Origin of the sequence: Paenibacillus sp. J5C2022, from assembly GCF_025567625.1 — a bacterium.
Taxonomy (GTDB): domain Bacteria; phylum Bacillota; class Bacilli; order Paenibacillales; family Paenibacillaceae; genus Pristimantibacillus.
Map to the genome: position 1 here is coordinate 1 of NZ_JAOQJC010000050.1, position 53,076 is coordinate 53,076.

General features: G+C 52.8%; 31 protein-coding genes and 1 riboswitch. Of the genes, 5 read left to right on the forward strand and 26 right to left on the reverse strand.

Annotated features, from left to right (window positions below; genetic code table 11):
• Positions 1-202: 202 nt before the first annotated feature.
• From M6D81_RS27430 to M6D81_RS27445, 4 genes are all read right to left on the reverse strand, one after another.
• Positions 203-1,588 (reverse strand): NCS2 family permease, encoded by a 1,386-nt coding sequence (locus M6D81_RS27430; protein WP_262680377.1) that lies wholly within the window; start codon positions 1,586-1,588, stop codon positions 203-205.
• Positions 1,589-1,710: 122 nt separating this feature from the next.
• A riboswitch (purine riboswitch) is annotated at positions 1,711-1,810 on the reverse strand.
• A 193-nt stretch (positions 1,811-2,003) separates the two neighbouring features.
• A complete protein-coding gene (locus M6D81_RS27435) occupies positions 2,004-3,119 on the reverse strand; it encodes a DUF1648 domain-containing protein (protein ID WP_262680378.1) in 1,116 nt (371 codons plus the stop codon).
• 1 nt (position 3,120) lies between these two features.
• Positions 3,121-3,513, reverse strand: coding sequence for a GntR family transcriptional regulator (locus tag M6D81_RS27440; protein WP_262680380.1), 393 nt, complete (start codon positions 3,511-3,513; stop codon positions 3,121-3,123).
• Positions 3,514-3,616: 103 nt separating this feature from the next.
• The gene (locus tag M6D81_RS27445; protein ID WP_262680381.1) at positions 3,617-4,450 is read right to left on the reverse strand and encodes a helix-turn-helix domain-containing protein; all 834 of its coding nucleotides are present in this window, start codon (positions 4,448-4,450) and stop codon (positions 3,617-3,619) included.
• Positions 4,451-4,579: 129 nt separating this feature from the next.
• Here M6D81_RS27445 and M6D81_RS27450 point away from each other — a divergent pair, with 129 nt between their 5' ends.
• Together M6D81_RS27450 and M6D81_RS27455 are read left to right on the forward strand one after the other, a co-directional pair.
• Positions 4,580-5,233, forward strand: coding sequence for a class II aldolase/adducin family protein (locus M6D81_RS27450; protein WP_262680382.1), 654 nt, complete (start codon positions 4,580-4,582; stop codon positions 5,231-5,233).
• A gap of 33 nt (positions 5,234-5,266) precedes the next feature.
• A complete protein-coding gene (locus M6D81_RS27455; protein ID WP_262680383.1) occupies positions 5,267-6,253 on the forward strand; it encodes a sugar phosphate isomerase/epimerase family protein in 987 nt (328 codons plus the stop codon).
• A gap of 65 nt (positions 6,254-6,318) precedes the next feature.
• Here M6D81_RS27455 and M6D81_RS27460 read toward each other — a convergent pair whose 3' ends face one another.
• The 11 genes from M6D81_RS27460 to ant(6) form a co-directional block, all read right to left on the reverse strand.
• A complete protein-coding gene (locus tag M6D81_RS27460; protein WP_262680384.1) occupies positions 6,319-11,493 on the reverse strand; it encodes a heparinase II/III family protein in 5,175 nt (1,724 codons plus the stop codon).
• 30 nt (positions 11,494-11,523) lie between these two features.
• On the reverse strand, positions 11,524-12,678 hold the full coding sequence (locus tag M6D81_RS27465; RefSeq protein ID WP_262680385.1) for a glycoside hydrolase family 88 protein: 1,155 nt from the start codon (positions 12,676-12,678) through the stop codon (positions 11,524-11,526).
• 30 nt (positions 12,679-12,708) lie between these two features.
• Entirely contained in the window at positions 12,709-15,360 is a 2,652-nt protein-coding gene (locus M6D81_RS27470; RefSeq protein WP_262680386.1) for an alpha-L-rhamnosidase, read from the reverse strand.
• A gap of 35 nt (positions 15,361-15,395) precedes the next feature.
• Positions 15,396-16,280 (reverse strand): carbohydrate ABC transporter permease, encoded by an 885-nt coding sequence (locus tag M6D81_RS27475; protein WP_262680387.1) that lies wholly within the window; start codon positions 16,278-16,280, stop codon positions 15,396-15,398.
• 11 nt (positions 16,281-16,291) lie between these two features.
• A complete protein-coding gene (locus M6D81_RS27480; protein ID WP_410795803.1) occupies positions 16,292-17,191 on the reverse strand; it encodes an ABC transporter permease in 900 nt (299 codons plus the stop codon).
• Between the two features lie 146 nt (positions 17,192-17,337).
• Positions 17,338-19,665, reverse strand: coding sequence for an AraC family transcriptional regulator (locus M6D81_RS27485; RefSeq protein WP_262680390.1), 2,328 nt, complete (start codon positions 19,663-19,665; stop codon positions 17,338-17,340).
• Positions 19,666-19,733: 68 nt separating this feature from the next.
• Positions 19,734-21,299 (reverse strand): DUF3502 domain-containing protein, encoded by a 1,566-nt coding sequence (locus M6D81_RS27490; protein WP_262680391.1) that lies wholly within the window; start codon positions 21,297-21,299, stop codon positions 19,734-19,736.
• 732 nt (positions 21,300-22,031) lie between these two features.
• A complete protein-coding gene (locus M6D81_RS27495; protein WP_262680393.1) occupies positions 22,032-23,339 on the reverse strand; it encodes a 6-phospho-beta-glucosidase in 1,308 nt (435 codons plus the stop codon).
• A 19-nt stretch (positions 23,340-23,358) separates the two neighbouring features.
• Positions 23,359-24,333, reverse strand: a complete 975-nt coding sequence (locus tag M6D81_RS27500) for an N-acetylglucosamine kinase (RefSeq protein ID WP_262680394.1) — start codon at positions 24,331-24,333, stop codon at positions 23,359-23,361.
• 89 nt (positions 24,334-24,422) lie between these two features.
• The gene (locus tag M6D81_RS27505; RefSeq protein WP_262680395.1) at positions 24,423-25,277 is read right to left on the reverse strand and encodes an AraC family transcriptional regulator; all 855 of its coding nucleotides are present in this window, start codon (positions 25,275-25,277) and stop codon (positions 24,423-24,425) included.
• Positions 25,278-25,421: 144 nt separating this feature from the next.
• Entirely contained in the window at positions 25,422-26,276 is an 855-nt protein-coding gene (ant(6), locus tag M6D81_RS27510) for an aminoglycoside 6-adenylyltransferase (RefSeq protein ID WP_262680396.1), read from the reverse strand.
• Between the two features lie 333 nt (positions 26,277-26,609).
• Between ant(6) and M6D81_RS27515 the strand changes: the two genes are divergently transcribed.
• Positions 26,610-28,838, forward strand: coding sequence for a methyl-accepting chemotaxis protein (locus M6D81_RS27515; protein ID WP_262680398.1), 2,229 nt, complete (start codon positions 26,610-26,612; stop codon positions 28,836-28,838).
• Between the two features lie 1,021 nt (positions 28,839-29,859).
• Here M6D81_RS27515 and guaA read toward each other — a convergent pair.
• Positions 29,860-31,398, reverse strand: a complete 1,539-nt coding sequence (guaA, locus tag M6D81_RS27520) for a glutamine-hydrolyzing GMP synthase (RefSeq protein ID WP_262680399.1) — start codon at positions 31,396-31,398, stop codon at positions 29,860-29,862.
• Positions 31,399-31,597: 199 nt separating this feature from the next.
• Here guaA and M6D81_RS27525 point away from each other — a divergent pair, with 199 nt between their 5' ends.
• Complete coding sequence (locus tag M6D81_RS27525; RefSeq protein WP_262680400.1) at positions 31,598-31,981, forward strand: SET domain-containing protein; 384 nt, start codon at positions 31,598-31,600, stop codon at positions 31,979-31,981.
• A gap of 27 nt (positions 31,982-32,008) precedes the next feature.
• On the opposite strand, the gene M6D81_RS27530 is transcribed toward M6D81_RS27525, so the two are convergent.
• The 7 genes from M6D81_RS27530 to M6D81_RS27560 all read right to left on the reverse strand — a co-directional run bounded on the left by M6D81_RS27530 (position 32,009) and on the right by M6D81_RS27560 (position 45,253).
• Positions 32,009-33,706, reverse strand: a complete 1,698-nt coding sequence (locus M6D81_RS27530) for a response regulator transcription factor (protein ID WP_262680401.1) — start codon at positions 33,704-33,706, stop codon at positions 32,009-32,011.
• 42 nt (positions 33,707-33,748) lie between these two features.
• On the reverse strand, positions 33,749-35,506 hold the full coding sequence (locus M6D81_RS27535) for a sensor histidine kinase (protein WP_262680402.1): 1,758 nt from the start codon (positions 35,504-35,506) through the stop codon (positions 33,749-33,751).
• 36 nt (positions 35,507-35,542) lie between these two features.
• The gene (hepB, locus tag M6D81_RS27540) at positions 35,543-40,303 is read right to left on the reverse strand and encodes a heparin/heparin-sulfate lyase HepB (RefSeq protein ID WP_262680404.1); all 4,761 of its coding nucleotides are present in this window, start codon (positions 40,301-40,303) and stop codon (positions 35,543-35,545) included.
• A 249-nt stretch (positions 40,304-40,552) separates the two neighbouring features.
• Positions 40,553-42,175: a type 2 periplasmic-binding domain-containing protein gene (locus tag M6D81_RS27545; protein ID WP_262680406.1), complete on the reverse strand. Its 1,623-nt coding sequence runs from the start codon at positions 42,173-42,175 to the stop codon at positions 40,553-40,555.
• Positions 42,176-42,257: 82 nt separating this feature from the next.
• Positions 42,258-43,145, reverse strand: coding sequence for a carbohydrate ABC transporter permease (locus M6D81_RS27550; RefSeq protein WP_262680407.1), 888 nt, complete (start codon positions 43,143-43,145; stop codon positions 42,258-42,260).
• 12 nt (positions 43,146-43,157) lie between these two features.
• Entirely contained in the window at positions 43,158-44,120 is a 963-nt protein-coding gene (locus M6D81_RS27555) for an ABC transporter permease (protein WP_262680408.1), read from the reverse strand.
• 539 nt (positions 44,121-44,659) lie between these two features.
• Complete coding sequence (locus M6D81_RS27560; protein WP_262680410.1) at positions 44,660-45,253, reverse strand: TetR/AcrR family transcriptional regulator; 594 nt, start codon at positions 45,251-45,253, stop codon at positions 44,660-44,662.
• 380 nt (positions 45,254-45,633) lie between these two features.
• On the opposite strand from M6D81_RS27560, the gene M6D81_RS27565 reads away from it, so the two are divergent.
• Positions 45,634-46,857 carry an MFS transporter gene (locus tag M6D81_RS27565; RefSeq protein WP_262680411.1) on the forward strand — a complete coding sequence of 408 codons (1,224 nt, stop codon included), beginning with the start codon at positions 45,634-45,636 and terminating at the stop codon, positions 46,855-46,857.
• A 308-nt stretch (positions 46,858-47,165) separates the two neighbouring features.
• On the opposite strand, the gene M6D81_RS27570 is transcribed toward M6D81_RS27565, so the two are convergent.
• From M6D81_RS27570 to M6D81_RS27580, 3 genes are read right to left on the reverse strand one after another with little or no spacing between them, the layout of a single operon-like run.
• Positions 47,166-50,123, reverse strand: coding sequence for a transglutaminase-like domain-containing protein (locus tag M6D81_RS27570; protein WP_262680413.1), 2,958 nt, complete (start codon positions 50,121-50,123; stop codon positions 47,166-47,168).
• Entirely contained in the window at positions 50,110-51,495 is a 1,386-nt protein-coding gene (locus tag M6D81_RS27575; protein WP_262680415.1) for a DUF58 domain-containing protein, read from the reverse strand. Before M6D81_RS27575 ends, M6D81_RS27570 begins: the two co-directional genes overlap by 14 nt.
• Entirely contained in the window at positions 51,492-52,565 is a 1,074-nt protein-coding gene (locus M6D81_RS27580; RefSeq protein WP_262680417.1) for an AAA family ATPase, read from the reverse strand. The genes M6D81_RS27575 and M6D81_RS27580 overlap by 4 nt, the downstream gene beginning before the upstream one ends.
• Positions 52,566-53,076: the final 511 nt, after the last annotated feature.

Genomic DNA, 53,076 nt, shown 5'->3' on the forward strand with positions numbered 1-53,076 from the left:
TTTCATACACTAGTCCGAATCGCACGCACCTTTTCGGCTCTCCAATGTAGGTTTCATACACTAGTCCGAATCGCACGCACCTTTTCGGCTCTCCAATGTAGGTTTCATACACTAGTCCGGATCGCATAAGATTGATTTAATCGCCAACAGAAAAGAGCAGCGCCGGTCCAGCGCTGCTCTCTCTTCTGTCGCTTATATGCTATTATTCGCCGCCAAGGAAAATATAACGGCCCAAGATGAGAATGGCGAGAATCCACATGAGCCAGTGGATCTTGTACTTGCCCTTGCCGAACAGATTCGATACGGCAGCCAGCAGTACATAAGAGACGATACCGAAGGAGATGCCGTTCGCAATGCTGTATGTGAATGGCATCAGCGCCAGCGTCAGGAACGCAGGGATCGCATAGACCATATCGGAGAAGTCGATCTCCTTCACGGACTGCATCATAAGCACGCCGACGATGATCAGAGCGGCAGCCGTTGCCGAGCCGGGAACGAGTGCCACCAGCGGCGACAGGAAGACGGCGAGCAGGAAGCAGATGCCCGTCGTTACGGCCGTCAAGCCGGAGCGTCCGCCTTGCGCAATGCCCGCCGAGCTTTCTACGTAAGCCGTCACGGTGCTTGTGCCCAGTACCGCGCCGCCGCTAACGCCGATCGCGTCCACGAACATTGCCTTACCGACCTTCTTCTTGCCCTTCTCAGGGTCTTTCATAACGCCGGCGCGGTTAGCCGTGCCGACAAGCGTACCGAACGTATCGAACAATTCCACGAATGTGAATGTCAGAATGACGGTAATCAGTCCCACTTCGAAGACGCCGGCGAAGTCAAAGTGCCACACGTTCAGTTCGCCGAAGTTCGGAACCCACGTCTTGCCTTCCAGCGCTTCGCTAACGTTCACATGGCCCGTAGCAATCGCTAGAACTGTCGTGCCAAGAATACCGAACAAAATAGCGCCAGGGACGCGGAGCACCATCAGAATCGCGATCAGCGCAATCGCCACAATTGTGAAGATCACTTCCGCGTTATGGAAGCTGCCGAGCACGATGACCGTCTCAGGCCCGCTAACCGCGGCGAAGCTCTTCTGCGGTATGTCCGTGAAGCTGTCCACGACAATCGTCATCAGTCCGCTGTTCTTCAGACCGATAATCGCGATGAACAAGCCGATACCGACCGTGATTGCATGCTTCAGGCTGTCGGGAACAGCTGTAATAAGCATTTGGCGTACTTGGGTAACGGTCAGTATGATGAAGATAATACCGGAGATGAATACCGCTGTCAGCGCCATTGAAGCCGAGATCGGCTTGCCGGTTGCCTGTGAAGCGATAACGACCGATGCGAAGTAGGCATTCAAGCCCATGCCTGGCGCCAGTGCGACCGGGAAGTTGACGAACAGTCCCATCGCAATGGTGAAGATGCCCGCCGCGAGCGCCGTAGCGAGGAACACGCCCTCCCAGCTCAGTCCGGCCGGTGTCAGAATCATAGGGTTGACTGCTAGTATGTAGGCCATCGTCATGAAAGTCGTCAGCCCCGCCATAATTTCAGTTCTTACATTTGTTCCCAGTTCCTTCAATCGAAAGAAACGTTCCATTTTGATCAATACCCTCCCAAAATTGTGTTGGAACAAACAGAGAAGCCCGGATGAATATGCGCATGCGCGCATTCCTCCCAGGCTCTGCAAAAAGCGAAAAAACGATCCGCTGGACCGTAGCGGACATCTTTCTCACCTTCCGTAGCCTGATCATTTACGGTGACCTGTAGAGACTCTCAAGCCAATTCTTGAGATTATACGAAAAGTTTTATGCTGTTGTTTTCCGATTACAATTTTATAGAGAATACCGCTATTTTGTCAACATTTTTCACGAATATTCGAGGAAATCATATTTTTAATTATTCGGTTTTACAGCGTTTTCACAAGGCGTGTCTGTCACTATTTTCCTATGTGCAGGCATCCAATTCCATACAAGCCGAGTCTGTGAGCCGAATTCGGTCATAGCGCCACCCGCTTATCCCAACAGCCATGCGAGCAGCAGCGGGACGGCAATAATGCCGATCAGGATGAGCCAGCCAAGCGGCCTTGCGAAGTTCATCGTCCAGCCGACGCCGAAGCGCTTCTCCACGAATATCGCCGGGTCCTTCGGATTGAAGTAGAATTGGCCCAGCTTCCAATGTTGATCCTGGTCTCCTGCGGCTGCCGCCGCTTTCCCATCCGCATCACCGACGCCTCCTCCGATCCGGCTTCCGCCTTGCCCGGTCACAATCGACAACACAATGGAGCCCACTACGATAATGCCCGTTACGACAAGGACGAGTACGCTTGGCACCCGGATGTCCCAATCCAGCAGCTGGTACAGTTGAAAGCTTCCGAACATCGCGATCATCAGAAAGGCGTTCACAACGACGAAGGAAGACCAGTAACGGCGGAATTTGACATTGCGCCGCAAGGAGCCATCCGGATCGCTGGACTCCACGATCTGCTTGCTGCGGCCGATCGAATAATTGACGAAGATGAATACAAGCAGCACGAACGAGCCAATGATGGCAGGCCACATGACAGCCGAGTAGCTTTTCTCCACCGTTCTTGTAATGTTCCCTTCGAAGTCATGTTTCATCGGAATGCGGTCCGGGAATTGATCGTAACCCAGCAAACCGATGAGAACGAACGAAACGATAAGCAGGAAGTGAGGAATAAACCAGAGATAGGATACAGTCAGCTTCTCCTGCCGGAATTTCGTATTTACGATGACTCGCTGCACCTTGTCCGTCAGCCAGTTCTCCTGTTGCTTTATTCGCTTGACGGCACGGTGCTGCTTCAAATATAAGAGGAATGACAGGATCAGATAGCCGAACACATGCCCCATCATGACCAGGCTCCAGCGCTCCTCATTCATTCCGCTCAGCGACAGCAGGACAAGCGACGCGCTGAGCGCAACGCCGGCGGCTCCGTTCCACCAGACATATTGGCTCCTTAATGCAGCAAGCCTGGAATCCTTCTGCGCTTGCTCCGGCACAGTCACGCCGAAGCTCTCGATTCTCCTGGTCAGAAAGGGCATAATGGTCGAAATCAATACGAGCGGGAACATTACAATTGCCGTCATCAACACCAGCCAGCCTTGACTCATGTCAGCTCTCCTCCTTGGGCAGCATATCTTGAAATACAGCTTGACTGATTTCCTCGAATTGCTTATCCGTCATCCCTCTGCATATCGCATCGGCTATTAGTGGTCGCAATTGCTCCATCAAGCGGCTTCTGTAGGCTTCATCCGCAGTGGGATAAGCGTCCGTCGTAATGACAACGCCTTGCTTGCGATTAATCTGCACATAACCTTCTTGCCTCAGCAATTGGTAGGCCTTGTTCACCGTATGCAGGTTAATGCCGAGATCGGCAGCCAGACTTCGCACGGACGGCAAGCCTTCCCCGGGCTGCAGTTGCTTCCGCGCAATCCCTTCCACTATTCCATGGACAATCTGCGTATAGATCGGCGTCTCCGATTGCAGATCAATATCCAGCAGCATATTCGCATCACCACACTTGTCTCGTATGATTGGTTAGCCCAACCCCATTTCGGCTCCAAACTCATACACTTGTTATATTCGAAGTATAACAGATATAACTGAATTATTCAATTGCCTGGCTATGCCGTTCCCTCCACACGGATGGACTCACCTTGAATCTTCGTTTGAAATGCCGACTGAAGAAATGAATGCTTTTAAATCCGGTCAAGTCCGCAATTTCTCCAATGGCCAGTCTTGTATTCTCCAAATAACTGGTGGCAGCGTGAAGTCTTAGATCATCCAGATAGCGGAATGGCGTTTTGCCCGTATGCTTTTTGAAGACCCGAATAAGATGTGATTCACTCAGATGCACGATCCGGCTGAGTGTGGGAAGTGTGCTCATATCTGTATAGTGGCTTTCCAAATAGCGCATAAGGGCATTAATGGTTGCTTGGTGACTCGCTTGTCCCTTCTCAAGCCTTGAACGCTGTGGGGTGAGGATATAGTTGATCAATAGAAAAATTTTCTTGATATCCGTAATAGCCAACTCATGCAACGTGTCATCCTCCAATTCCGGATTTAGAGCTACGAGTTCGGAAAGCAGTTTCACGCTGGACAAGACCAGTTGCACTTCGGGCATGTTGCCGCCACTTCTCCCCTGAATCTCATTCCAATTCATAATGAACGGCAAGCTTGGAATACGTTCATCGGAATCCGTGTCTATTTCAATATAGAAATACTTGAATGATTGGGACAAGCCGTTTAAGGTGTGCGGCGTATAGCTCGGAATTAGGAATAAACAGGGTTCCGCGGACGAATAAGTCATGCCCAGCCATTCCAGCTTGAACTGTCCTTCGAACAAATAGAGCATCTCAAAGCTGGCATGTATGCCTCCCTTTTCCGGTTCAGCATCCTGCCTCGATGCAACGGGATACATTCCGCACTTGCGAATCCTCATATCACCTGAACACTCCAATCCAATAATGTGAATTCATGTTCTCATTCGATGTTGATCATATTGTGCAAAGACATCGGCGAGCCCACACCCTAGAATCAATGGTAAGCAGAAAACAAGGAGTGAACGCATTTGGACAAAGCCAGAGCGCTTCTAAGCAGCTACGCAAAAAAAATCGTTCAAAATGGCCTGGTTGCCGGCCCCGGCGGCAATCTAAGTATCCGGACTGGAGAATGGATGCTGATCTCGCCTAGCGGATTCGATCTGGCTGAGATTGATCCGAGTCAATGGTGCGCGGTTGACATCGCCAGCGGCCGCACAGATGCAGGATCTCTGAAGCCATCATCCGAGCTTCTCCTGCATCTGCAAGTTTACCGCACCCGCTTGAACGTCCAAGCGATCGTCCACACCCATCCCATTCATTGCATTGCACTCGGCCTGGTGTCCAGAGAGCTTCCCGTCCTCTTCCCGGATCAAGCTGCCTTGCTGGGGGAGGCAGGCTTCGTGGATTACGTCATCCCTACCACTCAGGTCCTGGCAGATGCGGTAGCCGAGAAGGCCGCAAGCGCAGACACCCTATTGCTGGGCAACCATGGTCTGGTAACCCTCGGTACCAACCTGCGCGAAGCCTATTATCGAACAGAGGTCGCCGAAGCTAGCGCCCGAATCTTCCTGCTGTCCAGCATAATAGGAACGCCGAAGCAGTTAAGTGCAGAAGAAGTTCGTGATATCCAAGCCTTATCCAGTGAAGCTTACCGTGTATCCTTCGTACAAAATCAATCATAAGCCTTAACACAATGAAAAAATGGAGGTTGTCCGATGAATCCCCAATATGCTGTCATTTTATCTAATGTTGGTGCTTGCGCAGACCGATTTCTGACTACAGGGTATAGTAAACCTTATACTATCTCCCAGTTGTTCCAACGGGTAAAGCGCATCCCGCAAGTGACCGGAGTGGAACTGGTCGGGAATTGGCATGTGACCGAATCCAATGTCCAAGAGATCAAAGCTCATCTGGTCGAGAACCAGTTGAAGCTGGCATCCATCATCCCTGACCAATTCGGACAAATGAAATGGAAAAAGGGCAGCTTCGCAGCAAAAGATCCCGCAATTCGCCGGGAAGCGGTATCGCATTGCAAGGAGATGATCGATGCTGCAGCCGAGCTCGGGGGAAATCTCGTTAGCTTATGGCCCGGTCAAGACGGATATGATTATTTGTTCCAAGCCGACTACATACAAGAACGGGATTGGTTCGCAGAAGGAATTAAGGAAGTCGCCCAATATCGTTCCGATATGCAGATCAGTTTGGAATATAAGATCAAGGAGCCCCGCACGCACAGCTACTTAAGCAGCGCGGCAATCTCGCTGCTGACGGTTCAAGAGATCGGCCTGAACAACGTCGGAGTCACGATCGATTTCGGACATGCGTTGAACGCCTATGAGACGCCTGCAGAATCTGTCGCCCTCCTCAGCAAGTACGGCAATAAGCTATTCCATATTCACATGAATGATAATTATCGCTATTGGGACGATGATATGATCGTAGGGAGCATTCATACGATCGAGACATTGGAGTTTTTCTACTGGCTGAAGCGCACGAATTACCAAGGATGGCTGTCGATTGATCAATATCCTTATCGGGAAGACAGCTTGGATGCCGTACGAGAAGGCGTAAATATGATGGAGTCCTTCGTTAAGCTCGTAGATGACGTTCCTGCGGAACAATTCGAATCGTTGATTCGCGATGGCAATGCTCCGGAAGCAACGGCCTTTCTACGAGAACTGCTCTTATCCCCACGTAAATAGCTGGAAATTGCCCCGTGCCGGAACCGGCACGGGGCAATTCTCTCTACCGGAGCATTGCCGCAGCTCTACTCTTCGAATGGCTTGGCAAAGAAGATCTGATCGACGTAGAGATCGGCAGTATCCGCATTGGCCGCATCTTGCTTAGAGAACTGGAACTGGACAAAATCCAGGGATTGCAGCTCGTCCAAATTATTGCTCAAGGCGCCAAAGCTGCTCCATGGCATATAGTAAGATTGCCAGCCTGAGTGATCCAAGATGAAAGGCTCCGCTTGATAATAAAATGTCTTTGTCACATCGTTGTAATTAGTGACGATCGTCGAGGTTAGCGCATAGCCGGAACTCTGTCCCTTCACCCGGATCATGATCCCGGCGTAATCGGAGACATCCACATCGGCCGCTGGATTGTTCCGAATGTACGTATACGCCGATGCAGGTGAGCCCGGCGCGAATTGGATGGCCACCTTGCCGCTCGCGACCGAAGACTCTGCCGCTTCAGAGGTGTCCAAGGTCAGAACGGAACTGCCATCGCCTCTGACACTCCAATCGGCGGAAAGCCCGCCTGTGTCAAAGTCATCCACTTCCAGGCAATCATACAGCAGCTCTCCCTCGTCTTTGACTACCTGTGTAACGGCCCCGTCTGTCGTACGAATGTAGGCTTTATCCCCGCTGTAGCATACGCTGCCGAAGCGCTTGGCCTCATTCGTTCCGCTGTAGGAAGCGAAATAGTAATCCCGATAGGTATGGCCGTCTTCTTCAATGGTCAACGCCAGTCCAAGAGCTTCGTTGGAAGTCAGGAGATTCCCATATTGCGTCACATTCATGCTCGATACCTCTATATCGGGGGACATCCCCTTCGCCCCCGGGACAATGACCGTATGATATGCCGTGTCCCCCGTCACGTCATGCTTCTGATAGCCGATAACCGGACCCGCCTCATACCTGCCCGCATTATAGTACACCCAATTCGAGTATATCTTCACTTCGCTGATCTCGGACGGGTTCGCCGGCAGAATCGTCATGTTGGCCTTCTCTGCACCTCTGAAGCCGATGGCATCTACATAGACCGTTCCCGATGATGATCCGCCGTTTTGAATGACCCGGAATGCAAGGCGATTCATGGACGGCTCGCCCATCACGATCGACGAATCCTTCTCCAGCTTGAAGTCGCTCCATGGAATAAATACGGTCGTCCAATCCGTTTGACTTAAGGCTATGTCAGGAGAGATATAATCGTTAATCAGCACGCGAAGCTGTTGATTGGCGTCTCCGTTCCCTTTCAGTCTGAACATAAGACCTTCATATAACTTGAAGGATGCGATGTAGCTCCCCGTCTTGACAATCTCCGCCTCCAGTTCACTCCCCGTCAGCTCATAATCCATCTTCAGAGCATGACCGCCCTCGAAAGCAACGGATGAATCCAACGATAAGTCGACGTTATCCGTGACCGCAGACCAGGTATCAAGCCCCATCTCCGTTGTATCCTTCAACTGGTAATCATCATAGAAGCCCATGCTGTCGATGTTCACCTCAGTGTATAGGTTCGTCGACGAGCTTTGATTGATTCTGATCTCTACAAAGCTGATATCCTGTGCATCGGAAGAGGTCATAAGCTGCCCGACATTGGATTCTTTGCGCAATGATTCCCAAGGCAGATAGAAGACCTTCCACCCTGAATAATTCAACGAATAGGTTTGCTTCCCCCGCCAAATGCCCGTGTTGCTTCCGATATATGGCATGAAGCTGACCGGCGTTCCCGTTCCCTTGATCGCGACGGTGATTCCAGCCAGGTCGGAGGCGTTATAACTCTGATTTTTCCGAACATAATCGAAGTTTGCGATTGAGAAGTCTGCCGTAAATTTCAGGCTCCCGGCTCCCTCATAAAATGTGCTGGTATCCAACGCCATCGTACCCGTGCGCGGCGCCCAGCCCGGATAGCTTCCCGTATCGAAATCCGCAATTCGTTCCGATTCGAAGCTGCTGATGTCATAGCTGTCGTAGAAGCTCACATCGTCCAGGTAAATTGTTCCCGTGCCGCTCCCGAGCAGGTGGAAATCGACAGCCTGAATATCTCTTGCATCCAGAGCCCCCATCTTCAAGGAGGCAGCCCCTTCCTTATCGAAAGATCTCCATGGCAACCAATATTCTCTCCACCCTGTATAATCGAGACTGATTCCTGCGGTCGCCACCCAGTTCCCATTGGCAGTCAAAATATAGGGCTTGACTACGTTTGAAGTCGAATTGCCTTTCAGCCAGAAGGTAAGCCCGGACACATGCTGGGCCTGGTAGTCGTAGATTTTTCTAAACCAGCTGTATCCCGAAGATAAATCGTAGTCGACCTTCAGGCTGCGCTCTCCCTCCGCCTTCTCGGTCGTCGCGACCGACAAGCTGCTTGTAGCGGCGGGCGCATAGTGCCCCAGGTCATTCGACTCGTAATCGTCTATCGTATTATTGACCTCCACCGCCTTTGTCGTCTTGTCAATTGAAATCGCGGATGGAGCCAGATGGAATTGCTGCTCATAGTCATGGGTACCGCTCGCGCTGACCAGATCGTTCATAACCCAGTAATTCGGTTTGGCAAAGTAGATTTTCCGGCTCAGGCTGTACGGCACCGGACTTGGGGCTGCATCGTAATTTGCGGTCAAGTCCACATAATCGTATTCGGCATTCGTCTCCCATACATTCTCAATAGGGTCAATGACGGGGTTCCTCTGTCCGTCCTGTGCGATGGCGTTATGCGGATTGAAGGCGAAGTAGCTCGGATAATAATCCCGATCGCCGTAATTTCCTTTGCCCGGATCCACGATCAACTGGTCGCCATCCGAACCGGCTATAATGCTCATCGCATCGATATGGAAATGCCCCCCCAAATAAGGGGCCCCGTCCACTATCATATTATTGCCGCCGTCCCTCCAGTCGGTTCGCATATAGTAATACTGCGAGTCCTCCAGCCGTGTGGAAAGAAAGTCCGGCTCCGCCGCAGCTACAAGGTTCAGATTGTTCATAATGGAGGTCGGCGTGGTCCAGAAGTGAACGGAGCTGATCTTGTTATCGCTCAAATATTTGAAGTCCCCTCTGCTGTATATCGCCGCTCCCAGGGACAGATAGTGCCGTCTGTAGTAAGGCGCGCTGTCGCTGATCGGCGGCGTATACCCTCTGGCATCCATCATCTTCATGTCGACCTCGAACATCTTCTCCAACTTGGCTTCAAAGTTGGGGTGGAAAGCATCCTGGTTCACATCGCCGAGCACCTTGCTCTTGTAGAAGTTATCCAGCATCCACTCATGGTATCCGAAGGTCAGCTCTGTGTGAAATCCGTCACCCAGCACGCTGTTGTCCAACTGCTGTTCAAGCAAATCTTTAGCCGTCGCTTTCCACTCGGCTGCTTTCGAGAATTCCGGAAACATGGTTGCGCTTTCAAAAATGCCGTAGCTTTCAACAATTTGGAAATTATTCGATTGCCGGAAGCTTTCCTGGCTGCCGATTAAATATTCGGTATGCTCCAACAGCGATTGCAGGAAAACATAGTTGTCCTCGGCAGTGAAACTGGGGGATTGATTGAAATAATGATAGGCCGCGATCCAATTGTCCAATCGGATTCCGGCAACTAAAGTGACCCACAGGTTCCCGCTCTCCACGAACTGGCTCTTGGTGGGAGGAACATAATTGACAATGACGTTAGGCCGGGGAACATCCTGTACGAAATCCCGTAAGCCTGCCTTAAATTCCATCACATACGATTCATCGGCGGTCGTCAGGTAACTGTTCCAGTAAGCCTTGCCCAGATCAAGCCACCAGCCCGTACGGGATAAATAACTGGTAAACACCGTGTTGCCCTGATACCAGTCAATATCATTGTCCCCGTCCGGATCAAGCTGCCTGTGATCTCCTTCGAAGGTAAAGTCATAGGTCTTGGCATTGTGATCCGCATAATCGACATTCGCATCAATTTCGTAGGGATAATTGGTTTTGAACGTATTCATAATAGAAGTCTTGTCCTGCCAATTATAGTAATAGGTTGGCGAGGTTCTCGCTTGCATGTACGTCAATAAAGCCGCTTTGGCATGCTGGTAATCGCCCTCATCCACGTAGCTCTTGACCGCACTCAAGCCCGGGAAGCCCGAATAATTCAGATTGGCGAACAGATCAGAACGTAGAGTAAACGACACATTATCCAGGTATATTACGGAACTGTCTTGTCCGTATTTCATCACATGAACATATACTTCATCGATTTCCGCCAAGTCGGCGGCGGTCGGCTTCGTATAACTGCTGCCCGTGAAGAACTGGCCCCAATAAAATGCAACCGGCTTCCACTTGCTCCCGGTATTCAACTCGACAGGCATGCTCGTAAACGTCGTGCCGCTAGCCGTGTGGAACGACAAAAACATTTTATTGTCGAGATGATCGCCTTTCATCCAGAAGGAAACGCCATTGAACTCGCTTGCGTCCGCCTCTCCCGCCAGCAGTCTCGTCACCGTCCCTACGGTGCCGTCGGGCTCCGAGCCGAAGTCATAGCTGAGCTTGAGGGATTGCTCCCCTTCATAAACATCATTCAAGCTGGTCTCGCCAGCAACTGTCGTGTAGGCGTCCCCCGAATAACCGGATAGTCCGTTCTCGTAGTCGTCAATGCGATCATCGACAAACTTGATATCATCCACATAGAGCGTCCCCGTAACCACCGAGGCAGGATCTCCATTGGTTTTGGTGAAGTCCATGGCCAGCTCGGTAATCGCACTCATATCCAAGGAGGTTGCCTCGGTGTTCAGATCCGAGCTGTTGCGGAAATGGCTGTACGGGATAAATACTTGCTTCCAATCATTTTTCCCGAGCAGCATGTTCACTGTTTCCCACTGAACCGGGGCGCCGTTAACATCTGTCGTCAATCGCAATTTATAATCGCCGTAAACATCCGGCCCCTTGAGCCGGAATTGAATCCCGCTGTACGAGCTTCCATTCAGGCTCGAAAGCGACTTCTGAATCGTGGCCGTTCTCTGTACATTGTCGATTGAATAGGATACCGCTAGGCTATACGTCCCTTCATACACCGTCGTAGAGCTGTCCAGGTCCGTTATTCCGCTGTTGCCGGACCAATTGCCGAGTACGCTGCCGGGGAAGCTGTCTATGCTGCCGATATTCGTGGCAGCATAGGTGGATGGCGGCATCCATAACCACATTATCGCATTCAAACACAGGACGGCCGTCAATATTCTCCCTATCACTGCAACCGCTGAACACTTCATACACTCACCCCTTAAGTTAGTCGAGCTTGCTTACCAATACAGCTCCCAATCTTTCATTAACCGTACCAACGCCTCCATATAGAAATAATCCCCCCATATGTTGCACTCATCTACGCCGACCTTTTGCGGCTTGGCATAGACGGCATGAAGCAGCAATCCATTGGAATGCGGGAAGCCTTTGGTCGTGTAGCTTGTCATTAATGACTGCAAGATACACTGGGCTGCCTGGGTGTTCAGTCTCTTCAGCTCATCCTCCTGTTCCACCCACTTGTTCATCTCCAGCATGCCGCATACGGCTATAGCCGCCGCTGAACTGTCTCTTGGCTCGTCGCCTTGCGTAAATACAAGATCCCAATAATTCACATAGTCCCCGGGCAATCGCGCCAAATAATATTGGAGCGTGTTCTTATAGGCATCAATCAACGCAGGATCTTTCGTATACCGATAGCTCAATGGCAATCCGGCAATTCCCCAAGCTTGCCCGCGAGCCCAGCAGGAGCTGTCGGAATGGCCTTGATGCGTAACGCCTTTAATCGGCCGCCCGCTCTCGGCGTCGAAGTAATAGGTATGATAAGTTGAACCGTCAGGCCGGAAAATATGCTTTGTCAATGTGCGTACATGCTCATAAGCGGCTTGTTCGTATTGCGGCCGGCCGGTCGTCTCCGAAGCCCAGAACAACAGCGGCACATTCATCAGGCTGTCGATGATTAACCTGCTTTCCTGCCCATTATTCACCTCCCCCCACGCTTGAATGAAGGCCCCCTTCTCTTTGAACCTGCCCAAGAGGTGGTCAGCCGCTCTGAGAGCGGTCTCCCTCGCAAGCCCGCTCCCAGTCAGCTTATAGGCGGACACACAGGACAGTGTATAGAGGAATCCCAAGTCGTGGTGATCGATATCCACTTCACGGTCCAATCTGTCCTTGAAGCTGATAACATGCCGCTCCGCTGCTTCTCTGTATTTGTCATGACCGGTGACCTCGTAAGCCAGCCAGATCATCCCGGTCCAGAAGCCGGTCGCCCAGCTGATATTGTCAATGGCGGGGTAGATCAGATTCTCGCTGGATAAGCCCAGGAATTGATCCCCAAGCTGTTCCAGGTTCCGGTCAATCTGCTGAAGCGCGTGACTCATGGCTTCCTGCAGTTGCTCCGCCGTTATTGGCTGTTGGCTAAAGATATCTATCGACATAGGAAAACCTCTTTTCTTTTTTCATAAGTATCAAGCTTGTGCAGTGAAGCAATACGAGCCGGACTGCACAGTCACAACGACATGATCATCGACTCTGCGAAGCTCAATAATGCCCTCTCTGCTTGCGACCGTCTCATTGTTCTTCCAAATGACTTGATCGCCTTCCAGAATCGTCGCAGCGGCCAGCGCTCCCGTATGCATGGGAATCATGATGCTGCATGTACTGTTCCAGGGAATCGTGACCTCCAGCTTAAATGTTGCCGGCGCGGTCTCCCACCTGCAAGCTACCGGTCCCCTCACGGTCTTCACGCCGCACTCCACGAAGCGCAGAGCATCCAGCACATAGGGCTTGATAATGAACCGTTCGTATCCCGGACCTTCCTCATCGACTTGAATGCCCCCCAAGTACTTGTAGAACCATGAGCTGATGCTTCCGAACATGGGATGATTGCGAGACCATAAGTCATCATCGCTTACGGAGTCCATCCGCTCCCAGATCGTAGTGGCTCCATTCTCCACCATATACCCCCAGCTGGGGGATGTCGTCTGCATGGCCAGGCCGGCAGCCACATCATGATAGCCATGCTCTGAGAGAACCTCCATAATATACTTGGTGCACATCGTTCCGGTCGTCAGATGATAATCATGCCGCTCGATTACGTCTTGAACAATTTGCTGAAGGACGGAGTCCGTATGGGCGTCCGGTACAAGATCAAGATACATAGGGAATACGTTCGCAGACTGATTGCCGGGTCTGTATATGCCGGCCTCCCTGTCGAGATGCCTGGCGTTGAATGCCTTCCCGATATGGCTTGCAAGCTGCTCGTAAGCTTGCGCGTCTTCCTGCTTATACAGCAGTCTTGCGAACTTGCCGATGAGCATTGCATTGAAATAATAATAGCCGGTAGACATCAGATCGCCGGGTGTACGCGGCGTCTTGGCGGACGAAGGCGGACACCAGTCTCCCCAATAGCTGTACTCGATGCAGTAATCCGTACTTTGGGCCGTGAGATAATCCACCCATTTCTTCATGCCGTCATAGTGCCGCTCAATGATCTCCAGATCGCCGTAGTGCAGATACAGCAGCCATGGGACAATGAGATAACTGCTGGATATAGGATCGGCAGGACGATTACCGGCAATCTTGAACGGCGCAGTATCCGTAATGGAGCCCAGCACGCCTTGCGTATCGGCAATATCGTCTATCCACTTCGCATAAAATCGCGACATATCGAAGTTGTAAACCGCTTCTTCCGACCTTACCGTTACATCGTTCAGCCAGCCCATCCGCTCGTTGCGCTGAGGACAATCCGTCGGAATGCCGTGCATATTGCCCATTTCCGTCCATAACACATTCTGTTGGATGCGGTTCAACAGCTCATTGCCGCAGCGGAAGTAACCGGTCTGCTCGACAGATGAGCGGACGACTCTGCCGATGATGTCCACCTCGGATACGGCCTCCAGATCGCCTTCCACCTGAATGTATTGGAATCCATGATAAGTAAACCTTGGCTCGTACTCTTCAGTGCCTTCACCCTTCAAAATATAAATATCCTCGGCCTTCACATCGTACAGATTAATGCGGTTAATCGTCCCGTCCGAATGGACATTCTCCGCGAACTTGAGCGTGATCGTCGTTCCCGCCGCGCCTCGCACCTTCAGCCTGGCCCAACCGGCGATGTTTTGTCCCAAGTCGTATACACGCACCCCTTGTTCGGGATTCGAGATGCTTATGGGGCGGATATCGTCCACCGCTTTTATGGGTTCCATCAGTTGGGATACTAGCTTGCCTTCAGGCGGCTCGATCAGTATCGGCTCCCGCCACTCCTGCTCGGCAGCGTCATAATCCGGGAGGTTCCATCCGTCGATTTCTCTGCGGGCATCGTACACTTCCCCGTTGTAGATGCTGTTCTTGAGGAGCGGTCCGGTAATGCATACTCTCCAGCCCGATGTCCGATCGGTTGTCACCTTCTCTGCCGTGCCGTCTTCATATTCCAGATGAAGCTGCAGCAATACTTGAGGCCGCTCGGGCACTTGGTGCCAACCGAAGCCAAGAACAATCCCAATGGCATTGTCGCCTTGCCGCAAATAACCGTCCACATCATAGGTCGAATAGAGAACCCGCTTTCTCACGTCTGTGAAGCCGGGATCAAGCACATAGTCTCCGACCTTTCTCCCGTTAACGGACAACTCATAGTAGCCGACGGCGGCAATGTAAGCACGTGCACGCTTGACTGGCTTGTCCACTCGGAACACCTTGCGGAACATGGGGGCTGCGTCGGCGAGCAATCCCCCTGGAGACCGCAGCCATTGGGCGACCCAATCCTCCGCATGCATAAGCCCCGTCTCGAAGGTTTGCACCAGGCTGAATGAACTTGCTGTGCCCGTCTCATCCCAGATCCGCACCTTCCAGTAATAGGGACGGTCACTTACCAGCGGTAGGCCGCTGTAAGCCATATTTACCGACTGACTGCTCTTTACGATACCGGAATCCCACATATCCGCACTGCCGCGCAACAGCTCTTCTTCACTGCCGGAGACCATGATTTGATAAGCGGTTTGCAGCATGCCTCTCCTAACCGCTTTTGCTTTCCACGAAAATCTTGGAGCCTGCTTGTCGATCCCAAGCGGGTGCTGCATATACTCCACACGCAATTCATCAGGAATCATCCCTGTCTTCATGCTCAATCCCCCTATTTGTATGCCTTATTATTCGGTCAGCCTTTTACGGAGCCAACAGTCAAGCCCTTGACGAAATATCTTTGGAAGAAAGGAAATACCAGCAGCATAGGGCCGGCAGCAAGAACGCACATGGCCATACGGGCCGCGAGTGTCGGCACCTCCATCCCCTCTTTCACAAGGCCGAACTGCAAGGCCTCCGGCGTGTTCAGAAACTCCATGGATTTCATGACACGAATGAGCAAATATTGCAGCTTGATCAATTGGTCAGTATCAATGTAGAGCAATGTCAGCCACCAGTCGTTCCAATACTGCAGCAACAGAAACAACCCAATCGAAGCCAATGGCGGTTTGGAGATCGGAAGCACGATTTTCACGAAAATATACAACTCTCCCGCTCCGTCAATTTTGGCGGATTCAATTAGCGCTTCCGGTATCGATTGCAAGAAGCCTTTCATGAGAATGACATACCATCCGTTAATCAGATAAGGCAGGATAAGCGCCAAAATACTGTTTTTCAAATCCAGCCAGTTCACCATCAAAATATACGTAGGGACAATGCCTCCGTTGAACAGCATCGTGAAAAACGCATAGAACGACAAGTGCGTCCGGTATTTGTAGCTTTTGCGCGAAATGACATAAGCATAGGTTGTAATGACCCATAACCCGGCGCAAGCCCCCGCCAAGCTCGTTATGATCGTAATCATGTAAGAATTCAACAGAATGTCCGGACTTCGAAGAATCATCTTATAGGCTGTAAAATCGAAGTTCTTCGGAATAATGGAATAACCGCGTAATATAATGTCACTTTGAGATTGGAAGGACGTCCCGAGCACGACCAGGAACGGGTATATGCATACGATACATGTCACTCCAATGATCAAGTGAATGAGAGCTCTTGAGTAAGATAGCGTTCTTATCATTGGGGATCACCTCAAAATATAGAGTTTTCTTTATTGATCATTCGGACCACGAAATTCGCCAGCAAGACCAGAATGAATCCGCAAACTGACTGATAGAACCCTGCGGCGGATGCCATGCCCAAATCCCCCAGATCAATAAGCGACCTGTAGACGAACGTATCGATGACGTCTGTCGTCGAATAGAGAAGCGTTGAATTAAGCGTTACATTGTAGAACAGACCGAAGTCACTGTAAAATATTTTGCCGATCTCCAAAATGACGATAAGAATAATGATAGGCTGGATGCTTGGCAGCGAGATGGATATCACTTGCCTGATCCTGCTGGCGCCGTCGATTCTGGCAGCCTCGAACAATTCGGAATCGATGCCCATCAGAGCGGCATAATAAATGACGGTGCCATATCCGATTCCCTTCCATACCGAAGCAATGATTAATATAACCGGCCAATGCTGAGGCTCGTTGTACCACATAATCGGCTCCATGCCGAGCACATCGAGGAAACGGTTAAATATGCCATACTCCATGTCCAGCAATGCGCGGAAGGCGTATCCCGCTACAACCCATGAAATAAAGTAAGGGATAAACAACACGGTCTGGTAGGCCTTCACAAACTTGTTGCTAAGCTCAAAAAGCATGAACGCAAAGCATAAAGCGACAACTGTCCCGATGATGATGAATGCCGTATTGTACAAAATGGTGTTCAGTGTTACTCTTAGCACCGCATCTCCCCGGAAAAGAAATTGGAAGTTGTCCCATCCCGCCCACGGACTGCCCAGCAATCCAAGATCGAATCTGTACTGCTTGAATGGGAGCAACAGACCATAGAGCGGCACATAATTAAACACAAAAAATAACAGGATACCAGGCAAAGCAAGGAAGGTAAGACTGAAGTTCTTTCTGAAGTCGCGCAACACCCGCTCCTCATCTCCTTTTTCTTCGTAGTACCCTGAATATGAGGCATTTCCCCCCGAGAAGTAAATTTTAAAAACGGTAATATCATCTAATTTGCTGCACCTTTATCCGATTGGCTGCCGCTAGTTCATTTTTGGCTATCCGTTTATTCGCTTCTGAACGCCTTAAGCTGTTTTTGCAGCGCATACTCCTTCGGCGTGGTCCCGAAACGCTTCTTGAACAGAGAGAAGAAATAGTTTTTATTCTCTATCCCCACCTGCTCGATGACCTCATACACATTCATATCTTCCCCGGACAACAGCTCGGCGGCTTTCAACAGCCTGACTTCATTGATATAGTCGGATACAGACATATGGACCGACTCTCTGAACAGTTTGCTTAATTGTCTGGATGAGATTTTCAATAATGATGCGACCTGCGATAAGCACAACGAAGAGTCCTTATAGTTCCGCTCCACATAATCTTTAACAGCGTCTACGACGTACATCTGCTTGATGTCCGCGCTTCCGGACGCCTGCTTTCGGGATTTCGAGACAGTCTCCAGAAGATGATCCTGTATTTCACTCAATACTTGATCCGACATATGGCCATGAACCGCCGTCGCCTCTATCCATGACAGTTGATCGATATCGATGGAACTGTTCGTCATATGCTCCTTCACAATGCGCCATAGCTTAATAATTGCAATCATCGCGTTGAAATATTGAAGCTGACTGATTTCCTCGAAAATTTGCCGTATCGTGCCTTCCGTCTCTTGTCCGGACTTTAGATTGGAGACCAGCTCGCTGGCCAGTTCTTTGGAAAAGTCAACGCTTTCACTTGTGACATTGCCCCGGATTCGCTCCTCGGTCAGAATGGAAGAGTAGCCATAGATAAAGCTGTACACCATATATTCAAGCGCGATTCTGTAGCGCGAGGAGAGCTCATTCAAACTATCCGTTAATGGACTGATCGCCGCCGAAAAGGTGATTTTATAGTACTCTTCGATAATATCCTGCGCTTCGGAAATCAATTCCGAGACCGCATGGACGTAGTTGTCATCTGTCTTGGGCACTCCTAGAAGGAACACCACATGATCGTTCTTCATATCCAGGACATCGTGGGCATACTTGCCGGAGATTATTTCAGAGCAGATGTTCATGATCCCGAATCTAAGTATCTCCATAACCTTCAGGCTGTTTCTTTGCAGCAAGGAATGGAACTTGTCTAATCGGATAACGCAGACCGCATAATGCTGATCCCCTTGCAAGGATAGATTGGCCTTTGAACATATGTCCTGCAGGTCCTGCTGGCTGAATGACAGTTTTTCCGTGACCAGCCGGTTCAGCCAATACTCTTTCATCACGTTGCTCACCTGAAGTCTCTCATCATCATAAATATTCAGCTTTTCCATCGACCTTTTGTAGACGTCCTTCAGATAGGAAACTTCATCTTGAAAGCCGTCATCGGAAGCTGCCGGATGTTTATACGTATCAACCGTTTTGACCAAGCTTCTAATTGGTTTGTATATCGTTCTGGAGACGAGCAGCGCCAGAAGCAGCGACGACAGGAGAATCAATCCTGTTACCAGCATGACACTGCTCCTTAAGCGGTTTAAGTATTGAAAGGTATCCGATAATGGCTGCAGCTTTAATAAGGTCAATCCGCTTTGTTCAATATACGTATGAGTGATCATGTAATCGACTCCATTGAAACCGCTCTCAAAATAACCTGTGTTCATTACCGCTTCACTGGCGGAAGCATGCTCCAGGTAGTCGTTGTATTCCCGTTTCAGCCATGCGCCAATTTCATTATCGACGGTCCCCTCCTGAATAAATCTGTGGTTTTGATCCAGGATGAAGAAACGGTCCGTCTCGGAATTTTCCTCCATATTGATTTGTTTAATTTGATCGAGAATCCATTCCGTGCTGATATTGACAATGACCGCTCCGTCAGGCTTCCCGGTAGAATAGGCCGTCTCGTACATCAAATAGGAAAATACGCCCTTCTCTTCCCTGAACAAGGGCTTGAGCTTCGATTCGGGTTCGCTTGAGACAATCCAATCGGTTAGCTGTTCATCATCAAGAAATAAAGGGCCCCCCACATTATAAGTTTGCTTCAGATAAGCGTTGTAGATATGAATAGAGTGAATATACGAATTGATGGAACGAAACACACTCATAATTTTGTTCGACTTCACCGAGATATCCACCATATTTTCTTCCTTCGCATACATAATGGCGGCGACATCGCTGCTCAAATAGAGATGCTTCGTGATATTCCTGATCATTTCATCCATGAAGGTAATATTGTAGGTCATTTGGTTCAGAATTCTTTGATCGGCTTCATATTTGCTTTTTAATAGAATGCTTTTGGAATTTTGATACACCACGCCTGCAAGTATGAGCCCCACCAGCAAAATAACAATACTGATCCAGGCCATAATTTTGAGAAGATACTTTTTTCTTTTTAGGTACGTTTCCAGTTTCGTCATTGCGCATCCCCTTTGGACGATACGAAAAATATTCCCTACTATAAAATAGGAAATATTTTTCATATCATCTATTTGTTTGTGTTTTTCCATGCATCCAACTGCTTTTGAGCTTCGGCCAGCACTTTGTCTGCCCCTGCATTCAGCAGCTTCTTCTTTGATTCTTCGATGTATTTATCGAAATCAGAGGCTGTACCTGTAAAGAGAATAGGCTGCATCTCAGCTACGACAGCGGCTACTTGCGCGACTTCCGCCTTCACAGGTTCAGAGTCAAACATGAAGCCCAGAATCTTCGATGTTTCCGCCACTTCATTATTGCGCTGCATGACTTCCAGTGCTTCCGTCCTGTTCCAGTTGGAATCCCACTGATCCCATAACGGTCCTAACCACGTATGCCATACGGCATATTTCTGCTCCGCACCGCTTTTGGCTTCGACATAAATATCATCGGTCCCTTTGCCTGATACGACGGTATAGTGCTTATCTTCCACTCCGAATGCAAGCGTATTGGATAATGTTCGGTCTGCCCATACCAGATTCAACAGCATCATGGCCCGTTCAGGATTTTTCGATGTTTTGCTTATATACATCATCGCCGAGCTCATCGAAGGCGTACTGATCAGGGAATAACCGTACAACGCTTCAGACGTCGGGAAGCCATAGGTGGCCGTTGACTTGGAGCCGTCTTCGGTGAAGCCGCCGGGATCTCCCATTACCGCATAGTTGCCGGACTTTAATTCGGCAAGCGTATCGGTTCTCGTCGCGGCATCCTTCGCAATATAGCCCTTCTTATAGAAATCATTCAATGTTCGATAGATGGACAGCGTTTCCGGAACATCGATATCCAGGGTCAATTGCCCGGTCTTCTCGTTATATACAATCCCTTTGGCAATCTCTATCGCATTGAAGTTGTAGGCGCCGGGAGCTCCCGTAGGACCTGCCGCCAATGGAATCATATCCGGTTCGTTCTGCTTAATCGTCTCCAGGAAAGGCTCCAATTCATCCAGCGTTTTGTTCGTCATGGATTTGTAATCGTAATTGTATTTCTCGACCAACTCCCGCTTGAACACATAAGCCCTTGGCGTGGAGTAAGGAAGCTGTGAAGGAATGCCCATGATCTGACCGTCGAAGGTAACGACTTTCCAGGCTCTGGGATCAACCTTCTTCAGAATATCCTGTCCGTACTTCTCCAATAGATCGTCCAGGGGCATCACCGCTCCGCGCTGCACATTCAAGTCCAGACGGTTGCCGAGAGCTGTATTCGACGACAAGGCGATATCATATTCTTCTCCCGCGGCCGAGCTTAACCTCATCTTATCTTCCCAGCTTGCGGCGTCGATGAACTTGAAGTTTAATTCGGCGTTGATTTCCTTCTTGATGATTTCATTAGCTACGGCCTCGACCTCGGCTTGTCCCGACATATCGTTCACCGGCTTCCGAATGTACCAAGTGAGCTTGGCGAAATCCTTCGTTGGATCTTCTGTTGAATTTACCGCAGCATCTTTATTTGTAGACGGCTGCTTCGACGAAGGGGGATTTCCAGCGTTATCGCTGCTGCAAGCAGAGAGAACCAGCTGCATGCCTAGTACCAATGCGACCGATATACTCAGCATTTTTTTCTTTTGCACTTGCTTCATTCGTTGTCGTTCCTCCCTTTTTTTATTGGCGAATGGAATAGGAATAGCAAGTTACCATCAAGCGCTTGATGTTCGTAAACTTGATAGTTTCATTATCGCGGGATCAGGCTCCGTTGGATACTTCGAAATGGGCAAAATACTTCAATTCCATGCATGAGTACAATTTTTGAAGCATGGATTTCCCTGCAATTACGGTCATTTTACTTCAATCATAGCATGAAGCGTACGTTAACTACCGTAATGGAATCTCATCGGCACTTTTGTCAGGAAAGCCATTTGAGCTGAGACTATGTGAGCAATTTGAGCGATAGCGCACACTTTTCACCTCATTTCCGGTGGCTATGTGAGCAATTTGAGCGATAGACAGCCACTTATGAGGGGACGAGTTACTTTCAGCGGGGCTACGTGACCATTTTGAGCGGATAGCGCACACTTTTCACCTCAATTCCGGTGGCTATGTGAGCAATTTGAGCGATAGACAGCCACTTATGAGGGGACGAGTTACTTTCAGCGGGGCTACGTGACCATTTTGAGCGATAGCGCACACTTTTCACCTCATTTCCGGTGGCTATGTGAGCAATTTGAGCGATAGACGGCGACTTCCGGGTGGGCAAGGCACTCATACAACAAATAAGCCCGCATAACGGAGGCTGCAACTCATCACTGAGCGGCAGCCTCGCCATGCGAGCCTGACCGGCTTCCCGGCGTCCCTACAGGAACGCCTAACGCCAATTATTTAAAGAAATTAGGCAAGTACTTCTTGTTCTCTATCAGCATCTCCTCCAATAGCGTCTTCGCCACGGATACGCTTGGAACGAGCGGATGATGCACCATCGCCTGAAGCGCTATGCCTCTGTCGCCGGTTATCGCCGCTTCAATGGCCATCGACTCGTACGCCTTCACCGCGCGAATCAGCCCTGTAATGCCTTCCGGCACGCGCTGGGGCGGAATCGGGATCGGCCCTTGACCCGTCACGACACAGTTCACCTCGATGCTGGCATCCTCCGGCAAGAAGTCCAGCGTTCGTCCGTTGCGCACATTCAGCGTCTGCACATCGCGCCGGTCCGTATAGATGGAATACATCAGATTGACCGCCGCCTCGGAATAATAAGCGCCGCCGCGCTGCTCCAGTTGCTTCGGCTTCTCTTGCAGATTCACATCCTTATACAGCTCGAACAGTTCCTTCTCCACCCTACTTACCACTTCCGCCCGCGTCCCGTTCTTCGCCACCGCTTCCTTCATATCGGCCAGCATCTTGTCCTTCATATAGAAGTAACGCAAGTAATAGGTCGGAATGGCGCCAAGCGAGCTTAAGAAGTCCGCATCCCAATCCAATGCCGTTACATTGGAAGCTGTGTACTCCCGACCCTGATTAATCATCTCCGGCAGCTTGTCTTCACCGTTCACATAAGCCGCCGTTACCCAGTGCAAGTGATTGATGCCGACGAATTCCGGAAGCGTCTCGCGCTCCGTCACTCCGTATTCCTTCGCCAAGAACTTCACGAAGTTAATCGGGGAATTGCACAGTCCGACCGATTTCACCTTGCTGTGCTTATGAACGGCCTCCGTCACAATCCCCGCAGGGTTGGTGAAGTTGAATAGCCATGCGTCCGGCGCAAGCTCCTCGATATCCTTGCAGATATCCAGAATGACAGGCACAGTACGCAGCGCCTTCATCATGCCGCCCGGTCCCGTCGTCTCCTGGCCGATGACATCGTGCGAGATCGGAATATGCTCGTCGCGGCGGCGCGCCTCCAGCAGGCCAACGCGAATCTGCGTCGTCACGAAGTCCGCATCCTTAATCGCTTCCCGACGATCCAGCGTCAATCTGACATCGATAGGCAGCCCTGCCTTTTCCACCATGCGCTTCGCCAGCTCGCCGACGATTTCCAGCTTATGACCCCCCTGTTCGATATCGACCAGCCACAGCTCTCTTATCGGCATATCGGGATAACGATTGATGAAGCCCTCAACAATTTCCGGTGTATAAGAAGATCCTCCGCCAATGACTGCTACTTTCAGTGCTCTTTTCTCGCTCATGATCGTTCAATAGCCTCCCTTAAAATGTTATCGTCCGCAAAGCTGCGTCCGTCTCGTCTGCAATTGAGATGCCTGCGCAATCCATCGCACTCATGACCGCTCCTATTACAGGATCGACCGTCAGCTGTACAATCCTTGTATGGGGAGCTGTCGCCGACACTTCGCGACTGATCGCATCCACCATATGCGGCGAGCTTCCGCGCGACAACACGCTTCCTCCCAGCACGACATCGAAGCTGTCGTCTTCCATGCCCAGCCGCTTAATGAGCGCATTGACGGCGTTGCCATGCTCGCGTCCCGCTTCCGTCAATATGCCGATCGATACCACATCGCCTTCCGCTGCCGCCTGGAACACCAGCTTCGCCAGCGCCATAGGCGGTCGCTTGTTATGATCCAGCACATCGTCATACATGGCCTGAACAGTAGCATATCCCATATACTCAGGCACAAGCTCCATAAGGCGGGTCGGCTCCCCTCTTCCGTCCCAGCTGCGGATCGCGCTGCGGAAGGCGTGTACCGCCAGGTCCGATCCCGACCCTTGCCCGTCCCCGTACAAGAAGCCGAAGCCGCCGTACTGCAGCTCTTGCCCTGCCCTGTTGCGTGCGGCCGAGTTGAAGCCTGTACCGCTTATGATTACGGCTCCGTGAGATTGATGGGTGCCCGCCCTCATCGCGATCATCGTATCGCATGCGATGGCATGACGCTCATAACGAAGCGAACCGATCATAGGTCGCAATATGGCATAATCCGGCTCCCGATCCGCGCCGGCCAGACCGAAGCAAGCGAAGTCGACCCCTTCCTTCGTCGCCCCGGCGCTCCTCAGTGCCGACTGGCAAGCTTGTTCAATATGCGTGCGCGCCGCTTCTTCGCCAGCCGTCTGATGGTTGCCGTTCCCGCTGTGGCCTTGGCCCAGCACCTGTCCCTTCTCATTCACCAGCAGTGCATGGGTTTTCGTACCGCCGGCATCTATACCGAGAAACAACACCTCACTCACACCCCTCCGTTATCAATTTCTTACATTTAGAATATACAAAAAAACATCCTGCATCTAATGGAAATGCACGATGTTGTAATACTATCTTACTATTTCTCCCGCACATCCGACGGCATCCTACCGATATGCTGCTTGAACAGGCGGTTGAAGTTGGACAAATTGCGGAATCCACAGGACGCTGCGATGTCGATAATTTTATCATCCGTCGTCTCCAGCAGTTCCACGGCATAGGACAGACGGAGCTGTATCAGATAATTGAGCGGCGAAGTCCCGACAAGCTTGGTGAACAACGCGCTGAATCGGGACGGACTAAGATGAGCCAGATCGGCAAGCTCCTTCAGCGTCCAGGGATGCTCCATCCGCTTCTCCACTTCATGCAGCACGCAGCGTATCGCTTCCATCCCTCTTGTCTTCAGCCGCTTCTCGGCCGCGCCCTTGTCGAAGTACCGATTGACCAATCCCAGCAGCCTCAGCAGCTGCGCTCTGACGATAACCTCATAATGCGGCTCCTTGCTTCTGTATTCCTCGTCCATGTCCGTAATGATCGCCCGAAGCCGGGCAATCTCCTTCCGATCGCGGTCGAGCAGATTATCGAACCTCTGTCCAACCTCGCGGAAAGGATTCAGAAGCTCCGCATCATAGCGCTGCTCCAGCGCCAAGTAAGCGGGATCGAACATAATAATGCCGAAAATCACTTCCTCCGTCTCGAAAGCCCGGTGCAGGTCGTTGGAATTAATGAACAGAATGTCGCCTTCCTCGAACTCATACCGATTGCCGTTAATCAGATAGTACCCTTTGCCTCGGTGAATGTAGTTGATTTCCAGCGTATTGTGCCAATGCAGCCTTTGAAATGCAGGGCTCACTCCGACCGTCTGCGTAATGGTGATCGGAAAGCTCTGCGGCAGTTGAATATGATCCCGAATAACTGAAGATACACCGTTCATCTTCCGCCCTCCACATCATCTATCAGCTTCTTCTTCCAATTTTCAATGCTTCTGATCGTATTTTCTCACATTCCTCGCACCGAGCACAAACTGCAGATTGTTGTTCCAAAAGAAAACCGCCCTCAAGGCGGTCAATTACATCGTTTACGGCAATGAAGCATTCATATTTTCCGTATATTCAGTAATATCTTTATCGTACTCCGGATACTTGTATTCGAGACTTGCAGCTACTGCCTTTGAGTATTTTCTAAACAACTCATAACAAGTGAATAAAGACTGCCACATCTCCTGATACCCATTCGCTGCATAGGTCGAAAGGAGATTTTCCCAATCTTCAATTGGAAGGTATTGATTTATAAACTTATAGTTCTTTCCTATACTAAAGGTGTACCCTCGCTCTGATCCGATTTTCCAAGCCATCATTCTTAATAAATTCGGTCTTGCAATTTCGTTTAAATGGTCAATAGCGAAAAGTATTTCTTTTCTCGCCAAGCCTTTTACGACGTAAGTGGAAACCATCCAGAACTCATTACAACTATCATCAAATTCTCTTGCCGTTGGCTTTTTAATCCAATATTGACGATCAGTTGCGATCACTTCATTTTTGATCCGAGCATCCTTATCGAGCAACACCTTAACCAAACCGTCGCTATTGGTAAAATAATCATCCAATTCATCAATAGGAATAAGGGTCAGATCTACTTTAATCCCATCCTCAAAAAGCATTAAATACGAGAACCAATTCCCTAATTCTGGAGGGAACAATTCCATATTCTCTGGTTTTTGCATCATAATGCGATTTCCAAAAACTCGCAGCCATCGATCGTTCTCCTTGAAGGAATCAATATCTGTTACAAAGTAAGATATATCATAATCTTGGAAAGGATCAGGGCGAATATTTTTGTTTGTACGCGACCCTTCCAAAGTGACCACTCGAATTCTATCGTCATTTTCAGCAAAGTCGATAAGGAGACTCATCATTTCTTGTTCACTTCTCAATGTAATAACCCTCCGATTCAAAGCATTTTTTTGTAGAATTTCCAATACTGCTTTTAAGTAGCCACAACGAGGTTCTCATTTCATTCGGAAGCAAAGTACATGATCTCAAGTCCAAGAAGTCGACTCCATTATAGAACGAACGTTCTAAACATTCAAATAGCAATAGTGTTAATGTAATTAGCTTCAAAAAAGGAATTCCTCAATTGCGTCATTTTTCATGACATTTATTACGAGAATTCCGGTATAAAATTAATCATACACAAACACTCTCCATATATGTTAATATAACTAACATGTAAAGACATAATCAATAACGTGTGGGAGGAGAGGCCTATGTTTGATTGGTTAGGAGCAAAAACCGGATTGCCGCTCTGGATCTCTTGGCAACTGAACAAGGACATCAAAAAAGACGTTGAAGCCATCTTCGAAGGTTTCGCCGAAAATCGCAAGGCACTGCTGATAAACTGGGCTGCGGATCAATGGCGAGTGATGGAACGGCTTTCCCTGCAATTGCAAAATGCGGCCCTGGATGTTCGATTGACGGAGCAGACTTCCTTGCCGCTCAGCCAGATAGAGCGACTGCTTCACCTAACGTATGCCCGCGCTGAGGATATAACAGAGCTGTTCTTGCTGGACAACAGCCATACCGTTGCGGCTTCTACTTGCCGCAAGCATATCGGCAAGGCATACGGGGCGGACAATCCGCTGCAAGCAGCATTGACATACTGCTATGCGAAGCCGGGAGCGGCAAAGCAGTGCCTGCTCGGCCCTTATCGCGATCCTTTAACCAATGAGCTAGGAGCGCGTTCCTCCTCCTTCCACGATGCTGTCACCCTGCTCTTCCTGCTGCCCGTCGCGATAGAGGGCCGAGCGATCGGCACCTTGTGCGGACGAGTGCCCAACGATGTCATCGGAGACTTGATTCAGCGCGAATCCGGCCATATCTATCCCGACTCCGGCGACAACTATCTGTTCATGGCGGAACCCGTCCTTCAACGCCATATCATGCCGGGCACTGCTCTATCCAGAAGCCGCTTCGAAGACCGCACCTTCACGCATGGGGAGAACCTGAAGGACGGCGTGACTACGCAGTGGGGCACAGTGTCCGTCCAAGAGCATACGGAGCTTGAACTGCAATTCAACGATCCCGCTACAGGAGAACTGCATCCCGGCGTAGCGAATACCATTCGGAACGGGAGCAATCTGTTCGTCGCCTTTCCCGGTTATTCCGATTACCGACATATTCCCGTCATCGGGAAAGGCGTCACCTTCCAGCTGCCGCACTGCCCAGACAAGTGGGGCATGATGTGCGAAGGCGATCTGGAGGAAGTGTACCGAGTACGCAGCATTGGATGGCGGCAGCGCAGGCTGCATATTCTATATGCAATCGTATCCAGCGTCATCATAGGGCTGCTTACCGGCTTTCTGTCCATGTACGCCTCTTCACTGCTAACCGGAATGGTCGCAGGCTTCTCGGACTTGCTGCTTGCCGGCATCCTATTCGGATGGATTAGCCACGGAGAGAATAAGCGTGTCGTCAGCCATATGCGTACGATTACAAGATTTATTCGGATGAATGCCGAAGGGAACGGCGATCTGACGATGCGTCTGACCTTGCAGGATTACGAAGAAGATGAGCTGAAAGATATGGCCAAGTGGCTGAACAACATGATAGACTCCCTGGAAGGCATCATGCTTCAAGTGAGGACGGCGGCTCAGGATGTGGCAACCAGCGGGCAGGCGATGCATGAATCTGCATCCGTCACCGCCGAATCAACAGGCAAGGTAAGCGGCCATGTCACTCTGATGATGGACAGCATACGGCGGCAACTGTCGGATATCGACATGGCAAAGGCATCGGCAGATACGATGCGGGATACGCTGCTTCATCTGGAGCAGCAAGCCTCCGGGCAGATCGCACTGGCTCAGCAGGAGGTCGACCGTATAGGCGTTAAGATGCAGCATATTTCCGTCAAGGTCGACGAGACGCATGCGACGATCCGGGCATTTATGAGCACGGTTGATGACATTCGAAGCATTTTGCAGGTTATCGAGCAAATATCGGCACAGACCCATCTGCTTGCGCTTAACGCTTCCATCGAAGCTGCCCGAGTCGGTGAACAAGGCAAGGGCTTTGCCGTCGTCGCCAATGAGATTCGCAAGCTGGCCGCCATGACCAGACAATCAACCGAAGAGGTTCATGCGGTGACACAGACCATCTCGACAGAAGCGACGAGGGCTTTCGCTTCCATGGAAGAAGGGGCGAACGTCGTCGAGGAAGGGAATCGGCTGGTAGCCGCAGCCATCAGCACGTTGAACGAAGCAGGCGGCAATGACAGCCGAAGGTCGGAGGTTGTGGATGAGGTGGTGCGACTGCTCGATAGCATCGCGCAAGTCAGCAGCGAGAACGGAAAGGTATCGGCAGTTGTGGAACGGCGGGTATCGGAGCTGTTCGACGAGATGGGCAATGTACAGCAAATGTCACAGAACGTTGAAGCGATCACGATGCTGCTGCAAGGGATGGTCAACCAGTTCAAACTGACGGAAGCCAGAATGAGATAGGCGACGACAGGCCGTAGCGTTAGCCTATCGGATCGGCGGCTGTCGACTGCGGTCGGCGGTGGACGATGCGCTGGCACCTCAGCCGCCGCTGGCACACATTCGCCAGCGTAGTAAGTAGTAGTACAGAAGCGCATCATGAGCACTAGCACACATAATGCGCACATAACAATGGTGGGGGACTCTGACTGGCGCTATCGCTCATTGCCAATCCCCCACCATTCCGCCGCCCCGCCATCTCCCCATCATTCCACCTAATCCCAGCCTCTATCACTCATTTTGCTCACATAGCCATGGTGATCCCTCGATTTTTGAGCGCTATAAGCTCATTTTGGTTACATAGACCCGCCATCTCCCCATCATTCCACCTAATCCCAGCCTCTATCGCTCATTTTGCTCACATAGCCACGGAGATCGCTCGATTTTTGAGCGCTATAAGCTCATTTTGGTTACATAGAACCGCCATCTCCCCATCATTCCACCTAATCCCTGCCCCTATCGCTCATTTTGCTCACATAGCCACGGTGTTCGCTCGATTTTCGAGCGCTATCGCTCATTTTGGTTACATAGAACCGCCATCTCCCCATCATTCCACCTAATCCCAGTCTCTATCGCTCATTTTGCTCACATAGCCACGGAGATCGCTCGATTTTTGAGCGCTATCGCTCATTTTGGTTACATAGACCCGCCATCTCCCCATCATTCCACCTAATCCCAGCCTCTATCGCTCATTTTGCTCACATAGCCACGGTGTTCGCTCGATTTTCGAGCGCTATCGCTCATTTTGGTTACATAGAACCGCCATCTCCCCATCATTCCACCTAATCCCAGCCTCTATCGCTCATTTTGCTCACATAGCCACGGAGATCGCTCGATTTTCGAGCGCTATCGCTCATTTTGGTTACATAGACCCTTAATGCAACTCGCTACCTGCTACTTTCCCGCTCAACACAAAAAATTCCCTCCTACCTAATAAGGTAGAAGGGAATTCACCGTTCAGTTCAGTTCAATCAAACCTACTAACCTACTCCCACTCGATCGTAGCCGGAGGCTTGGATGTTACGTCGTACACAATCCGGTTGACGTTGTCCACTTCGTTGACGATGCGGACGGAGATCTTCTCCAGCACGTCCCAAGGGATGCGCGCCCAGTCGGCGGTCATGCCGTCGATGGACGTGACTGCTCGAATGCCTACCGTGTAAGAGTAAGTACGAGCATCGCCCATAACGCCAACGCTCTTCATGTTCGGCAGCGCCGTGAAGTATTGCCAGATCTCGCGGTCAAGACCCGCCTTGGCAATCTCATCACGCAGAATCGCGTCGGACTCGCGCACGATGTGCAGCTTCTCTTCCGTCACTTCGCCTAGCACGCGAATGGCCAGACCCGGTCCCGGGAACGGCTGGCGCATAACGATCGCGTCCGGCAAGCCGCATTCCGTGCCCACTTTGCGGACTTCGTCCTTGAACAGAGCTTTCAAAGGCTCCACAAGCTCGAACTTCATGTCTTCCGGCAAGCCGCCTACGTTATGATGCGACTTGATCGTCTGAGCAGTAGCCGTCCCGCTCTCGACAATGTCCGTATAAAGCGTGCCTTGCGCCAGGAAGGCGAAATCGTCCAGCTTGTCCGACTCTTCCTGGAACAGGTAGATGAACTCGTTGCCGATAATTTTGCGCTTCTGCTCCGGATCGTCGACGCCCTTCAGCTTGCCAAGGAAGCGGTCCTTCGCATCGATCTTCAGCACCTTCATATCGAACTTGCCGACGAATGTCTCCATTACGCTCTCCGCTTCTCCCTTGCGCAGCAAGCCGTGGTCGATGAACATGCACGTCAGCTGATCACCGATCGCCTTGTGCAGAAGTATGGCAACAACGGAGGAATCCACACCGCCGGACAGCGCGCAGAGCACCTTCTTGTCCCCTACCTGCTGACGGATCTCTGCGATTGTATCTTCGATGAAGGACTCCATCGTCCATGAGCCTTCGCAGCCGCACACCTTGTACAGGAAATTCTTGATCATATCGTTGCCGTATACGGAATGGCGGACCTCAGGATGGAATTGCACCGCGTACAGCTTCCGATCCGGGTCGCTCATGCCTGCTATCGGCGCATGCTCCGTGCTTGCGTCTACACGGAATCCCGCAGGAGGCTCAATGACGAGATCGCTGTGGCTCATCCATACCGTCTGTACGCGATCCAATCCGTGAGCGATATGGCTGCCTTCGATGAATTCAACCTCCGCTTTCCCGTATTCACGCTTGCCTGCGCGCTCTACCTTGCCCTTTAATTGATGGGACATCAGCTGCATCCCGTAACAGATGCCGAAGATAGGCACGTTCAGCTCGTAAATTGCAGGATCTACAAGAGGAGAATTTTCTTCGTATACGCTTGCCGGACCTCCGGAGAATACGATGCCTTTCGGCTGCAGCTCCTTAATCTTCTCCACAGGCGTATTGTAAGGCAGCAGCTCGCTGTATACGCCAAGATCGCGGATACGGCGGGCTATCAGCTGGTTGTATTGTCCCCCGAAGTCGAGGACAACGATAATTTCATTATGCTTCGTCATGACCGAGCCTCCCTCAATTGATGTAGTAATTATATATAAGCTGCTTCCAGAGAGTCAAGGTACACGCATGTCATTGCTTGGCTGACAGCCGGGAATGGACATTATACTTGCTGTATTGGCTAATTAACGATACAATTTCCTCATAATTGATCCTTCCGGAGATATTAAAACTATACATTGAACAGGTGACTAAGACATTATGTTAGAAGTAAGAACATCCCAACTGATAACCGACAGCCCCAATGATGAAGAGTTCCAGCGCGGCGTCTTCGCCACACAGGATATTAAAAAAGGGACGCTTATCCACGTCGCTCCCGTTATTTCCTATTTGAATGAAGATCACGTCCATATAGAGAAGACGATACTGGCTGACTATGCGTACTCCTATGGGGCCAATCACAGCGCCATCCTGCTCGGTTACGGCAGCCTCTTCAACCATTCGTATACGCCGAATGCTTCCTTCGAGCTTAATTTCGACAATCAGACCGTCGAGTTCTATGCTCACACCGATATTAAAGCAGGCGAAGAAGTGCTCACGAACTATAACGGCGAGGTTGATTGCAACGATCCTTTATGGTTTTAAGCAAATAAACAGGACAACCCGTCCTGTTCATTCCCCTATATGTTGCATTCCCATTCCGGAAGCGGAGGAGGAAGCCTTCTTGTACTCCGTTGGCGTTTTCCCTGTATAGCTTTTGAAGATGCGGCAAAAATAACGATAATCCGCTATGCCCACCGCTTCCGATATTTCATAAATTTTCATCGTGGAACGCTCCAGCAGCTCTTTGGCTTTGTTCATTCTAATGCCATTCAAGTAATCCGAGACATGCTCGCCTGTCTCGTTCTTGAACAACATGCCTGCATATGAAGGATGGAGATTGACCTGCTCCGCCAGATCGGCCACCTGCAAATCCTCCGCATAACGTTCCCGTATGATCACTCTCATCAGTTGAACCTCTCTTCGGTAGTTCTCATTGGGGTCTTGATTCGTCTCTTGCTCCAGCAGTTCAACCGTTTCATTCCACCACAGCAGGAAGTCGTCCCACCTCTCCAGCCAGCTCAACCTTTGACAGCGTTTCATAATAGATGCCGGAAGATCGCATAGCCCAGGGTCCAATATTTTCTGCGCTATCGCAATCAGGTCGGATGGATCGGTTCTATGAGTATGCGCCTGGCGATCTGTAAGCCAAGAAATCGGTTCTTTCACCATCTCGATATCTCCTGCCTGCAGGCCTGCGGCCATCGTCTTGACCAGCTCGCGAATACGCCGTGAATCAATGCTCTGATAGCGATATTGCGTCTCGCCTCCCATCATCCCAGCCGAATCATAAAAGTAGGAAGACAACTGCTCCAGCCCTTCCTTCGCAGCGCGCGCAATCATTGCGGGATCGCTCTCCGCCCTCCTCCAAGGCTTGCTTATATGTATGAAGCATTCCGCTCCCGTCGCTTGAGCTATCGCCTCTCGACACCATGTCGCGAATGCTCTCAGCTTTCTCTCCCCAATCTCCTGTCCCCGCCCAGCTTGCATTCCTGCATAAATAACGATCCGATTATCGCGATTCGGAACAACAACACCCGGCCCACACTGGTCCGCACTCCTATCATCCCGCGCACTGCCAGCTCTTTCATTTCCGAATTCGATCAGGATTCTTTCTTCAATTGCCATGCCCGCCTGCTGCTGAAGCTCATAGGCTGCTTCCTGTGCAATTGGACTGGCAGCATTCAGCCGGTACAGATCCCAGCCTACTGACATGACAACATAGTGACTGCATAGCAACAACTTATCTAACGATGCCGGGATCGGCCCTCGCTCGACGCTCGCCTCGCTAAGTGCATCTATCCCTTGCTCCAGCCATGCCCGCTTCTCACTCCAATGGCGCTGCCAGTTCAACTGCTCTTGAAGCTGCAGTTGCTCTTCCTTATTCATCTCGGACGCAATCAGCTCCGCCGCCTTGCGGCATGCCTTCACGATTGCATCGCCGGATTGCGATACTTTCACCACATAGTTGTCGACGCCAATCGCAATCGCCTGCTGCGCATATTCGAATTCACTGTATGCGGTCAGAATAATAATCCGCACCTGAGGCCATCGCTCCTTCACGATAGAGGCGAGCTGCAGCCCGTCCATCCCCGGCATCGTAATATCCGTCAGCAGCAGATGCGGCGGATCGCGTTCAATCATGGCTAGCGCCTCCTTCCCGCCGGAAGCCGCCCCCATCCATACGAAGCCCGCTTCCTCCCACGGCACTCCGTGCGCGAATTGCTCTCTTACCCACTTCTCATCGTCCACCATCAGCAGCTTGAACATTGCGCCCACCCCCAGATGCAGATTAGAGCCTTATCATTTCCTTTACTTTGATCCCGCCTCAGCTTCTTTTAAGAAAGACGGGAACGAGAGCGGCAGCCGAATCGTCACGATCAGCCCTCCGTCCTCGTCATTCCGGAATGTTAATCCGTAGACCATGCCGAAGTGCAGCATAATGCGGTCCTGCACGCTGCGTATGCCCAGATTGTTAAGCCCTTTGCGCGCCGACTCCGTCTCCTCTGTCACTGCGCGGGCGAGCAAGCTCGCCAGCTTGTCTTCGGGGATGCCCGGTCCTCTGTCCGATACTTCCAATGCGACCTTCCCGTCGTGCTCGATACCGCCCGTCACAATGATAAAGTTCGGCTCCGGCTGATTCAGCCCGTAGAATATGCTGTTCTCCACCAAGGTAATTAAAGTCAGCTTCGGAATCGGCGCTTGCGTCAGCTCATCCGGCACGATCACCTCGAAGTCGAAGGCGTCTCCGTATCGCAGCTGCATGAGCCGCACGTAATTGTCCAGCTGCTTCAGCTCCTCTTCCACCGTTACGATCTCGCTTACTTTGTCCATGGAATATTGCATCAGGCCCATTAATGAGCCTATCATCTCACCCATTTCCCGGCCTCTGCCGGATCGGTCCAAATAATAGATGGCGCTCAATGTATTGTTGAGGAAATGGGAGTTCACCTGCGAATGAAGCACCTTCAGCTCATGGTGCCGCTTGCGCTCCTCGCTCTTCTGCAAATCGTTGAACAGCGTCTGAATGTTGTTCATCATTCGGTTGAAGCCGCTTGCAATTAACGCGAACTCATCACTTCGCCGAATGATGACGCGGGATGCCAGATCGCCGCGCGCTCCCGCCTTCAATTGCCTGATAATGGCGCTGAACGGCTTCTGGATGTACATCGCTACCCACCCGGATACGACCGCAGCGAGCGCGACCGCAATCAGGACAACGATGAACAGCTGCTGCTTCAAGCTGGACAACAAGGGGTACGCTTCGTTCTCTTTAATAATGGAGAAGACAATCCAGCCCCATCGATTGCCCTTGCTCTGCAGCACCTTGTATTCGCCGTCTGCGGCTTCGACGATTTCCATCCCTCTTCTGCCCGATTGGATGAGCCCTGCCAGCGTCGATATCATTCTGTAATGCCGCTGTATTTCCTCGTAAGCGGTCAAGGAAGCGTTGGACGTAATATAAAGACCGCTTTCCGAAAACAAATAGACGTGCTTGTTCTCTTCCTGCGCAATGAGCGGATCGGTTAACGAATCCAAATTCAGATCCAGCGCGATAAATCGGTTTTCATTAATTTGTCTGGCTACCGTAATAACGCGGCGGTCGCCGGTCCGGTAAGGATCGCTCCACCAAAATCCCTTTACGCTCGTTTTCAACGCGATGAGAGACAACGTCTCCGGGGTTATAAAGAACTGATAGGAGTACGGCTCACTAACGACCACTTCGCCGTGATCGAGCAAATAAAAGCCGTCGATGCTGTTGCTGTGCAGCTCGTGCATATGCTGCAGCAGCACACTGTAGTCTTCTTCGTTCAATTGCTGCTGAATATCGGTATTGGACAGGAATATGAACTGCGTCTGAATGTTGTCCATGAACGTCTTCAGCGACTTCTCCATCTGATCTACGGACGCCTGCAAAGCGCTGTCGTTGTTCTCTCTGATCGGCGTAAAAAGCCGCTGATAGCCGAACAAGCCGATGACAAGGAACAGACAGATTACGCTAAAGAACGTGATGACGAACAGCTTCATGCTAATGCTGGAGAACCATCTCGTTCTGATCGGTCCATTCATTGCCATCAGCCTCCGGTAAATGCTAACGTTTACAAACTACTCATTATTATACCAATCCTCTATCGTCTCCACAGCCGCTTTTTTCAACACGTCGAGTACAGAAGAGGCGACGAGCTGCGGCAGCTCGGGATGATTCAATTGCTCCGCCAGCCGTTCCAGCTGAGCAATCGCCATTGACATGCGTCCGTTAGCTTTCATGCTTTCAATGACTTCCCACTTCATTCGCCACTTCTCGCTGACGGGATGATCCAGTATTCCCGCTTCCAGCAGCACATCCAGCACGCTGCCGAATTGCAGCTCTCCCATAGGAGTGAGAATATATTCACCGCTCTCCCCCTGGAACGTAATCATGCCGCCTTCCTCCGTGCTTTGGGCCAGCACCAACTCGCTCTGGCCCGTGCGGTGAATGAGCCAGCTTCCCGCTTCCAAGCCTGTCACCGCCACTGACGCCGGACTGCTGCCGGGGAGTTGGAACGAGAGCGTCTCCGAGGTCCGACCGGCTTGCCGATTGAACAAGACTGCATGATCGCCGATTCTCGCACCAAGCAGTTGCTCCGCATCGATCGCGGTTACGGCAAGCGGCGCCGTTACATCATTGTCCATGAATTGCATAACATTCAAGAATGCATCCTCTTCGCTCGCGACGTTCGGCGACAGCTGCACTCTCCATGCGCCGCCCTCTACCGTATGCTGTCCCGGAGCTTCATATGGCGTCTGCGGATAATTCGTGCCGAATACTTCGAACTCTCTGCCAGGGCCGCCGATCTTCTCGATCGTCAGATTGCCGCTGCCGGGCAGCAAGGCGTCGTTGATCAGCTTGCCGTCATATTGTCCGTCCGTGCGCCTGATCGTTACCCGGCTGCCGCTTATCTCCGGCTCTTCCATCGCATGCAATAGCCAATATTTCTTGAAGTGGGGGTCCGCGCTGGCAATCCGATCGTAGACGATCATGGCCCCCGGTACATTGGCGTCTCCCGTATTAATGAAAGCATAAGAACGCTGATACTGCTGCACCTTATCGGAGTATGCCGCGCTGAGATCCGCTTGCATATAGCTGAATGCGGGCGCACTCGCGTCGGGACCGTAAGCGTGAGCCTTGATGACGCCCATATGCAGGTCGCTGTCCAGCAGCCCCTCCAGCGTCTTCACTTCACTGGATTGGCCTGTGTAAGGCAAGCGCTGTCCGCCGTCATTGACGAACTTCCTGCTCGTCGGCGGCTTCTCCGAAGGATCCATCACAAGCATCGCGTTATGGGCAATCGTCTTCTTATAGTAATGGAAGTCGTGATCGCTGCCGTACGGACCGTATTGCCCTTTGTACATCCCGCTGTCCAGCGCCAGAGCGCCCTTATGATAGACCTGGAAGCTGCCCATGTCCAAATGCTGGTGATTGGTATAGTAATATTCGCCGCCCTTCATCTCCGCTACGACCGTATTGGATTCGTACCCCTGGTCCCAGCCTGTGCGCGCCATCATCGTGCCGGACGGGTACCCGAAGTAGCGGGTTAGCGGCAGCTGCGATACCGGCTGAGAGGGTATCGTGAAATCCGCGAACAATACCGCCGTTACGGAATCCACTCCTCCCTGCTGGTACTGACGCAAAAATTCATCTTGTATATAGGGGTCCTGATAATACCCTGCAGCCATCGTAATCGCGAAGCTGTATTGCCAGTATTGATCCGGCTTGTAGCGGCGGTCCCAATACGTATCGCCGTCACGCAGCAGCTGGCCGTCAGGCCTGCGCGTATAGATCGCCCGATAGATCAGATCCGCCTGCTTCTCGCTGAGCACGCTGCCGTAGCCCATCCGCTGGAACATCCACTGCGCCCACAGCTCCGGCTCGAATCTGCCCTGCAAGCCGTAAGTGTCGCCCTGATGATGCATGCCCGATTGATACCAGAAATTGCGGACGGGCACGTATTCATTGAAGAATCGCAGCGCAGCCAGATTGTACATCTCCGGGTCTTCATCATAGACGGCGATCCCCATGCCAAGCTGATCGCGCATCACTTGGAACTCCGAGCCGTGGCCGACCACATTGCCTTGCTTCACCGGCGGATAACCGACGCTCATGAGCGCTGCCAGCTCCTTGGACTTCTCGACGAAGAATGTCTTGTCCAAGGCCGTCAAGAGCGGGTAGCACCAGTCGTAGACAAGCGCCGCAGTATGAATCGTCTTGCCGATGTAGAAGTAAGCCTGCTCTCCCTCATACTGCACCGTTGACATGAAGTTGCGCATCACTTCAATCGCCTGCAGCCCATGCTCCGAGCTGCCCTCCAGCAAGTAGCGAAGCGCCGCGGCTTCTGCGTGGGACAACCAGAATGCCTTATAATTGGACTGGCCCTGCTGCGCCGTCTCCAGCTCGCCCGGAGGCGGTACCGGGAAGTTGAACGGAATCTTATCCCACGTGATGCCGTCATTAGATACACGAATATCGAAATATTGATAGCGCTGATTGCCCTGATACCAGGCGATGTCCATATCTGTGACAGTCGTAACGCTCCCCAGATCGTATTGCACCCATTCGCCTGCGCCGAACGCCGCCCAGTAGGAACTGGAAGACAGATCTCCATCCACCGTTCTGTAGCCGTCGTGCCACTCATCTTGTGCCGAGCTCCAGTCAACGGCTTGTATCGGAAGCGCCGTGCGCTGTCCGGCATTGTCTTCGCCGAATATCGCCGTCTCGATTATGGAGTTCCATGGACCGCTATTGGAATTATGGCTGCCCACAATCCGCACGTACCGGGCATTCACTGCAGAGGGGAAAGAATAGTTCTCGAAGCCGGCGGTCGTGCCGCTGCTTCTCATGTTATATTCCGATACCGCGCCCTTCCGCTGAACATCTTCCCATATCGGCTCGAACTCTGCCGTCGCGATCTTCGCTTGCAGCTGTGGCACAAGCGAAGGCGTCACATACAGCCGTGGATGCGATGCCGGCGGCACAGGCAGCGCGCTCTCCGTGTACACCGTCTTCTCCGGCATACGCACCGTCAGATCGTCCGCTGCCGCTCCGTATACGATGGCGGGATGCGTCGTCTTGTACCGGCCGCTCGATTCGACCTGCACCTGATATCGGCCGTCCGGCTGCGCATCAGGGAAGGAGAAGGCGCCTGCCGCGTCCGACACAGCTGTGCTGATGGGCATGGCGAAGTGAATGTCCGCCATATGATAAAGCTTGGCCGTCGCTCCCGCGACCGGCGTTCCCCCCTCGAACGACAGCGCCGTACCCGCGATGTTCCACTTCTGCGCCTGCAGATCCTCGCTGAGCGCCACATCGACCGGACCGAGCTCCGATTGGCTCACCGCGATCGGAACCGTTGCCGTCTCGTAGCCTGGAAGCCTTGCCCGCAGCACGTAGCTGCCGCCGGACACTCCGTCTGTCAGCGCATAGGTGCCGTCCCCCTCCGTTACGGCGCTGTCCAGCGGCGTCGCATACGCCGTATCGGCCTCATCATACAGATAAAGCTTGGTGAACGGCAGCGGATCGCCGCTTCCCGCATCGCCCACTGCCCCCCGAATAATGCTCCTCTCCTCCAGCATAAGCTCGTCGGCATAATAAGTGCCCAGAGCGGACTGGCCGGAATACAGCAGGACGCTTACTGTTGCCGTGCCTGCCGGCGCTTCCGAGGAATGAACGAGCGGCACCCACTCCGCTGACGCAGATTTCTGCTGGGCGGCTGTGCTGAGCAGCAGATTGCCTGCAGCGTCATAGAAGCGGATATATAACGAAGCGCCGCCGGATTCCACGAGCACCTTGGCGGCCGCCGTATAATTTTTGCCGCCGTAAGCGGTCAGGCGATCGCTCTCCAGGCCGTAGGAAGCCGATGGGTTAACGTCGTCGATCCGCACGCTATACCGACCAGCTGTGCTTCGTGTGCCATCCAGCGCAATGCCGCCGCTGCCGAAGGACTGCTCCCAGTGGGCAAGCCCCGCCTCGAAGCTTCCGTTCGGCAGCAGCGATACCGCCTCCCAGGCAGGATCGGCCTGCAGCGCCGCATCAATCGGCGTCACGACGGCGCTGCCCACCGTGACGGGCATTACCGCGTCGAGGTAGCCTTCCTTCACGAATCGGATCACATAGCTGCCGTCCGTCACCCCTCCGATGAACTGATAGGAGCCATCGGCCGCGCTAACGGTTGTCTCCAGCGGAGCGGCGTATCCCGTATCGGCAGCCTCATGCAGGAAGACTCCCGCATCCCCTAGCGGACTGCCGCTTGCGTCATCCGTTACCGTCCCTTCCAGCAGCGTGCGCTCATGCAGGCTGACGCCGTCGACATAGTATTCCGCCATTGTCGCCAGACTGGAGTAGAACAGGACGCTTACTTTCGTCGTACCCGCAGGAGCGATTGCGGATACATCCGCACTCTGCCACGCATCCTGGGGCGTGCTCCTGGGTATGCTGTTGCTCTCTACCAGCCCATTGGCATCATTGTAGAATCGCAGCATGACAGAAGCATAACCGCTAACCATGTACACCTGACTCGTGACCGAGTAACTCTTGCCGGGATAAGCCGGGAACTTGTCGGATTCCATGCCATAAGATGCCGTGCTGCTTGCATCCGTTATTTTCAGGCTGTAAGCTCCCTCGAATGCTTGCTCGTCCGACACAGCAATGCCGCCGCTGCCATAGTTCTGATTCCAGCCCGACAGCCCCGCTTCGAATCCGCCATTGCCGATCAGGCCGCCTCCTCCTGAAGCTTCGACAGACCTTGCGGGCGATACAGCCAGCAATTGCACGATAAGAAGCATGGCAAGCGTAAGTTTCCATACGCCGTTCCGTTTTATTGACGGTATCATGACTTCACTCCTCTCATCATTTGGAAACGCTTTCTTTCATGTACATGAGAAAACCTCTAGCGAGGCCTTTCGAAGATGAGCGACCTAAAGTTTGCAAAGCAAACTCGCTTCGGAAGCATGAGGCAGGTTTTATCGTTTTGCAACCGCTTTCTTCAAGCGTTTGAAAAGAAGGGCGCTGCTTCTTATGTAAGCGCCCTTCTGCCGAGATGATTGCTCTTGCTCTCCACTTGCTTCCTTATGCTTTATTCCTTATTCCGCTTCAAAAGTAACCGCATTGCCCGTAGCGTTGGTGACCTGCTCGGCATAGTAGGTGAAGATGTCCTTGCCGCCGTAAGTCGTCATCAGTTCCTCGCGATACTTCGGCCAACTGGAAGCATCTTTGTCTTCGTACAGCACTTGGACTTGGTACTCGTTCATTTTCTTGCGAAGCGACCCCAGATCCATGCCTTCCTTCACGACCAGGCTCGTGCCGATATGGGGCAGGAACTTGTAGGACTTCACCTTATCGGCAATAACCTTGTCACGCTCCGTCATCTCCGGATCGACCTCTTCCAGTCCGAATACTTCCGGAGTCCTCGGGGTGAACCAGCCGTAGATGTCAATGAAATTGCCGTTATCGACAATATCCTTCTGGTAAGCATCCTTGATGATCTCAAGCTTGTTGCCGTCGCGCTTGTAATGAACGCCTTCCTGACCGTATCTCGTTAACAGGAAGCCTTCTTCTCCAGCCAGCCAATCCATGATTTCAAGAGAACGCTCGACCTTATCGTCTGTCGTCTTGGAGCTGATGAGGAACGGATTGCCCGGCGATTCCTCCGCCCATACGCCTGTATCCTTCCACGGATGGAACGGCTGCCAGTCGACCGAATCCACGCCGGTCACGCTTTTCGTTTTCGTCTGAATGCCGTTGGGATCGCTGTCCATTGCGGTTTTTGTACCGATGCTGAATACGATGCCGACTTTGCCCTGCGTAGCTTTCTCTACCGCTTGAGCGCCTTTGTTCAACAGCCAGTCGGGGTCCGTATACGGAAGCAATGCACGAACGTCATCCAGCACTTGCTGTATTCGCTTATCGGTACGGGTATCCACGAATTGACCGTTATCGATCATGAACGGGCCGATCAGGCCGTTATGAAGATAAGCCGGGAATTCCATGTTCACTTGCGAGCCGTTTCCGTAAGTCGTATAACCGTAGGTGTCATTTTTTCCGTTGCCGTCCGGGTCCTGCTCCGTGAACGCCTTCATGACATTCACCATATCTTCATACGTCTGCGGCATGTCGAGCTCCAGCTTATCCAGCCAGTCCTTGCGGACGTAATAAGAGCGGTACTTCTTCTTCGCATACGGCACCGGAGCGCGCTTGAACGCATCCTGCACCTGATACGCGGCCAGATCGGCTTCCGTTACCCAATGCTTGAAGTAATTCGGCATCCGCTCGGGAGTGACCCAGTCTTTAATATCGCGGGCTACGCCGTCTTTAATGTACGTATTGGATTCCATTCCGCCCATATAGAAGACGTCCGGAATATCGCCGGAAGCGATCATCGTATTGAGCTTGCTCTGATATTCCTGTCCCCATGTCATATACTGCAGGTCCAGATCGACATTGAATTTCTCCTCGATCGCTTTCAGGACGAAGTCTTTGTCTTCGGAAGGCAAGCTCGTATTGTTCCAGCCGTTGACGAACCAGCGCAGCTTGATTTTCTCCTTCTTCTCTTCCTTCTGTTCATTCTGGCTGTTGCCGCCCGCATTGCTGGCAGCCGGAGGATCATTCTGCTGGTTATTGCCTCCTCCGTTGCCGCCGGAAGAACAAGCGGTGAACAGCAACGCCATAATGAGCAATGGTGCTATCATTTTCATCCAAGATTTCATATGGTACAACCCCCTAGTGAATTTCAATGATTAAGCTTGCGAGAGAGAGGCCCTCCCCCTCGCTTATACTGCATTCGCCCGCTTACCCCTTCACCGCTCCAAGCAGCATTCCCTTCATAAAATACTTCTGCAGGAACGGGTAGATGACCAGCACGGGGATAATCGCGACGACGACGACCGCCATCTTGATCGTCTCCGGCGGCAGCATCTCCACCTCGTTCGCGGAGACGGACAGCTCCTGGCTGACGCTTGGCGCGACAATCATGTTGCGCAACACGACCTGCAGCGGGAACAAATCGCGATCGTTAATGTACATAATGCCGGCGAAGTACGTATTCCAGTGGCCGACGCCGTAGAACAGCGCCATCGTGGCAATGACGGGCAGCGATAAGGGCAGCACGATGCGAATCAGCGTCTGCAGGTCGCCGCAGCCGTCCACCTTCGCCGCCTCCTCCACCTCATGCGGCAAGCCTTCGAAGTACGTCTTCATAATCAGCATGTTGAACGAAGAGACGAGCCCCGGAATCATTAGCGCCCATAGCGTATTCATCAGCCCCGTCGCCTTCACCGTCAGGAAGAGCGGGATCAGCCCTCCTGAGAACAGCATCGTGAACACGATACCCATCAGTACGATATTTCTTCCGGGCAAATATTTCTTGGACAAGGCATACGCGAGCCCCGTTGTAACGAGGATGTTCAGGAATGTCCCCAGCAGCGTAATATATGTGGTAACGCCAAGCGCCTTCGGTACGACGCCGCTCTCCAGTATTGTATGGAACGCTTCGAATGTTACCGTGCTGGGGATGAGAACAAAGCCACCGTGCTTCAGCACTTCCTCATAGGGTGTAATCGACATGATGAATACGAAATATAACGGGAACAGCGTGACCAAACAGAATAAGGCAAGTACAAGATACAGTACGGAGTCGACCACATAATCAGATTTGTTTTTTTTCAATACGAATGCCATGTTATCTCCCCCTTACCATATGCCCGATCCGCCGAGCTTCTTCGCCAGACGATTGGCTCCGATGACCAGAATGAGGCCGATCACAGACTTGAAGACGCCCATCGCTGCCGGTACGCTGAAGTCAAGCTGCTCGATGCCGCGCCGGAATATCCAGGTGTCCAATATATCGCCGACATCGTATACCCGGGCATTGAGGAAAATGTAGACCTGCTCGAAGCCGGCATCCAGAATATGTCCGATGCGGAAGATAAGCAGCAGGATGAACACTTCGCGAATGCCCGGCAGCGTAATATGCCACATTTGCCGCCATCTCCCGGCGCCGTCTACGACAGCCGCTTCATACAGCTCATGATTGATCGTCGCAAGCGCAGCCATATAGATGATGGCGCCGAAGCCGGTGTTCTTCCAGATGTCGGTGGTAAGCAGCATCGGTCGGAACACGTCAGAGTTGGTCAGCACATCGATCGAACCCCAGCCCATATCTCGCACGAACGTGGTGACGAGACCCGATCCGGGAGCGAAGAACGAGAAGACGAGGCCGTATACGATAATCCAGGACAAGAAGTGCGGTCCGTACGTAATCGTCTGAACGACCCGCTTGAACCAGCGCACCCGAATCTCATTCAGCATGAGAGCGAGCACGACATCCGGCAGCATGTTGAACAAGATGCGATAGAAGCTGAGCAACAAAGTATTCTTCATCAGCACGCCGAATTCCGGCGTCGAGAATATCTCTCTGAAGTTGCCAAGGCCTGCCCAAGGGCTGCCCCATACGCCTTTCATCAGGTTATAATCCTTGAATGCCACAACCAGGCCGAACATCGGCATATAATGATAGATTAAATAATAGAGCACGCCCGGAGCCATAAGGATATATAGCCAGCGGTAGCGAACGAGTGCCGCAATGGCCATCTTCGATCTCGGTACGGCTTGTAGGCGAGGATTCAGTTCTCTTGCTGGACTGTTGGCCTGCATGCATACCATCCTTCCTTATGACGTTTGCGTTTTTTCAACATTTGCTTGTCATTCCACAGACTGTTAAGCGCTTACAACCATGGTATGCACTCATTATAGGCCACACGCTTCCGCAGTGAATAGCACATGAATTCAAAAAAGTGTGGACTCATTCAAAAAATAAAAAAAACGATACGCGCTTCAAATGCTCCATAGCCCGCCGTCTCCGTGCTCCAAGCAATGCTCCATGCCCTGCGGCCTCCAAACCAGCTACTCTCCTTGCTCCAGCCTATGCTCCATACCCTGCAGCCTCCAAACCAGCTACTCTCCTTGCTCCAGCCCATGCTCCATACCCTGCAGCCTCCAGACTAGCACGCTTTTCTCTGCGCACCTTGACAGGAAAACACTATAATTCTGCGGCAAAGTTATGAGGGGCATACATGTCGAAGGGGCAGTCCCAAGCGTCATAGTTGACACAGGGAAGCCCCTTATTTTCTACCTCTCCCTCCCGCTGCTCTCGCCCTGGACAGAAAATTATAGCCAACAGAAGCCACCTTGCTTTACCCTTCGATCAGCAAGCCGTTCAGCAGAACGTTCAAGCTTGATATCGCACGCTCCAGCTCCGTCTGCGCGTCGCCCGAATGGGCGATGCAGAAAGCGGCGTTCACTAGTCCGCCGTTAATTAGTATGGCCATTGCTTCGCTGTCCGCCGCAGCAATCACTCCATCTTCCATCAGCCGCCGTAGCTGCACGCTCATCGTCTTTAAGCAATGCGACTGAGCCGTCTCCGAATAATAACCTCCCAGCACTGAGGGGGCATCCCGCAATACGATCCGCTGTATTTCCGATTCCAGCGCCATCTCCAGATAGGCGCGGCAACGACCGGTGAAGCCGTCCCAACGACTCACCGCTCCATCGGATATTGCCTTCAGCCGCTCGTCCATCTCCTCGTCAATCTGCCCCGCCACAGCTCCGAGTAGCCCCTTCTTGTCTCCAAAATGATGATAGAGCGCGCCTCTCGTCAATCCGACCGCTGCCGTCAAATCATCCATAGAGGTATCGGCATAACCTTTCGTTCCGAACGCTGCCCTCGCCGCATCTATCAGCTTAGCTCGTGTTTCCTCGATCATATCCGTGCGTTTTTTTCGTGTCATAACGTCACCGTCCTTCTGCGTGTCCATTCATTCAGCGCAATTGGATCTTGCAAGCTCTCGAATTAAAACCTGTATTCATCCATTTCACCTATCAGATTTGACATACGCTTCGTATGTAATTATGATATTAGCATACGTCGCGTATGTCAATTCATTTCGGCCGAATGTTTGCACCTGCACGTAACTATAGCTAGTCAATCAACTCATCCCGAATAGGAGTGCTATCATGAGACGACCACTATTGAAGCCTTTCGAAGATGAACTATCGCAATTGATGGATGATATTATCGCCGATCAACCCTTTCCTCCCCCCTTATATACAGGAAATACTTTTGAGTTAGGAAAATGGAAACCAACTAACATAGGAACGGAGGCGTCATATGTTTAAGATGTATCGCGAGCTGTTCCAAGTGCCGGGTGCGCTATCCTTCTCCATAACCGGCTTCATCGCCAGAATGCCGATCTCCATGATGGGTATCGGCATTGTCACAATGCTGTCCCAACTGACAGGAAATTACTGGCTGGCAGGAGCGGTTTCGGCAACTTTTGCGCTGTCGTCGGCTTTGCTGGCACCTCAAATATCCCGCCTGGCCGATCGTCTGGGGCAATCCCGGGTGCTGCTTCCGGCTGCGGGCATAAGCGTACTCTCTACGGCGGTCTTGCTGCTGTGCACACGTTATGAAGCACCGGTATGGTCGCTCTTCCTTGCCGCCTTGCTTGCCGGCTGCATGCCCAGCATGTCCGCCATGGTGCGCGCCCGCTGGATCGAGCTGTATCGCGGCTCATCCCGGTTGCACACCGCCTTCTCCTTCGAGTCGGTCGTAGATGAATTGTGCTTCATTATCGGGCCCGTCATCTCCGTCGGTCTGAGCGTGATGCTGTTCCCGGAAGCCGGACCGCTCCTGTCGTCTCTCTTCCTCCTCTTCGGCGTACTTGTCTTTACGGGATTGAAATCGACGGAGCCTGCCGTTCGTCCCCCGTCGGCCACTCAGTCCGGCACAGTCATTCGAATGGGAACTTTGCAGTTGCTGGCGCTGACGCTTGTCGCCATCGGGACGATATTCGGTACGGTAGATGTCGTCAGCGTAGCTTATGCCGAGGATCAGGGGAACACGGTTGCGGCAAGCCTGATCTTGTCCGTCTATGCGATCGGCTCGTGCCTGGCTGGCCTGGTCTATGGAACATTGAAGCTGAGCGCTCCTCTTCAGCGGCAATTGGTATGGGCGATCGCTCTGTCTGCCGCGACGATGCTGCCTCTGTTCTTCATCGACAGTTTAGTGCAGTTGGGAGCCGCCGTCTTCTTCGCCGGTATGTCCGTAGCGCCGACGATGATTATTATCATGGGATTGGTGGAGAAGCTCGTTCCTCCATCCCAAGTGACGGAAGGCATGACATGGGCGATAACCGGACTCGGAGTCGGCGTCGCTCTGGGTTCGGCCGCGGCGGGATGGGTTGTAGACAACTTCGGTGCCCGGATGGGATTCAGCGTTGCGATTACAGCGGGCATATTAGCTCTGGTCATCGTTTGCATCAGCTATCGCTTCATCGCATCCGCCGAGCATCGCGGCGCCGCCGCTTCTTCCGGCCATACCGGGATCAACTGACGAGAAGTGCCAAGATGTCCATTTTGCTCAATCAAATGGATTTCATGATATTATTTATACCGAATTGGCCAACTTGCCAGTATGAACTGGATTTCATGATACTAATTTGATCGAATGTTGGGCTACTACGCGTTTTGATCTATTTTAACTGTACTTATTCCATCTGCAGCTAGTGAGAAGGACGATTTCAGCATTAGTAATGACACAAAATCCAGTTACCTGTCTCCATGCGCCCACTTGATTTAAAAGATACAACATTACCGCATGAGATATATGTTCGAACATCTTCCAGCGTCTCAGATTATATGCTAAATGTGGCTGTCCTCAGGCAAGCAGACACGCTTCTTCACGTTTTGCCGAGCAGCCTTCCCTGCCGCCAATAAATGGCGGCACGTCTCGCGCAGCTCCTCCGGCGACGGTGCAGCCTGCCAGCGGCCCTTGCGGCCAAAGCTGGCTTCCTCCAGCCAGCCCGTCAGACGCAGCAGCTCGGCATGCTGTCCGGGCTGCAGCCCGGCGCCCAGCGCAAGAGCTGCCTCGCGCGCCGTCCGCTGCTGCGCCGGAGCCGGCGCGCGACGGCGCAACTGCGCGAAGAGCGCGGCCGCGACGGCGATGAGCGCCGCCCGCTGCTGCTCGGCGACGGCTTGTTCGCCGAGCGCGCGGCTGCGCGGCGGCCGAGCGCGGCCAGGCGCCGGGGCGGCGGCGAACGGCGAGAAGGTCGCGCCAGCCGTCACGGCGAGACCGCGCGCGGGCAACGCCGTAGCGGCGCTAGCGCGGGCGGCGCGCTCCGGTGCTCCTTCAAGCGCGGGCACGCCTGCGCCCGAAGGCGCCGCATTGGCCTCGCCCCCACGCTCGGACGCATTGGCGTCTCCTCCACTGATGCTGATGCCGCTCACGCTGGCGCCGTCAGCGCCGCTTGCGGCAAGCCGCGCGCAAGCCACGCTATAGCGGCGCAGCGCCAGCCGCAGGCGCAGCCTGCTGCGCCGCACCGCGAGCACCGCCGCGCAGGCCAGCGCCAGCGCGGCTACGCCTACGGCGGCAGCTGCGGCCGGCGAAGCCGCCGCTCCCCCGTGTGCGAGCCCCGCCAGGCTCAGCTCGCTCACCGTACCGGCAGCGGATGCGCCGCCAGCTGCCGCCAGCGTGCCGCCGCCTCCGAAGCCGGCGGCGGCTGAAGCTGTAGCGACGCCATCGAATCCCGGCGTCGGATCGAAGGGCACCCACCCTGCTCCGGGGAAGTACACCTCGACCCACGCATGCGCATCCTTCGCCTTAATCTCAAGCAGCTCTCCACTTCCGCCGGAGGTCAAGCCATCCGCTTCCAGCTCCTGCTCTGTCCCCGCTGCCGACTCACCGGAGGTGAAGCCCTTCACCCAGCGGGCAGGGATGCCTTGCGTCCGCAGCATAATGACCATCGCCGTGGAGAAGTGAACGCAATACCCCTCCTTCTGATCGAACAGAAAGTGATCCACGAAGTCTTCGCCTTCGGCAGGCATTTCACTGTTTTCGATAGAGTAACTATACGACGTCTTCAAATACTGCTGAATGGCCATGACCCGGTCGTAGCGGCTCGTTATCCCGCCTCCCGCCACCTCGGCAGCCAGCGCTGCAACGCGCGGAGGCATGGATTCAGGCAATTGCAAGAACGGCGTAATCGCATCGTCATAGACGGGCTCAGAGCTCTCCTGCTCCGCTCCCAGTTCCTCCTGTCCATCCTCCAAACGACGCAGCTCTAGCTCATCCGTTACGGGAAGAGTGCTCTCCACCGTGTAACGCTCGACCTTCAAGGTGCTGCTGGGCGGATAGAGAGAACCCTGCAGCGTATTGCGCACATAGCTGCCCAGCTTCCGTCTGGGATCGGCGGCAACCATATCCGTCACCCGCCCGTCACCGCCCGCGGCGAACAGAGGCATAGAGGGCTCAGGATGCTCTACAAGTATCGTTTGTTCAATCCGAACACCATGCTTCGCAAGCTCTGACGGCCCCTTGTCATCCTCTTCCTTCTCACTCGCCATCGCCTCGCGCTCATTTGGCAGCAGCTTGCCGATCGGATGAAGCGACAGCTCCCCGCCAGCGTTGCTCCACCCTTTCCCGTCGTACGTACTCTTCGCTTCACCTCGCCAATAGCTCCTTACAGGCGTCAACGCGCGAAAAATCAGCTCATCGCTATTGGCAAGCGGAGCGCCAAGCCTGCTGTCGTCGAAGCCGTATCCGGACAGCGCCTGCCCGTATGGAACGGCCCCGGCATTCTTTATCGTAACACCGCTCGAACCGTCTCCCAGGGCGGATAAACCTTGCTTAATCGCAGCCGATATCGGAACTGTCCATTTGGGCGGCGCCAGTTCCCTCTCTCTCCCCGCTGTGAACAGAAGCGAGCAGCCGATGACCACAAGCACGAGAAACATGGAGCCTGCTATCCACTGTCCGCTGGGCCTCTGCGGATCGCGGGGAGCCGCCTCCATCACTCTGCGCACCCGGGGCACTGTCATCAATGCCGTGAGCAGCAACCCTTCCGATACAGCTCGGATCAGGCTGCCCAGTACATCCATCCCCAGCCATACATGCAGTGCAATCAAATACATGATCGTAGCGGCAGCGAATCCCAGCGCTGTCTGCCGCAGCCACATGAGCCCCTGCAGAGCAGGCGCCAGCATCGACCAGCCGGTGAACAGCATTAACGACCGCATCTCTCCCGACATGGCCCATACTCCGTTATTCAGGATACGGTCAACATCTTCATAGAACAAAGAAGGCAAGCCGGCAAGCCATTCCAGCCCTGTCTGCCCGGCACTCTTGTACAGCAGCATCATCGCCAGCAGGCAGATGATGGCATTCAGCGGCAGCGACACCCCCCAAGGCAGCTTGAACAGCCCTGCGATCATCGTGCACCCGATTACGAGCAAGAGCGGCTCGGGATGGTGGATAACGGCCCATTGTCCGGTGCTCGACCATGGCAGCAGCCATTCAGCTACAAGTCCGAACAGCAGCAGGCTCGTTGCGATCCGGTACACCAAGGAAACTTCCCCGCCGTATTCGTGCGAAGCGGCTCCCGCGATTCCCCGCTCTGAAATTCCCCCATTGCCTCTGTTGCCGCTCCCGCCACCTGCATCCCCAGTATCCTTATCGCGCTCCTTGCTCCCCAAGTCCCCGATAGCCCAATCACTATCTTTGCCCCCCGAGTCGCCAACCTCCTTATCGCGTTCCTTGCTCCCCGAGTCCCCAATCTCCTTATCTAGGTCCTTGCCACTCGGGAACTCCTTATCCCAAGGCATGCGCTTTCCCTCCTTCCTTCGTCCCGCCTGCGAAGTCCTCGCCGGTATGATGAACGGCCTGCCAGACTACGCCGATTCCGGCATCGCGAAGCGAGTGCTCCGCCTCGCGCATCGCGCCCGTCAGCTTCCTCTCTCCGATTGGCACATGAAGCAGCAGCCTTCCTTCTTGCTCCCCATATGCCCTTGCCAGCTCTCTCCATTCGCCCACCGCTTGCCAATCGCCAGTATAAACCTGGATCAGGCATCCCGCCGGAAACCCGCTTCCTTCCTCGGGCCACAAGCCGCGCATCGCCGACTCCCGATCTGCCCGAAGCTTCGCCAACTTACGGCACAGCTCTATCATACGGCCGTTCTCTCCGCTGGCGGAATCGGCACTCAAGCGACAGGACCATTCAGCTGTTGCAACAATGGCATGGCTCCCCCGTCTCAAAGCATCGCCGGCCCCCTTAATCGCCCAGCTGATGCAAACGTCGAATAACGCCGCATCATTGCCGTATGCAATTCGTCGCTGATCGATGACGATCGCAACTGTGCCGCCTACCGTTTCCGCTCTCAACTTCGTATATAGTCCGCGTCCTCTGGCAGCGGCGCGATAATCGATACTCCGAAGGGAATCGCCCACCCGGTAAGGACGGGTATCCGGCCCGTATCCCGCTTCCCGCCGCGCGATCAACTTGTCGCTTCGCTCGCTTCCTCCACCACCGTCACGGCCGCTTGCAGGAGAAGAGGCATCCTCCCCGTACTTCCATTCCCCGCTCTCCACCAAGTCTTCCATCCGCGAGTGCGGCAGCTCCGCGGGCAGCACCGTCAGCTGCCCTTCCAGCCGGAACGTTCGTCTGATCGCCGTCAGGCCGAGCCAATCGCCTACCGTCACGGTTATCGGCTGGAAGGCATACTCCCCTCTCCGCAGCGCGGTCATCTCATAGCTCTCCATCCATTGCTTCCGGAATGCAGGCGTCTCCACCGCACGGTGCCCTCGCGACTTATATCCTATATCGCTGCCGTTCACATACACATCCTGCATGGCCAGCCACACAACGGGAACCGGCCAGTTGCTGCGCACCGTCAATGTCGACACATTGGATTCCCCGGCCGTCATCTCCGATCGGCGCAAGCTGCGCTCCACGGTCAGACTTCTCGCAACGGCAAGAGGAATGACCCCGCTCAGCGCCGCAATGCTTCCCAATACGACCAGCATGAACCATTCTACCGCCCCGCCGCGCAACAGAACGGCCGTACAGCTTCCCAGCAACCCTGCCGCAATGACGCTCCAGGCCAGCTTGCGGGTTCTATAGCTCGGACCGCCCTCTCTCTCCCACACACTTTCTGCATCCTTCCTATAATCAACGTCCCACTCATCCTGTTCTCTCATCTCACTCGCCTGCCTCCGAATCCGGCTCCCGCTTCGCGCGGGAACGGCGTCTCGCGCACGATTGCTGCCAGAATGGAGCCGTCCCGCAGCGCTTCGCCTCCACTCATTCCGCTTCTGACTGCCAGCCGATGCGCAAGCACCGGTTCGGCTGTCGCCAGCAGATCATCCGGAATGACGTAGCCCCGGCCCTCCAGATAAGCGCCGGCTTGTGCAGCGCGCAGCCAATCCCGCAGCGCCCGCGGACTTAAGCCAAGCGCAATATCCGGCGATCGGCGTGTCGCCTCCGCTACCCTGACCATATATTCCATAAGCGCATGATGCATATGTGTCTGTGCCGCTTCCTTCTGCATCCGCAGCCACTCTGGAGGCGTAATGACAGGGCGCAGTCGGGCGGGGTCCTGCCGATTGCCCTCGGCATATTGCTTCAGCAGCCGCTCCTCCGCGTCCGCTTCCGGATAGCCGATGCTAAGCCGCATCAGGAAGCGATCCAGCTGCGCTTCCGGCAGCGGACTCGTGCCTTGGAAGCTGAGTGGATTCTGCGTCGCGATAAGCATGAACGGATCGGGCAGCCTGTGCGTCTCTCCCTCAATCGTCACGCTTCTCTCCTCCATCGCTTCCAGCAGGGCCGACTGCGTGCGCGGCGAAGTCCGGTTAATCTCGTCGGCCAGCACGACATTGGCCATAATGGGCCCCGGACGATAGACAAGCTCGCCGCTTCTTCCCTCCAGCACCATCCCGCCAATGACATCAGCAGGCACCATATCCGAGGTGAACTGGATTCGCCGGAACTCGCCGCCCATCACTCGCGCAATCCCTTGCGCCAGAACCGTTTTGCCTACGCCGGGAATATCCTCCAGCAGCACATGCCCGCCTGCAAGCAACGCCGTAAGCGTCTGTCTGATAACCGCTTGCTTGCCCAGCAGCACATGCTCCAGCTTCAGCTGCATCCGATGCAGCAGCACTTGCGGCGCCTCCGGCCAATGCTGCATTCGACCGGCATGATCATCTTCCCCTTTATAATCCCTACCATTGCGCTCACGCATTTTGTCCAAAAAATCGGGAGAAACCATATACTTCTCGCCTCCTAAACAACAGGAATAGTCTATAGCTTCATTCTCCCCAGCTTTCCTATCATTTAGACCTGCTAGACTGCAAGTCCGGCACGATGATTCAGCTGCGCTCGTCCCTCTATCACGCCATTACTTATAATTAGGATTTACTAGAGTCTGTTTGTCTGTATACGTAGAAGCAGCAAACGGGGAATATAGCAGATGCAAATGAGAAAAATGGCTCAAACGCCCCTTTTCGGCACTCCAGTGTAGGATTCATACACTCATATGGCTCGCATGCCCCTTTTCGGCGCTCCAGTGTAGGATTCATACACTAGACCGACTCGCACGCCCCTTTTCGGCGCTCCAGTGTAGGATTCCTACACTATTTCGGCTCGCATGCCCCTTTTCGGCGCTCCAGTGTAGGATTCATACACTCATATGACTCGCACGCTCCTTTTCGGCGCTCCAGTGTAGGACTCATACACTATTTCGGCTCGAACGCTCCTTTTCGGCGCTCTAGTGTAGGATT

Coding starts and splice junctions, on each gene's coding strand:
- M6D81_RS27445 (WP_262680381.1), bottom strand. CDS start 4,450: ATGAGGATTCGCAAGTGCGGAATGTATCCCGTTGCATCGAGGCAGGAT.
- M6D81_RS27465 (WP_262680385.1), bottom strand. CDS start 12,678: ATGTCGATAGATATCTTTAGCCAACAGCCAATAACGGCGGAGCAACTG.
- M6D81_RS27470 (WP_262680386.1), bottom strand. CDS start 15,360: ATGAAGACAGGGATGATTCCTGATGAATTGCGTGTGGAGTATATGCAG.
- M6D81_RS27555 (WP_262680408.1), bottom strand. CDS start 44,120: ATGCAGGCCAACAGTCCAGCAAGAGAACTGAATCCTCGCCTACAAGCC.
- M6D81_RS27550 (WP_262680407.1), bottom strand. CDS start 43,145: ATGGCATTCGTATTGAAAAAAAACAAATCTGATTATGTGGTCGACTCC.
- M6D81_RS27505 (WP_262680395.1), bottom strand. CDS start 25,277: ATGAACGGTGTATCTTCAGTTATTCGGGATCATATTCAACTGCCGCAG.
- M6D81_RS27525 (WP_262680400.1), top strand. CDS start 31,598: ATGTTAGAAGTAAGAACATCCCAACTGATAACCGACAGCCCCAATGAT.
- guaA (WP_262680399.1), bottom strand. CDS start 31,398: ATGACGAAGCATAATGAAATTATCGTTGTCCTCGACTTCGGGGGACAA.
- M6D81_RS27460 (WP_262680384.1), bottom strand. CDS start 11,493: ATGAAGTGTTCAGCGGTTGCAGTGATAGGGAGAATATTGACGGCCGTC.
- M6D81_RS27560 (WP_262680410.1), bottom strand. CDS start 45,253: ATGACACGAAAAAAACGCACGGATATGATCGAGGAAACACGAGCTAAG.
- M6D81_RS27545 (WP_262680406.1), bottom strand. CDS start 42,175: ATGAAATCTTGGATGAAAATGATAGCACCATTGCTCATTATGGCGTTG.
- M6D81_RS27440 (WP_262680380.1), bottom strand. CDS start 3,513: ATGCTGCTGGATATTGATCTGCAATCGGAGACGCCGATCTATACGCAG.
- M6D81_RS27580 (WP_262680417.1), bottom strand. CDS start 52,565: ATGGTTTCTCCCGATTTTTTGGACAAAATGCGTGAGCGCAATGGTAGG.
- M6D81_RS27430 (WP_262680377.1), bottom strand. CDS start 1,588: ATGGAACGTTTCTTTCGATTGAAGGAACTGGGAACAAATGTAAGAACT.
- M6D81_RS27455 (WP_262680383.1), top strand. CDS start 5,267: ATGAATCCCCAATATGCTGTCATTTTATCTAATGTTGGTGCTTGCGCA.
- M6D81_RS27565 (WP_262680411.1), top strand. CDS start 45,634: ATGTTTAAGATGTATCGCGAGCTGTTCCAAGTGCCGGGTGCGCTATCC.
- M6D81_RS27485 (WP_262680390.1), bottom strand. CDS start 19,665: ATGACGAAACTGGAAACGTACCTAAAAAGAAAAAAGTATCTTCTCAAA.
- M6D81_RS27515 (WP_262680398.1), top strand. CDS start 26,610: ATGTTTGATTGGTTAGGAGCAAAAACCGGATTGCCGCTCTGGATCTCT.
- M6D81_RS27490 (WP_262680391.1), bottom strand. CDS start 21,299: ATGAAGCAAGTGCAAAAGAAAAAAATGCTGAGTATATCGGTCGCATTG.
- M6D81_RS27435 (WP_262680378.1), bottom strand. CDS start 3,119: ATGAGTCAAGGCTGGCTGGTGTTGATGACGGCAATTGTAATGTTCCCG.
- hepB (WP_262680404.1), bottom strand. CDS start 40,303: ATGATACCGTCAATAAAACGGAACGGCGTATGGAAACTTACGCTTGCC.
- M6D81_RS27535 (WP_262680402.1), bottom strand. CDS start 35,506: ATGAATGGACCGATCAGAACGAGATGGTTCTCCAGCATTAGCATGAAG.
- M6D81_RS27570 (WP_262680413.1), bottom strand. CDS start 50,123: ATGCCTTGGGATAAGGAGTTCCCGAGTGGCAAGGACCTAGATAAGGAG.
- M6D81_RS27475 (WP_262680387.1), bottom strand. CDS start 16,280: ATGATAAGAACGCTATCTTACTCAAGAGCTCTCATTCACTTGATCATT.
- M6D81_RS27575 (WP_262680415.1), bottom strand. CDS start 51,495: ATGAGAGAACAGGATGAGTGGGACGTTGATTATAGGAAGGATGCAGAA.
- M6D81_RS27495 (WP_262680393.1), bottom strand. CDS start 23,339: ATGAGCGAGAAAAGAGCACTGAAAGTAGCAGTCATTGGCGGAGGATCT.
- M6D81_RS27530 (WP_262680401.1), bottom strand. CDS start 33,706: ATGTTCAAGCTGCTGATGGTGGACGATGAGAAGTGGGTAAGAGAGCAA.